Source organism: Streptomyces venezuelae (genome assembly GCF_008642355.1).
GTDB lineage: Bacteria > Actinomycetota > Actinomycetes > Streptomycetales > Streptomycetaceae > Streptomyces > Streptomyces venezuelae_B.
Genome location: NZ_CP029193.1, coordinates 5726307 through 5783977, shown reverse-complemented (window position 1 = coordinate 5783977; position 57671 = coordinate 5726307). Strand labels below are relative to the sequence as shown.

43 protein-coding genes (2 of these 43 cut by a window edge) are annotated in these 57671 nt (G+C 70.6%); 27 read left to right on the top strand and 16 right to left on the bottom strand.

Annotated features, from left to right (window positions below):
* From DEJ47_RS26870 to DEJ47_RS26855, 4 genes are all read left to right on the top strand, one after another.
* Positions 1–997: the 3' portion of an ABC transporter ATP-binding protein gene (locus DEJ47_RS26870; RefSeq protein ID WP_150172433.1), read on the top strand. It extends 893 nt beyond the left edge of the window; only the last 997 of its 1890 coding nucleotides appear in the window; the start codon falls outside the window, past its left edge; the stop codon is at positions 995–997.
* Positions 998–1001: 4 nt separating this feature from the next.
* Complete coding sequence (locus DEJ47_RS26865) at positions 1002–1850, top strand: PaaI family thioesterase (protein WP_223828521.1); 849 nt, start codon at positions 1002–1004, stop codon at positions 1848–1850.
* A 519-nt stretch (positions 1851–2369) separates the two neighbouring features.
* Positions 2370–4442, top strand: a complete 2073-nt coding sequence (locus tag DEJ47_RS26860; RefSeq protein ID WP_150172431.1) for a M4 family metallopeptidase — start codon at positions 2370–2372, stop codon at positions 4440–4442.
* A 285-nt stretch (positions 4443–4727) separates the two neighbouring features.
* The gene (locus DEJ47_RS26855; protein ID WP_150172429.1) at positions 4728–6347 is read left to right on the top strand and encodes a M4 family metallopeptidase; all 1620 of its coding nucleotides are present in this window, start codon (positions 4728–4730) and stop codon (positions 6345–6347) included.
* A gap of 62 nt (positions 6348–6409) precedes the next feature.
* Here the strand turns inward: DEJ47_RS26855 and DEJ47_RS26850 are convergent, their stop codons facing one another.
* The 5 genes from DEJ47_RS26850 to DEJ47_RS37435 all read right to left on the bottom strand — a co-directional run bounded on the left by DEJ47_RS26850 (position 6410) and on the right by DEJ47_RS37435 (position 11227).
* Positions 6410–6829 carry a hypothetical protein gene (locus DEJ47_RS26850; protein ID WP_150172427.1) on the bottom strand — a complete coding sequence of 140 codons (420 nt, stop codon included), beginning with the start codon at positions 6827–6829 and terminating at the stop codon, positions 6410–6412.
* Positions 6820–7191, bottom strand: coding sequence for a hypothetical protein (locus DEJ47_RS36585; RefSeq protein WP_190415581.1), 372 nt, complete (start codon positions 7189–7191; stop codon positions 6820–6822). Before DEJ47_RS36585 ends, DEJ47_RS26850 begins: the two co-directional genes overlap by 10 nt.
* Positions 7192–7433: 242 nt before the next feature.
* Complete coding sequence (gene glgP / locus DEJ47_RS26840) at positions 7434–10064, bottom strand: alpha-glucan family phosphorylase (RefSeq protein ID WP_150172425.1); 2631 nt, start codon at positions 10062–10064, stop codon at positions 7434–7436.
* A 217-nt stretch (positions 10065–10281) separates the two neighbouring features.
* On the bottom strand, positions 10282–11052 hold the full coding sequence (locus DEJ47_RS26835; protein ID WP_150172423.1) for a hypothetical protein: 771 nt from the start codon (positions 11050–11052) through the stop codon (positions 10282–10284).
* Between the two features lie 52 nt (positions 11053–11104).
* Positions 11105–11227 carry a hypothetical protein gene (locus DEJ47_RS37435; protein WP_263398905.1) on the bottom strand — a complete coding sequence of 41 codons (123 nt, stop codon included), beginning with the start codon at positions 11225–11227 and terminating at the stop codon, positions 11105–11107.
* Between the two features lie 348 nt (positions 11228–11575).
* On the opposite strand from DEJ47_RS37435, the gene DEJ47_RS26830 reads away from it, so the two are divergent.
* The 4 genes from DEJ47_RS26830 to glgB all read left to right on the top strand — a co-directional run bounded on the left by DEJ47_RS26830 (position 11576) and on the right by glgB (position 19425).
* Positions 11576–13648 (top strand): alpha-1,4-glucan--maltose-1-phosphate maltosyltransferase, encoded by a 2073-nt coding sequence (locus tag DEJ47_RS26830; RefSeq protein WP_150172421.1) that lies wholly within the window; start codon positions 11576–11578, stop codon positions 13646–13648.
* Positions 13645–15372, top strand: a complete 1728-nt coding sequence (gene treS, locus DEJ47_RS26825) for a maltose alpha-D-glucosyltransferase (RefSeq protein ID WP_150172419.1) — start codon at positions 13645–13647, stop codon at positions 15370–15372. Before DEJ47_RS26830 ends, treS begins: the two co-directional genes overlap by 4 nt.
* A 139-nt stretch (positions 15373–15511) precedes the next feature.
* Positions 15512–16951 carry a maltokinase N-terminal cap-like domain-containing protein gene (locus tag DEJ47_RS26820; RefSeq protein ID WP_150172417.1) on the top strand — a complete coding sequence of 480 codons (1440 nt, stop codon included), beginning with the start codon at positions 15512–15514 and terminating at the stop codon, positions 16949–16951.
* A gap of 71 nt (positions 16952–17022) precedes the next feature.
* On the top strand, positions 17023–19425 hold the full coding sequence (gene glgB, locus DEJ47_RS26815) for a 1,4-alpha-glucan branching enzyme (RefSeq protein WP_150175885.1): 2403 nt from the start codon (positions 17023–17025) through the stop codon (positions 19423–19425).
* On the opposite strand, the gene DEJ47_RS26810 is transcribed toward glgB, so the two are convergent.
* From DEJ47_RS26810 to DEJ47_RS26800, 3 genes are all read right to left on the bottom strand, one after another.
* Entirely contained in the window at positions 19400–21646 is a 2247-nt protein-coding gene (locus tag DEJ47_RS26810; RefSeq protein WP_150172415.1) for a HelD family protein, read from the bottom strand. The two genes, glgB and DEJ47_RS26810, sit on opposite strands and share 26 nt — an antisense overlap.
* Positions 21647–21809: 163 nt before the next feature.
* Positions 21810–22151: a thioredoxin family protein gene (locus DEJ47_RS26805; protein ID WP_398334669.1), complete on the bottom strand. Its 342-nt coding sequence runs from the start codon at positions 22149–22151 to the stop codon at positions 21810–21812.
* Positions 22152–22170: 19 nt separating this feature from the next.
* On the bottom strand, positions 22171–22563 hold the full coding sequence (locus DEJ47_RS26800; RefSeq protein WP_150172411.1) for a MerR family transcriptional regulator: 393 nt from the start codon (positions 22561–22563) through the stop codon (positions 22171–22173).
* A gap of 329 nt (positions 22564–22892) precedes the next feature.
* Between DEJ47_RS26800 and DEJ47_RS26795 the strand changes: the two genes are divergently transcribed.
* On the top strand, positions 22893–23819 hold the full coding sequence (locus DEJ47_RS26795) for a glycoside hydrolase family 16 protein (RefSeq protein ID WP_150172409.1): 927 nt from the start codon (positions 22893–22895) through the stop codon (positions 23817–23819).
* Between the two features lie 18 nt (positions 23820–23837).
* Here the strand turns inward: DEJ47_RS26795 and DEJ47_RS26790 are convergent, their stop codons facing one another.
* Entirely contained in the window at positions 23838–24806 is a 969-nt protein-coding gene (locus DEJ47_RS26790; RefSeq protein WP_150172407.1) for a MerR family transcriptional regulator, read from the bottom strand.
* An 89-nt stretch (positions 24807–24895) separates the two neighbouring features.
* On the opposite strand from DEJ47_RS26790, the gene DEJ47_RS26785 reads away from it, so the two are divergent.
* The gene (locus tag DEJ47_RS26785; protein ID WP_150172405.1) at positions 24896–25702 is read left to right on the top strand and encodes an alpha/beta fold hydrolase; all 807 of its coding nucleotides are present in this window, start codon (positions 24896–24898) and stop codon (positions 25700–25702) included.
* Here the strand turns inward: DEJ47_RS26785 and DEJ47_RS26780 are convergent.
* The 3 genes from DEJ47_RS26780 to DEJ47_RS26770 form a co-directional block, all read right to left on the bottom strand.
* The gene (locus DEJ47_RS26780) at positions 25699–26283 is read right to left on the bottom strand and encodes a hypothetical protein (RefSeq protein ID WP_223828519.1); all 585 of its coding nucleotides are present in this window, start codon (positions 26281–26283) and stop codon (positions 25699–25701) included. The two genes, DEJ47_RS26785 and DEJ47_RS26780, sit on opposite strands and share 4 nt — an antisense overlap.
* A gap of 68 nt (positions 26284–26351) precedes the next feature.
* Positions 26352–26957, bottom strand: coding sequence for a dihydrofolate reductase family protein (locus tag DEJ47_RS26775; RefSeq protein WP_150172404.1), 606 nt, complete (start codon positions 26955–26957; stop codon positions 26352–26354).
* Positions 26958–27050: 93 nt separating this feature from the next.
* Entirely contained in the window at positions 27051–29471 is a 2421-nt protein-coding gene (locus tag DEJ47_RS26770) for an NACHT domain-containing protein (RefSeq protein WP_190415579.1), read from the bottom strand.
* Here DEJ47_RS26770 and DEJ47_RS26760 point away from each other — a divergent pair.
* Both DEJ47_RS26760 and DEJ47_RS26755 read left to right on the top strand, forming a co-directional pair.
* Complete coding sequence (locus DEJ47_RS26760; RefSeq protein ID WP_223828518.1) at positions 29470–30276, top strand: DUF5753 domain-containing protein; 807 nt, start codon at positions 29470–29472, stop codon at positions 30274–30276. The genes DEJ47_RS26770 and DEJ47_RS26760 overlap by 2 nt on opposite strands.
* Before the next feature lie 3 nt (positions 30277–30279).
* Complete coding sequence (locus DEJ47_RS26755) at positions 30280–30447, top strand: DUF397 domain-containing protein (RefSeq protein WP_150172400.1); 168 nt, start codon at positions 30280–30282, stop codon at positions 30445–30447.
* Positions 30448–30526: 79 nt separating this feature from the next.
* Here DEJ47_RS26755 and DEJ47_RS26750 read toward each other — a convergent pair whose 3' ends face one another.
* Positions 30527–32224 (bottom strand): MFS transporter, encoded by a 1698-nt coding sequence (locus DEJ47_RS26750; protein WP_150172398.1) that lies wholly within the window; start codon positions 32222–32224, stop codon positions 30527–30529.
* Between the two features lie 178 nt (positions 32225–32402).
* Here DEJ47_RS26750 and DEJ47_RS26745 point away from each other — a divergent pair, with 178 nt between their 5' ends.
* Positions 32403–33002: a TetR/AcrR family transcriptional regulator gene (locus tag DEJ47_RS26745; protein ID WP_150172396.1), complete on the top strand. Its 600-nt coding sequence runs from the start codon at positions 32403–32405 to the stop codon at positions 33000–33002.
* A 226-nt stretch (positions 33003–33228) separates the two neighbouring features.
* Here the strand turns inward: DEJ47_RS26745 and DEJ47_RS26740 are convergent, their stop codons facing one another.
* The gene (locus DEJ47_RS26740) at positions 33229–34644 is read right to left on the bottom strand and encodes a cation:dicarboxylate symporter family transporter (protein WP_150172394.1); all 1416 of its coding nucleotides are present in this window, start codon (positions 34642–34644) and stop codon (positions 33229–33231) included.
* A 219-nt stretch (positions 34645–34863) separates the two neighbouring features.
* Between DEJ47_RS26740 and DEJ47_RS26735 the strand changes: the two genes are divergently transcribed.
* The 11 genes from DEJ47_RS26735 to DEJ47_RS26685 all read left to right on the top strand — a co-directional run bounded on the left by DEJ47_RS26735 (position 34864) and on the right by DEJ47_RS26685 (position 50835).
* Entirely contained in the window at positions 34864–36510 is a 1647-nt protein-coding gene (locus tag DEJ47_RS26735; RefSeq protein ID WP_150172392.1) for a sensor histidine kinase, read from the top strand.
* Complete coding sequence (locus DEJ47_RS26730) at positions 36507–37190, top strand: response regulator (protein ID WP_223828516.1); 684 nt, start codon at positions 36507–36509, stop codon at positions 37188–37190. The genes DEJ47_RS26735 and DEJ47_RS26730 overlap by 4 nt, the downstream gene beginning before the upstream one ends.
* 211 nt (positions 37191–37401) lie before the next feature.
* Complete coding sequence (locus tag DEJ47_RS26725; protein WP_190415575.1) at positions 37402–38769, top strand: extracellular solute-binding protein; 1368 nt, start codon at positions 37402–37404, stop codon at positions 38767–38769.
* Between the two features lie 112 nt (positions 38770–38881).
* Positions 38882–39859 (top strand): carbohydrate ABC transporter permease, encoded by a 978-nt coding sequence (locus DEJ47_RS26720; protein WP_150172388.1) that lies wholly within the window; start codon positions 38882–38884, stop codon positions 39857–39859.
* Positions 39860–40714 carry a carbohydrate ABC transporter permease gene (locus DEJ47_RS26715; RefSeq protein WP_150172386.1) on the top strand — a complete coding sequence of 285 codons (855 nt, stop codon included), beginning with the start codon at positions 39860–39862 and terminating at the stop codon, positions 40712–40714. It abuts the gene before it with no gap.
* 195 nt (positions 40715–40909) lie between these two features.
* Positions 40910–41566: a hypothetical protein gene (locus tag DEJ47_RS26710; protein WP_150172384.1), complete on the top strand. Its 657-nt coding sequence runs from the start codon at positions 40910–40912 to the stop codon at positions 41564–41566.
* Positions 41554–42588: a hypothetical protein gene (locus DEJ47_RS26705; protein WP_150172382.1), complete on the top strand. Its 1035-nt coding sequence runs from the start codon at positions 41554–41556 to the stop codon at positions 42586–42588. Before DEJ47_RS26710 ends, DEJ47_RS26705 begins: the two co-directional genes overlap by 13 nt.
* 31 nt (positions 42589–42619) lie before the next feature.
* Positions 42620–44770: a protein kinase domain-containing protein gene (locus tag DEJ47_RS26700; RefSeq protein WP_150172380.1), complete on the top strand. Its 2151-nt coding sequence runs from the start codon at positions 42620–42622 to the stop codon at positions 44768–44770.
* A gap of 84 nt (positions 44771–44854) precedes the next feature.
* Positions 44855–49375: a DUF6531 domain-containing protein gene (locus DEJ47_RS26695; RefSeq protein WP_150172378.1), complete on the top strand. Its 4521-nt coding sequence runs from the start codon at positions 44855–44857 to the stop codon at positions 49373–49375.
* Complete coding sequence (locus tag DEJ47_RS26690) at positions 49347–49892, top strand: SMI1/KNR4 family protein (RefSeq protein WP_150172376.1); 546 nt, start codon at positions 49347–49349, stop codon at positions 49890–49892. The genes DEJ47_RS26695 and DEJ47_RS26690 overlap by 29 nt, the downstream gene beginning before the upstream one ends.
* A gap of 313 nt (positions 49893–50205) precedes the next feature.
* On the top strand, positions 50206–50835 hold the full coding sequence (locus DEJ47_RS26685; protein WP_150175882.1) for a helix-turn-helix domain-containing protein: 630 nt from the start codon (positions 50206–50208) through the stop codon (positions 50833–50835).
* Positions 50836–50854: 19 nt separating this feature from the next.
* Here DEJ47_RS26685 and DEJ47_RS26680 read toward each other — a convergent pair whose 3' ends face one another.
* Complete coding sequence (locus DEJ47_RS26680) at positions 50855–51880, bottom strand: 6-phosphofructokinase (RefSeq protein WP_150172374.1); 1026 nt, start codon at positions 51878–51880, stop codon at positions 50855–50857.
* 303 nt (positions 51881–52183) lie between these two features.
* On the opposite strand from DEJ47_RS26680, the gene pta reads away from it, so the two are divergent.
* The 3 genes from pta (at position 52184) to pyk (ending at position 57013) form a co-directional block, all read left to right on the top strand.
* Positions 52184–54265, top strand: coding sequence for a phosphate acetyltransferase (gene pta / locus DEJ47_RS26675; RefSeq protein WP_150172372.1), 2082 nt, complete (start codon positions 52184–52186; stop codon positions 54263–54265).
* Positions 54266–54290: 25 nt separating this feature from the next.
* Positions 54291–55508 (top strand): acetate kinase, encoded by a 1218-nt coding sequence (locus tag DEJ47_RS26670; RefSeq protein WP_150172370.1) that lies wholly within the window; start codon positions 54291–54293, stop codon positions 55506–55508.
* Positions 55509–55582: 74 nt separating this feature from the next.
* Positions 55583–57013 (top strand): pyruvate kinase, encoded by a 1431-nt coding sequence (gene pyk, locus DEJ47_RS26665; protein WP_150172369.1) that lies wholly within the window; start codon positions 55583–55585, stop codon positions 57011–57013.
* Between the two features lie 76 nt (positions 57014–57089).
* On the opposite strand, the gene DEJ47_RS26660 is transcribed toward pyk, so the two are convergent.
* On the bottom strand, positions 57090–57671 hold the end of the coding sequence (locus DEJ47_RS26660; protein WP_150172367.1) for a hypothetical protein. It continues 741 nt past the right edge of the window; 582 of the gene's 1323 nt are visible here — the last part of the coding sequence; the start codon falls outside the window, past its right edge; its stop codon occupies positions 57090–57092.

Below are 57671 nucleotides of genomic sequence, written 5' to 3'. Positions count from 1 at the left end.
CGCGGTGGCCGCCATCGTGCTGTGGGGCGCCCACCGGGTGGCGGACGGCGGGCTCGCGCTCGGCGTGCTGGCCGCGGCCGTGCTGTACCTGCGGCGCCTGTACGACCCGATCGACCGGCTCGGCATGTTCCTCAACTCCTACCAGTCGGCGGCCGCGTCCCTGGAGAAGGTCGCGGGACTGCTCGCCCAGACCCCGACCGTGCCCGAGCCGGACGCGTCCGTCGCCCGCCCGCTGCCGGTTCTGGAATCCGATCATCCGGGGCGCGAAGTCCGCTTCGAGGGCGTCCGGTTCGCGTATCGCACGGGCGGCGAGATCCTGCCCCGCTTCGACCTCACCCTGCCCGCCGGGCAGACCGTGGCGGTGGTCGGCTCCACGGGCGCGGGCAAGTCGACGCTGGCGAAACTCCTCGCCCGCTTCTACGACCCGACATCGGGCAGCGTCCTCCTGGACGGCGTCGACCTGCGCGAACTCGCCCTCACCGAGCTGCGGCGCGGGGTGGTCATGGTGACGCAGGAGGCGTTCCTGTTCTCCGGGACCGTCGCGGAGAACATCGCGATCGGCCGCCCGGACGCCACCCGCGAGGACATCGAGCGCGCGGCGAAGGCCATCGGCGCCCACGACTTCATCGTGTCGCTCCCCGACGGCTACGACACCGACGTGCGCAAGCGGGGCGGCCGGATCTCCGCGGGCCAGCGCCAGCTGGTCGCGTTCGCCCGCGCCCTGCTCGCCGACCCTGCGGTGCTGATCCTGGACGAGGCGACGAGTTCCCTGGACATCCCCGGCGAGCGCGCGGTGCAGCGCGCCATGCACACGGTGCTGCGCGGCCGTACGGCCGTGGTCATCGCCCACCGCCTCTCCACGGTGGAGATCGCCGACCGGGTCCTGGTCATGGAGCACGGCCGCATCGTGGAGGACGGCACACCGGACGAACTCATCGCGGGCACGGGCGCGTTCGCGGAGCTGCACCGGGCATGGCGCGAGAGTGTGGTGAGCTGACGGCATGAGCGACGAGACGGGCACGGGCAGGCGTGCGGCGACGGCGGGGGCACCGGGAGCGACAGGTGCGGCGGCCGAGGCCGGCGAGGTGATCACCGTCCCGGCGAGCCACCAGGGCTATCCGGGCATCGCCTTCGGCGGGTATGTCGCCGGGCTCCTCGCCGCACGCGCGGCGGCGGCCACGGTCCGGGTGGACTTCCGGGCCGCGACGCCGGTGGACACTCCGCTGCGGGTGGCCGAACCGGGCGACGGAGGGTCCCAGTTGATGGACGGGTCCGGCGCCGTGTTCGCGACCGCGACACCCGTCCCCGATCTGGCCGTCTCCGCCGCTCCGGACGCGCCGTCCTGGGACCAGGCGGCGGCAGCGGCAGCGGCGTTCCGCACGGCGGGCCCGACGGGGCTCGCCGCCGACGGAACCGTGGTCGACTGCTTCGGCTGCGGGCCGCGCCCGCCGGGCCGGGGCCTGCGGCAGTGCTGCATGCCGGTGCCCGGCCGTGACGTGGTGGCGACGGCGTGGACGGCGCATCCCGCCTTCGCCGACGCGCGGGGACTGATGCGCGCCGAGCTGCTGTGGGCCGTCCTCGACTGCCCGACGGCCTGGGCGGGCGTGCACGCCGGGAGCCTCCGCCCCGGGGCGGTCACGGCGTCGCTCACGGCGACCCTGCTGCGCCCCGTGGCGGCGGGCGAGGACCTCATCACGTACGCCTGGCCGGTCGCCACGCACGGCCGCAAGCACACGATGGGCGCGGCGGTGACGACGGCGCGGGGCGAACCGTGCGCGGTCGGCGAGGCGTTGTGGATCGATCCGCGGCGGGCGCCCGGGACCCGCGGGGACCGAGAGCCCGTGTCATGACCCCGGCCGGGTGGTCGCCGCCGGGCCGGGGTCATGACACGGGCTCTGCGACCGATCGGCGGCAAAGGGGACATCCGGTGTGCTCCGCCGCGCGCATCACAGGACTGGACCACCGACGAAATACGGCCATGCGTCGACGGTCGCCGCGACGCACACCGCTCTCGAACAGGGTTCCGCACGGTACTGCCGGGCGAGCGTGACGTGCGGACTTTCAGCCGCCCTACGCTCCCCGGACGCCCGTCGGCGGCCGTCGGCCACGACTCCGGATAGCGAACGCCCGCCACCGGCCAACGGACTGATTCCGGCCAACTACTGATGCGCACCTGACAACAGGGGCCCTCTGGTGCCACTCTTCCCCTCGACCGCCGCACGACTTTCAACAAGGCGACGGTTTCTCTTCACGCAACACCCGTTGTGCACCGCCCAGTTCTGCGTTCCGCCTTGCTCTGCCCGGACGGCGACCCAACCGCCCGGTAGCTCTGGCCGCGCATCCCCGCGGCCGCGCAGAAGGAGTCCGTGTTGAGAAACACCTCCCACAGACACGCCCCCCGCACTCGTTCGGTCCGCACCCGTGCGACCGCCGCCGGTGCCCTCTCCGCCGTCGCCGCGCTCCTGGCCGTGGCTGTCCAGGCGGGCCCCGCTTCGGCCGACGACCCGGCCGCCAAGGCCACCCCCGCCGCGGCCCAGAAGCTCGGCAAGGTCGACCCCGGCGCCCTGGCCGCCAAGCTCTCCCCCGCCCAGCGTGCGGAGCTCATCCGCGACGCCAACGCCACCAAGGCGGAGACCGCCGAGGACCTGGGTCTCGGCGCCAAGGAGAAGCTGGTCGTCCGCGACGTCACCAAGGACCGTGACGGGACCGTCCACACCCGCTACGAGCGCACCTACGACGGCCTGCCCGTCCTCGGCGGCGACCTCGTGGTCGACACCGCGAAGTCCGGGAAGACCGAGGGCGTCACCAAGGCGGTGAAGACGCAGCTCAAGGGCGTCGACACCAGCGCCGACATCAAGGCATCGGCCGCCGAGAAGCAGGCGCTCGGCGCGGCGAGGGCCGAGGGCTCGAAGAAGACCGACGCGGACCGGGCGCCGCGCAAGGTCGTGTGGATGGCCAAGGGCGCGCCGACCCTCGCGTACGAGACCGTGGTCGGCGGGCTGCAGCACGACGGCACCCCGAACGAGCTGCACGTCATCACGGACGCCGCCACCGGCAAGAAGCTCTTCCAGTGGCAGGGCATCGAGAACGGCACCGGCAACACGCAGTACAGCGGCCAGGTCACCCTGGGCACGGCCCAGTCGGGGTCGAACTACACGCTCACCGACACGGGACGCGGCAACCACAAGACGTACAACCTGAACCGCGGCACGTCGGGCACCGGCACCCTCTTCACGGGCCCGGACGACGTCTGGGGCAACGGCCAGGCCTCCAACCTGGAGACCGCCGGCGCCGACGCGCACTACGGCGCGGCCCTCACCTGGGACTACTACAAGAACGTGCACGGCCGCAGCGGTATCCGCGGCGACGGTGTCGGCGCGTACTCCCGGGTCCACTACGGCAACAACTACGTCAACGCCTTCTGGTCGGACGCCTGCTTCTGCATGACGTACGGCGACGGCTCGGGCAACGCCAAGCCGCTCACCTCGATCGACGTCGCGGCGCACGAGATGACGCACGGCGTGACGGCCGCGACCGGCAACATGACCTACAGCGGGGAGTCCGGCGGCCTGAACGAGGCCACCTCCGACATCTTCGCGGCGGCGGTGGAGTTCAACGCCAACAACGCCTCGGACAAGGGCGACTACTACGTCGGCGAGAAGATCGACATCAACGGCGACGGCAGCCCGCTGCGCTACATGGACAAGCCCTCCAAGGACGGCTCGTCCAAGGACTCCTGGTACTCCGGGATCGGCAACATCGACGTGCACTACTCGTCGGGTGTCGCCAACCACTTCTACTACCTGCTGAGCGAGGGCAGCGGCAAGAAGGAGATCAACGGCGTCCAGTACGACTCGCCGACCTCCGACGGCCTGCCGGTGACCGGCATCGGCCGTGACAAGGCCTCGCTGATCTGGTTCAAGGCGCTCACCACGAAGTTCACCACGACCACCAACTACGCGGCGGCCCGCACCGGGACGCTCGCGGTGGCCGGTGAGCTGTACGGCACCACCAGCAACGAGTACAAGGCCGTCGCCCACGCCTGGGCGGCCGTGAACGTCGGCAGCCGGCCGGGCGGCGAGGAGCCCCCCGGGACGTCCTTCGAGAACACCACGGACGTCGCCATTCCGGACGCCGGCGCCGCGGTGACCTCCTCCGTCAACGTCACGGGCCGCACCGGCAACGCGCCGAGCGCCCTCAAGGTCGGCGTCGACATCGTGCACACGTGGCGCGGTGACCTGAAGGTCGACCTGCTCGCCCCCGACGGGACGGTCTACCCGCTGAAGCCGGCCAGTTCCTCGGACTCCGCGGACAACGTCAAGGAGACCTACACGGTCAACGCGTCGTCCGAGGTGGCCAACGGCACCTGGAAGCTGCGCGTCCAGGACGTGGCGCGGCAGGACACGGGCTACATCAACAGCTGGAAGGTCACCTTCCCGTAAGCCCACGCTTGTTCTCCGCCTGACAGACGGCGCCGCCCCGGGTGACTCAACTCCCCGGGGCGGCGCGCTTCTTGCTGCTCGGAGACAGTTCACGCACTGTTCGCAATGCGTACCTCGCCTCCCGCTCAACGAACTATTTCCGGCCAACATGCGATCAAGGGATGACATGTACCTGGCTCGAATGACACTCTTCCCTCGCACCACACACGAGTCACACCCGCACCGCATCTTTCATGCCCGGACGGACACCCACACCGTCCGGGCTCCCCCACAGAAGGAGCCTGCGTGACCCCCCACATATCCCGTAAGCGTTCGATGCTGGCGATCTCGACCGCGGTCGCCGCCGGAGCGCTGCTCGCCGCCGGTCTGACCACCGGCGCCTCCGCGCAGCCCGTCTCCGCGTCCGGCGCGCCCGTGGCCCTCTCGGCGACGGCCCGCGCGGACCTGCTGCAGGACGCGAGCGCGGACACGGCGGCCACCGCCGACAGGATCGGCCTCGGCGCCAAGGAGAAGCTGGTCGTCCGCGACGTCGTCAAGGACGCCGACGGCACCACGCACACCCGCTACGAGCGCACCTACGACGGCCTGCCCGTCCTCGGCGGCGACCTCGTCGTGCACACCGCCAAGAGCGGCAAGGTGAAGAGCGTCACCAAGGCCACCAAGGCCTCGGTGAAGGTCGCCTCCACCGACGCGAAGCTCGGCAAGTCCTCCGTCGCCAAGGCGGCTGAGTCGACCGCCGCCAGGGCGAAGACCACGAAGGCCGACGCTCAGGCGCCGCGCAAGGTGATCTGGGCAGCCTCCGGCAAGCCCGTCCTCGCGTACGAAACCGTCGTCACCGGCATGCAGAAGGACGGCACGCCGAGCAGACTGCACGTCATCACCGACGCCACGACCGGCAAGAAGCTCTTCGAGCGTCAGGCCATCGAGAACGGCACCGGCAACAGCCAGTACAGCGGCAAGGTCGAGATCGGCTCCAAGAAGGGCAGCAGCGGCTTCGACCTGACCGACGACTCGCGCGGCGGCCACTCCACGTTCAACCTGGAGAACGGCCAGGGCGAGGGCAAGCTCTTCACGGACGACGACGACACGTGGGGCAACGGCAAGCCGGACGACGCCCAGACCGCCGCCGTCGACGCCGCCTACGGCGCCCAGGTCACCTGGGACTACTACAAGACCGTCCACGGCCGCGAGGGCATCAAGGGCGACGGCAAGGGCGCGACCTCCCGCGTCCACTACGGCGACTCGTACGTCAACGCCTTCTGGGACGACAGCTGCTTCTGCATGACGTACGGCGACGGCGAGGGCAACAAGAAGCCCCTCACCTCGATCGACGTCGCGGCCCACGAGATGTCGCACGGCGTCACCTCGGCGACCGGCAACATGGAGTACAGCGGCGAGTCCGGCGGCCTGAACGAGGCCACCTCCGACATCTTCGGCGCCTCCGTCGAGTTCAACGCCAAGAGCCCCGAGGACATCGGCGACTACCTCATCGGCGAAGAGATCGACATCAACGGCGACGGCTCCCCGCTGCGCTACATGGACAAGCCCTCCAAGGACGGCAAGTCCCTGGACAGCTGGAGCGCCGACGCGGGCAACGTCGACGTCCACTACTCCTCGGGCATCGCCAACCACTTCTTCTACCTGCTGTCCGAGGGCAGCGGCGCGAAGGAGATCAACGGCGTCAAGTACGACTCGCCGACCGCCGACGGCTCCAAGGTCGAGGGCATCGGCCGCGACAAGGCCGAGAAGATCTGGTTCAAGGCCCTCACGGCGTACTTCACGTCGACGACCGACTACAAGGCGGCCCGCGAGGGCACGCTGAAGGCGGCGACGGACCTGTACGGCGCGGACTCGGCCGAGGTCAAGGCCGTGGGCGCGGCGTGGACGGGCGTCGCGGTCAAGTAAGCGGTCACCGCAACGGGCGGCACCCGGGGGGCCCTTCCTCCTCCCGGGTGCCGCTTTTCCGTTCACTCCGCCCTGAGCTCGCGGCTGTTGGCCCGGTTCTTCGCGATGTTCCGCGTCTTCTTGGTACGGGCCGACCCGGCGACCACGGCGAGCACGGCCCGCGACGTCGAAAACTCTGCGAGGTGGCGCTGCATCCAGTCGGTGACCTCCGCCAGCTCGTCCGGTGTCGGTACGTGGCCGTCCTTGACGGTCAGACAGAGCAGCCAGTCGTCGACGCGGCGGCGGATGAACTCGCGGAACGCCGCCGTCTTGAGCCGTTCGGTCTCGGGCAGCACTCCGTCCGCCCACCGCCGGAACTCCTCGGGGCCGGCCACTTCATACGCCGTCTTGTCCACGAGGGCGACCACGGCCGTCTTGGCCGCCATTTCGTCGGGGTCGCGCAGACATGCGGACACGCTCGCGTGCCCGGGACTCAGTGCCATTCGCCGGGGGCGACCTTCTCCTGCGCCTCCCGATCGAACTCGCCGCACTCGAAGACGACATGCTCGGCGACAGCAGGCCTGTCCGGAGGGAATCCGTCCAGATCCACCGCCGAGTTCGCACGGTCCGCCCCTTGGCAGAGCACGGAGACGGACAGGGGGAAGTGTTCCGTTTCCACCAGGGCATCCGCGTCGTGAATGACGCACGCGATGCCCTGCTCGGTCATCAGGTCCGCCGCGGCGAAGTGGTGGACGTGGCCGCCCTTCGCCTCCAGCGCGGCCGGCTGCCCCTCCGTTTCAGGTGCGCCCGGGGGCACGAAGAGGACCCAGGGGGCAGACGTCCCAGTGATGTCGAAGCCGGTCATTCTCGCATCATCCCGCCTTGTCCAGGGAGTACATGCCGATCGGCTGGACGGTGCGCCACTGCTGATTCCCCCGTGCTGGTAGAAGACGCGCACCGCAGGCGAGCTGTCGGCTGTCGGCTGTCGGCTGTCGGTGGTGCGCGTGCTTCCTGGGAGACGTGACGCACCTCAGCGCCCAACGGTTTCACCACAGCACGTTCTCGGCCCCTACCGCCGGAGATCTCCCCCCACTCCACAGGAGCCTCTCACCGCATCAACACCCCCGCCTCCTCCCCCGTCGCCTCCGAGGGGACCGCCACGAGCCCCAGTTCCGCGGCCCCGCCCGCCAGCAGCCGGTGCGCGGGCAGAATGCGCACCGTGTAGCCGAACGGGCCCGTGCGGTCCAGGGCGAGCGGGCCCTCGTACACCCGCCGCCCCTCCACGTCCGGCCCGCTGACCGGCTTCAGCGGCATCGGGGACGGATCGGCGAGGTGGTCCTCCGGGTCGACGCGGCCCGCGACGACCTGCACCTCCACGTCATCCGGCGTCAGGTCGCCGAGGTGGACCCGCACCCGCAGGGAGAGCGTCGTGCCCAGTTCCGCCGTGGCGTCGCTCGCCGACGCCTCGACGTGGTCGACGGCGACCCGCGGCCAGGCCGCCCGCACCCGTGCCTTCCAGGCGGCGAGCTCGCCCGCGGCGGTGGCGTCCAGCGCGCGGTGGGCCCGCGCGGCGGGCGCGTACAGCTGCTCCACGTACTCGCGCACCATGCGGCCCGCGAGGACCTTCGGGCCGAGCCGGGTCAGGGTCCTGCGGACCATCTCGATCCAGCGGTCGGGCAGGCCGCCGGGGCCCTGTTCGTAGAAGCGGGGCGCGATGCGGCGCTCCAGCAGGTCGTAGAGCGCGGCGGCCTCCAGGTCGTCGCGGCGGTCGTCGTCCGTGGCGGCGCCGTCCGCGGTCGGGATGGCCCAGCCGAAGTCCGGCTCGAACCATTCGTCCCACCAGCCGTCGAGGACGGAGAGGTTGAGGCAGCCGTTCAGGGCCGCCTTCATCCCGGACGTCCCGCACGCCTCCAGCGGCCGGAGCGGATTGTTCAGCCACACGTCGCAGCCCGGATAGAGCTTCTGCGCCATCGCCATGCCGTAATCCGGCAGGAACACGATGTGGCGGCGCACCCGCGGGTCGTCGGTGAACCTGACCAGCTCCTGGATGAGCCGCTTGCCGCCGTCGTCCGCCGGGTGCGCCTTGCCCGCGACGACGATCTGCACGGGCCGCTCCGGGTGGCGGAGCAGCTCCATCAGCCGGTCGCGGTCGCGCAGCATCAGCGTGAGGCGTTTGTAGGAGGGGACGCGCCGGGCGAAGCCGACGGTGAGGACGCCCGGGTCGAGGACGCCGTCGATCCAGCCGAGTTCGGCCGTGGCGGCGCCGCGCTGGCGCCACGAGTCGTACAGGCGCCGCCTGACCTCCTCCACCAGCTGCTCGCGCAGGGTGCGGCGGAGCTCCCAGATGTCGGCGTCCTGGATGTCGGCCACCGCGTCCCACCGGTCGGAACCGCCGACGGACAGCGCGTCCTCGGTGCGCCGTTCGCCGATCTGGCGCGCGCCGAGCCGGAAGACCTCGGGGGCCACCCAGGTCGGGGCGTGCACGCCGTTGGTGATGGAGGCGATCGGCACCTCCTGCGCGTCGAAGCCCGGCCACAGGCCCGCGAACATCTCACGGCTCACCGAGCCGTGCAGGGTGCTGACGCCGTTGGCGCGGCTGCCGAGCCGCAGGCCCATCACCGCCATGTTGAAGAGGTTGGGCTCGCCTCCCGGGTACGTCTCCATGCCGAGCCGCAGGACGTCCCCCGCGTCGATGCGGGGCAGCTCGGCGCCGGGCCCGAAGTGATGGGCGACCAGCTCGCGGTCGAAGCGGTCGATGCCGGCGGGCACGGGCGTGTGCGTGGTGAAGACGGTCCCGGCGCGCACGCTCTCGAGCGCGGCGTCGAAGCCGACACCGTGCTGGGCGAGTTCGTGGATGCGTTCGAGGCCGAGGAATCCGGCGTGGCCTTCGTTGGTGTGGAAGACCTCGGGTTCGGGGTGCCCGGTCAAACGGCAGTACGCCCGCACGGCCCGCACCCCGCCGATGCCGAGGAGCATCTCCTGGAGCAGCCGGTGCTCGCTGCCGCCGCCGTAGAGCCGGTCGGTGACGTCGCGCTCGCCGGGGTCGTTCTCCTCGACGTCGGAGTCGAGCAGCAGCAGCGGGACGCGGCCGACCTGCGCCTGCCAGACGTGGGCGCGCAGCGACCGGCCGCCGGGCAGCGCGAGCGCCACGATGGCGGGGGTGCCGTCGGCCTCGCGCAGCAGGACCAGGGGGAGCTCGTTGGGGTCGAGGACGGGGTAGTGCTCCTGCTGCCAGGCGTCGTGGGACAGTGACTGGCGGAAGTAGCCGTGCCGGTAGAGGAGCCCGACGCCGATGAGCGGCACGCCGAGGTCGCTCGCTGCCTTCAGGTGGTCACCGGCGAGGATGCCGAGGCCGCCGGAGTACTGCGGAAGGGCGGCCGTGATGCCGAACTCGGGCGAGAAGTAGGCGACGGCGCGCGGCAGCGGCCCTTCACCGCCGCCCTGCTCCTGGTACCAGCGCTCCCCTTCCACATAGGCGCGGAGGTCGTCGGCCGCCTCGCCGAGCCGCCGCAGGAAGTCCTCGTCGCGGGCGAGCTCGTCGAGCCGGGCGGGCGGCACCTGGCCGAGGAGCCGCACGGGGTCGCAGCCGGACGCCTCCCACTGCCTCGGGTCGACGGACTTGAACAGGTCACGGGTGCGCGGATGCCAGGACCAGCGCAGGTTGCGGGCCAGCTCGGAGAGCCGGCCGAGGGGCTCGGGAAGGACGGGACGTACGGTGAATCGACGGATGGCCTTCACAGCGACTCCACCTCTACGGGGAATGCGTACAGATCGACCTACGCGTCGACGGTAGCGGTGACCGGCCCTCAGGAACCACGGCGCGCGGACGGGCGCGCGGGCGGCGGGCGGCGCGGGACGGGCGGGGCTCCCGGCACGGGCCCCGGCCGCGTCACCTCCCCCGGCCCCGCGCGCCGGGCAGCGCCCGCGACGTTCCGGGTCCCCGGGGCGCCTGCGGTCAGGCGTACCGGTGCCCCGGCCAGTGCGGATCGTCCCACCGGGAGTGGAGCTCCAGGCCGAGGATCCGTACGCGGTGCAGGAGGTCCTCGGAGGCCCCATGGGCGCGCAGGCGGGGCGGTGCGTGGCGGACGAGCCAGGCGGAGAGCCGTACCCGCTTCCGCTCGTCCTCCTCCCGCTCCGACCAGGGGCTGTTGTCGCCGAGCAGTTCGTACTCCCACTCGGTGACCGCGAGGGCCAGGTGGCGGTCGGGGACGGGGCCCGTGGACCGCTGCCATATGCCGAGCCACGGGTCGGGCGTGCCGGACGCCTCGGTGCACAGCGCGAAGATCTCGTGCGCGGGCTCGGGCGGGTCCGGCTGTGTGAGGGTCCACGCCCACCAGGCGCGCAGGAACTCCTCCACGGACGCGGCCTGCTCGGCGGGCCACTCCTGCCACGCGCCGTTCGCCAGGAAGTGTCCTACCTCGGCCATTCCGTACAGGGGCGGTACGACCAGGCCGTATACGAGATGCACGGCGAGCTGGGGCAGGATGCGACGCGTCATGGCGGGCTTGTCGGTCCAGTCGCAGACCTGCCAGGTGCGGGCGAGCAGTTCGGGGTCGAGTTCCACGTCCGGCACCCGCAGCAGCTCGACGTCCTCGTCGGGTCCCCAGTGGCAGACGCACTGGACCTCGTCCGGGTGGGCGGTCTCCCCGCGGAGGGTGACGGCGAGGCGCTCCAGGGCGGCGTCGAGCCGCAGTCGCGCCGGGGGGCGGGGGTCGACGTTCGTCATGACGTCTGCCTTCGGGTACTCCGGCGGCTGCCGCCTGCCGAAGACCGCGACCTTACCGGACGCTCCCCCGGCACGCCTCCGCTATCGCCGCCGGATACCTGCCCTCCGTCGCGTGCATGCCGGGCAGCACCCGTAGGGAATCCGTCATGGTCGTCGTGTCCGAATGAGTGGTCATGCCCCATCCGAATGCGCGGACGCGTCGTACACCGGCGGTTTTCGGACCTTCGCCTCGTCCGGCGGCGGGCCGCGTACCGCCGCGTCGCGCCGCGCGCTCTCGTACCGCAGGGCCTATGCAAACGGTTCAACAAGCCATACGGCATATGCGAATTGGGTCCGCTCTTGCCATTCATGGCGAGGCCGGTCTTGCATGCGCCCTTACGCACTAGTAGTTAACAAAGCGCCGGATTGCCCACCCGAAGGGTGTGGGAAGGCTCATTCGGTACGCACTCGGCCCACCGGCCGGCACGCACCGCGGAACTTTCTCCGGACCCCGTATCCGTGCAGCGGACAGGAGCGGTCAGACATGCCTCCAGGCTCACCCCCGCCAGGCTCGCCCACGCACCCCAGTCCCCCCAAGGACCCCGCGCAACCCACACACCCCACCATTCCCGTCCTGGACGTGCGCCCCGCCGTCCACGGCGGACGAAAACCGGCGAAGGCGGTGCCGGGAGAGACGTTTCAGGTCACCGCCACCGTCTTCCGCGAAGGACACGAGGCGGTCGCCGCCAACGTCGTCCTGCGCGACCCCGAGGGACGCCCCGGCCCATGGACCCCCATGCGGGAGCTCGCACCCGGCACCGACCGGTGGGGCGCCGACGTGACGCCGGATGCCGAAGGGCGCTGGACCTTCGCCGTGGAGGCGTGGGGCGATCCGATCACGACCTGGCGCCATCACGCGCAGATCAAGATACCCGCGGGCATCGACACCGACCTGGTGCTCGAGGAGGGTGCCCGGCTCCACGAGCGGGCGGCCGACGGCATACCCGGCGGGGACCGGGCCGCCGTCCTCGACGCCGCCGACGCACTGCGCGACACGGGCCGCTCCCCGGCGGCCCGTCTTGCTGCCGCCCTCACCCCGGAGGTGCGGGCGGTCCTCGACCGCCGTCCGCTGCGCGAACTCGTCACGTCGTCGGAGGAATTGCCGCTCCTGGTCGAGCGGCGCCGGGCCCTCTTCGGGTCCTGGTACGAGTTCTTCCCGCGTTCGGAGGGCGCCGTCGTCGAGGAAGGTGCGCCACCGGTGTCGGGCACGTTCCGGACGGCCGCCGCGCGGCTGCCCGCCATCGCCGAGATGGGCTTCGACGTCGTCTACCTGCCGCCGATCCACCCCATCGGCACGACGTTCCGCAAAGGGCCGAACAACTCCCTGTCGGTGGGACCTGACGATGTGGGGGTGCCCTGGGCGATCGGGTCGCCGGAGGGCGGTCACGACGCCGTCCACCCGGACCTGGGAACGCTCGACGACTTCGACGCGTTCGTGCGCCGCGCCGACGGTCTCGGCCTCGAAGTCGCGCTGGACTTCGCGCTCCAGTGCTCCCCCGACCACCCGTGGGTGGAGAAGCACCCCGACTGGTTCCGCCGCAGGGCGGACGGCACCATCGCGTACGCCGAGAACCCGCCGAAGAAGTACCAGGACATCTACCCGCTCGCCTTCGACAAGGACCTGCCGGGCCTCGTCGCGGAGACGGTACGCCTGCTGCGGTTCTGGATGGGGCACGGCGTGCGTATCTTCCGCGTCGACAATCCGCACACCAAGCCCGTCGTGTTCTGGGAGCAGGTGCTCGCGGACATCAACGGCACCGACCCGGACGTCATCTTCCTGGCCGAGGCGTTCACCCGGCCCGCGATGATGCAGACCCTCGCGGCCATCGGCTTCCAGCAGTCCTACACGTACTTCACCTGGCGGAACGGGAAGGACGAACTCACCGACTACCTGACCGAGTTGTCGCGGGAGACAGCGCACTTCCTGCGTCCCAACTTCTTCGTGAACACCCCCGACATCCTGCACGGCTACCTCCAAGAGGGCGGGCGCCCCGCCTTCGAGGTACGGGCCGTGCTCGCCGCGACACTGTCGCCGACGTGGGGCGTCTACAGCGGATTCGAGTTGTGCGAGAACACCGCGCTCCGGCCCGGAAGCGAGGAGTATCTGGATTCGGAGAAGTACCAACTGAGGCCCCGCGACTGGGAGTCGGCCGCGAGGCGGGGTGCCACGATCGCTCCGTTGATCACCGTGCTCAACCGCGTCCGTCGCGCGAGTCCCGCCCTGCGGCAACTCCGCGACCTGCACTTCCACGAGACCGATCAGGAGGCGGTGATCGCGTACTCGAAGAAGGCCGTCGACGAGCACGGTTCGAACATTGTTCTGGTGGTCGCCAACCTCGACCCTCACCACACCCAGGAGGCCACGGTCTCGTTGGACATGCCGCAACTCGGCCTCGACTGGCACGAGTCGGTGCCGGTGCGCGACGAGCTCACCGGCGAGACCTACCACTGGGGCAGGGCCAACTACGTGCGCCTGGAACCCGGCCGCGCGCCCGCGCACCTCTTCACGGTCCTGCGACCGTCCTCACCGTTGATCGGAGGGTCACCCACACCATGATCGTCAACGAGCCCGTCCAGGACACCTTCGAGGACACACCGGCCAAGGACCGCGACCCCGAATGGTTCAAACGCGCCGTCTTCTACGAAGTCCTCGTCCGCTCCTTCCAGGACAGCAACGGCGACGGCATCGGCGACCTCAAAGGCATCACCGCCAAACTCGACTACCTCCAATGGCTCGGCGTCGACTGCCTCTGGCTGCCACCCTTCTTCAAATCCCCCCTGCGCGACGGCGGCTACGACGTCTCCGACTACACCGCCGTCCTCCCCGAATTCGGCGACCTCGCCGACTTCGTGGAATTCGTCGACTCCGCCCACCAGCGCGGCATGCGCGTCATCATCGACTTCGTCATGAACCACACCAGCGACCAGCACCCGTGGTTCCAGGCCTCGCGCACCGACCCCGAAGGCCCCTACGGCGACTACTACGTCTGGGCCGACGACGACAAGCAGTACCAGGACGCCCGCATCATCTTCGTCGACACCGAAGCCTCCAACTGGACCTTCGACCCCGTCCGCAAGCAGTACTTCTGGCACCGCTTCTTCTCCCACCAACCCGACCTCAACTACGAGAACCCCGCGGTCCAGGAAGAGATCATCTCCGCCCTGCGCTTCTGGCTCGACCTCGGCATCGACGGCTTCCGCCTCGACGCCGTCCCCTACCTCTTCGCCGAGGAAGGCACCAACTGCGAGAACCTCCCCCGCTCCCACGCCTTCCTGCAACGCGTCCGCGCCGAGATCGACGCACACTATCCGGACACCGTTCTCCTTGCCGAGGCCAATCAGTGGCCCGAGGACGTCGTCGACTATTTCGGTGACTTCGAAAAAGGCGGGGACGAATGCCACATGGCGTTCCACTTCCCCGTCATGCCCCGCATCTTCATGGCCGTACGCCGTGAATCGCGCTACCCCGTCTCGGAAATCCTCGCCAAGACCCCGGCCATTCCCTCCGGCTGCCAGTGGGGCATCTTCCTGCGCAACCACGACGAGCTGACCCTGGAAATGGTCACCGACGAAGAGCGCGACTACATGTACGCGGAGTACGCCAAGGACCCGCGCATGCGCGCCAACATCGGCATCCGCCGACGCCTCGCACCGCTCCTGGACAACGACCGCAACCAGATCGAACTCTTCACCGCCCTGCTGCTCTCCCTGCCCGGCTCGCCGATCCTCTACTACGGCGACGAGATCGGCATGGGCGACAACATCTGGCTCGGCGACCGCGACGCCGTCCGCACCCCCATGCAGTGGACCCCCGACCGCAACGCGGGCTTCTCGTCCTCCGATCCCGGGCGGCTCTACCTGCCCACGATCATGGACCCCGTCTACGGCTACCAGGTCACCAACGTCGAAGCGTCCATGTCCTCACCGTCCTCCCTGCTCCACTGGACACGCCGCATGATCGAGATCCGCAAGCAGAACCCGGCGTTCGGACTCGGCTCGTACACCGAACTCCCGTCGTCGAACCCGGCGGTGCTCGCCTTCCTGCGGGAGGCGCCGTCGAGCGAGACCGAGGAGGACGAGGGCGACGACCTGGTGCTGTGCGTGCACAACTTCTCGCGCTTCGCGCAACCCACCGAACTGGATCTCCAGGCCTTCGCGGGACGCCATCCCGTCGAGCTCATCGGCGGGGTGCGCTTTCCGGCCATCGGTGAGCTCCCGTACCTCCTGACCCTCGCGGGACACGGGTTCTACTGGTTCCGGTTGCGCAAGGAACCGGCGTAGGCTCCGGCAGCGCGACGCCTCGCGGGGCGGTTTCCACCGCCCCGCCCTGGGCACTCCTACGCAACGACCGGCACCCCCATCCGCACCACCGGCACTCCCGCACCCTGCCTCGTCCGCGACGCGGAAAGGACGCGACGCCATGTCGGAAGCCGCCATACGCCCCGGTGTGCACGCCTCGGCGCTGCTCGCCCCGCTCGACCCGCTGCTGCGCGCATGGCTGCCCCGGCAGCGGTGGTTCGCCGGGAAGGGCCGTCCCGTCACCGCCCTGGAAGCGGTGTCGGTGACCGAGCTCCTGCCACGCAGCTCACCCTCCGGCCTGCTCCACCTCCTCCTGCGGGTACGCCAGCCGATGGTGCCCCCGCAGGACGCGGGACTCGACGGGTCCCACCCCGAACGCCCGACCGACTGCTACCAGTTGCTGCTCGGCGTGCGCCGCACACTCCCGCCCCACCTCGCCCCCGCGATGATCGGGCACGTCACCGAGGGCCCGCTCACCGGCCACACCGTGTACGACGCGCTGCACGACCCGCGGCTCACCGGGCTCCTCCTGGAACGGCTGCGCATACCTGGACGCCACGGAGTCCTCCGCTTCGAGCGCGACATGGGCGTGGAGATCCCCTCGGGCCTCACCCCGCGCCTGCTCACCTCCGAACAGTCCAACTCCTCGCTCGTGTACGGCGACACGTTCATCCTGAAGCTGTTCCGCCGCGTCGTGCCCGGTCTCAACCCCGATCTCGAACTGCCGCTGCGGCTCGCCGCGGAGGGCTGCGCACGGGTGCCCGCGCCCACCGCGTGGTTCCTCGCCGACCTGGACGCAGGGGCGTCCGCGCCGGAGGAGAGCTGCGGCCTCGGGGTGCTCCAGCCGTATCTCGCCGGGGCCGAGGACGGCTGGGAGCTCGCCCTGCGGATGCGCGACAAGGGCGAGTCCTTCACCGGTGAGGCACGGGCGCTCGGCCGCGCCACCGCGGAGGTCCACGCGGCGCTCGCCGCCGCGCTGCCGACCGTCACGCTGGGCCGGGCCCAGGTCGAGACGGTCGCCGACGCCATGGCGGAGCGCCTCACCGCGGCGGCACAGGCGGTCCCCGCACTGCGGCCCTACGCTCCCGGGCTGCTCACCGCCTTCGAGGCACTCGCCGACCTCGGCGGCGAGGGACAGGCGTGGACGGCCCAGCGCGTCCACGGCGACCTCCACCTCGGGCAGTGCCTGCGCTCCCCGGACGGCGAGTGGTCGCTCATAGACTTCGAGGGCGAACCCGCACGGCCGCTCGCCGAGCGCCGCCTGCCCCAGCCGACCGCCCGCGACGTGGCGGGCATGCTGCGCTCCTTCGACTACGCCGCGTCCCACGGCACCTGGTCGCCCGAGTGGGCCGATGAGTGCCGGGCCGCGTACTGCTCGGGGTACGCGGAGGTGGCGGGCCGCGACCCGCGCACGGACCCCGTGCTGCTGCGCGCCCACGAGACCGACAAGGCGGTCTACGAAGTCCTGTACGAGGCCCGCCACCGCCCCGACTGGCTGCCGGTCCCGCTGGCCGCGGTCCGCCGCCTGGCCGAGGACGGCCCCGCCGACGACACCCACTGACCACTCCTCCGGAGGAGGCCTCTCCCGTGTCCCCGCGCCCCCGCAAACCGTCCGACGAAGCCGCCGCCCCCATCCCACCGGCCACTCCGGCCACTCCGGCCCCGAAGCGTGCGACGACCGGGAAGACCCCGAAGGCGGCCAAACCCGCCAAGCCCGCGAAGCCCGCAAAGACCGCGAAGACCGCCAGGAGCGCGAAGAAGCCTCCGGCGAAACCCCCGGTCACCGAACCCGTCGTACCCGCCGGACCCGGCGCACCCACCGTCACCGAATCCCCCGTCCCCGAGGACGACCGCGTCCGGCTCCTGAGCGGCACCCACCACGACCCGCACGGCGTCCTCGGCGCGCACGCCGTGCCGGGCGGCACCGCCTTCCGGGCGCTGCGCCCGTACGCGAAGGGGGTCGCCGTCGTCGCCGACGGGCTCCGCGCCGAGCTGCGGGACGACGGCGACGGCTTCTTCTCCGCGGTCCTCCCGCTGCGGACCGCGCCCGAGGACTACCGGCTCCACGTCACGTACGAGGACACGGATCTCGAGATCCACGACGCGTACTCCTTCCTGCCCTCGCTCGGCGAGTTCGACCTGCATCTGATCGGGGAGGGGCGGCACGAGCGGCTGTGGGAGGCGCTCGGCGCGCGGCTCATGACGCATCAGGGCGCGACCGGGACGCGGTTCACGGTGTGGGCGCCCAACGCGCGCGGGGTGCGGGTCGTCGGGGGCTTCAACTTCTGGGACGGCGTCGGGTTCCCGATGCGTTCGCTGGGCGGCAGCGGCGTGTGGGAGCTGTTCGTGCCGTCCGTCGGCGAGGGCGAGTTGTACAAGTTCGAGATCACCCGGCCCGACGGCTCCATGACGCAGCGCGCCGATCCGTTGGCGCGCCGCACGGAGGCGCCGCCCGCGAACTCGTCGGTGGTGCACGAGTCGCGCCACGAGTGGCACGACCGCGAGTGGCTGGCCAGGCGGGCGGAGATCCCCGCCCATCAGGCCCCCTTCTCCGTGTATGAGGTCCATTTGGCCTCCTGGCGGCCGGGCCTGACGTACCGCCAGCTCGCGGAGCAGTTGCCCGCGTACGTCGCGGACCTCGGGTTCACTCACGTCGAGCTGATGCCCGTCGCCGAGCACCCCTTCGGTGGGTCCTGGGGCTATCAGGTCACCGGTTTCTACGCACCGACCGCGCGGCTCGGCACGCCCGACGACTTCAAGTTCCTCGTCGACGCGCTGCACCGGGCGGGCATCGGCGTCCTGATGGACTGGGTGCCCGCGCACTTCCCGCGCGACGACTGGGCCCTCGCCGAGTTCGACGGCCGCCCGCTGTACGAGCACGAGGACCCGGCGCGGTCCGCGCACCCCGACTGGGGAACCCTCGAATTCGACTACGGCCGCAAGGAGGTGCGCAACTTCCTCGTCGCCAACGCGAGTTACTGGTGCGAGGAGTTCCACATCGACGGTCTGCGCGTCGACGCCGTGGCCTCCATGCTGTACCTCGACTACTCGCGCGAGGACGGCCAGTGGACGCCGAACGCGCACGGCGGGCGCGAGAACCTCGACGCCGTCGCCTTCCTCCAGGAGATGAACGCCACCGTCTACCGCCGCTCCCCCGGCGTCGTCACCATCGCCGAGGAGTCCACGGCCTGGGACGGCGTCACCCGGGCCACCCACCACCAGGGCCCCGGCGGCTTCGGCGGCCTCGGCTTCGGGCTGAAGTGGAACATGGGCTGGATGCACGACTCCCTCGGTTACGTCTCCAAGGAGCCGGTGCACCGCAAGTATCACCACAACGAGATGACGTTCTCGATGGTGTACGCGTACAGCGAGAACTACGTCCTGCCGATCTCGCACGACGAGGTCGTGCACGGCAAGCGGTCGCTGGTGTCGAAGATGCCGGGCGACTGGTGGCAGCAGCGCGCCACGCAGCGCGCGTACCTCGGCTTCATGTGGGCGCACCCCGGCAAACAACTCCTCTTCATGGGGCAGGAGTTCGCGCAGGGCGCCGAGTGGTCGGAGAGCCATGGCCCGGACTGGTGGCTGCTCGACCCGGCGTACGGCGCGGAGCCCGACCACCGGGGCATGCGGGACCTGGTGCGCGAGCTGAACACGGTCTACCGGCGCGAGGGCGCCCTGTGGCAGCGCGACACGGACCCGGGCGGCTTCGCCTGGGTGGAGGGCGACGCGGCCGAGGACAACGTCTTCGCCTTCCTCCGCCATCCCGCCGAGGACGGCACGGCGGCCTCCGACCACCGGCCGCTGCTCGCCGTCTCGAACTTCTCACCGGTCGTCCGGCACGGCTACCGCCTGGGCGTGCCGGACGACTTCGCCGCGTGGCAGGAGGTGCTGAACACGGACGAGGCCCGCTTCGGCGGCGGGGACGTCATCAACCCCGACCCGCTGAAGCCGGCGCCGGCCCCGTCCCATGGCCGCCCCGTGTCCCTGCACCTGACCCTGCCGCCGCTGGCTACGGTGTGGCTTCGACCTGTTTGAGCGCGACGGGCAGCTCGTCCCCGTACAGGACGCCGAGGCGCTGCGTGGCCCGGGTCAGGGCCACGTACAGGTCACTCGTCCCGTACCGCGCGGGCTCCACGACCAGGACCGTGTCGAACTCCAGGCCCTTCGCCTGACGCGGGTCGATCAGGACGACCGGCCGCGTCAGGTCCGGGACCTGCCCGGCCGTCACCCCGGGCAGCTCTGCGGCGAGCTCCGCGTGGAGCTCGCGGGGTGCGATCACCGCGAGGCGCCCCTCGTCCCCGGCCTCGGCGGCGACCGCGTCGGCCACGGAGGCCGCGAGGTCGTCGGTGCGGCGCGCCCAGGGGCGTACACCCGTGGACCGCACCGAACTCGGCGGCATGAAGTCGGGCCGCTCCATGCGCGGCACCTCCGCCGCCACGTCCATGATCTCCACGGGCGTGCGGTAGTTCACGCCGAGCCGGGTGTACTCCCAGCGGTCCTCGACGTAGGGGGCGAGGATGCTGTCCCACGAGCCGCAGCCGCCCGCCTCCGCGGTCTGCGCCGGGTCGCCGACGAGCGTCATGGAGCGTGTCGGGCAGCGCCGCATGAGCAGCCGCCACGCCATCGCGGAGAGCTCCTGTGCCTCGTCGACGATGATGTGCCCGAACGCCCAGGTGCGGTCGGCGGCCGCGCGCTCGGCGGCGCTGCGGTGGTCGGCCTCCTCCTGACGTTCGGCCATGCGCTCGGCGTCGATGATGTTGTGCGCGAGCAGGACCTCGGCGTCGTCCTCGTCCTTGTCCTCGAACTCGTACGTCCGTGAGGCCCGTGACACGTCGAGGACGCCCTGCGCGTAGGCGATCTGCTTCGCCCGCTCCGCCTCGGCCGCGGCGCGTACGGCGCTGTCGTCGTGGCCGAGCAGTTCGGCGGCCTCGTCGAGGAGCAGGACGTCGGCGGCGGTCCAGGGCGCGCCGTACGGCCTGCGGACGGCATCCGCGTCCCGCTCGGAGAGCCCCGTCGGGTCCTCCAGGAACTCGGCGAGGAAGCGCTGCGGGGTGAGCGTCGGCCACAGCTCCTCGATGGCGGCGTGCACCTCGGTGCTGGCCGCGACGCCCTTGCCGAGCTGGGCGATGTCGTCGGGGCCGAGGAAGTTCGGGCCGCCGTACGGGTCGTGGCCGATGCGCTCGGCGAGTTGCGCGGTCAGTTCGTCGATGACGCGGAAGGCGAAGTGCGGGCGGCCGAGGTTGTGCGGCACGTCGGCGGCGCGGGCCGCCTCGCGGGCCTGGTCGGCGATCGTCCAGTCCAGGATCAGGTCGCCGTCGTCGTGCTCGATGACGATCGGCTCGCCCGGCTCGGGGGTGCGCTGCCGGTCGCGCACGGCCGCGGCGAGCACGTCCGCCATCTCCGCGCGGCCCTTGACCTCTGCGGCCTCGGGGGTGTCGGTGCCGGTCGCGGTCACGCCGGGGAAGAGCTCACCGACCGTCGAGAGCAGTACGCCGGTCTCGCCGAGTGCGGGCAGGACCTCGCCGATGTAGCCGAGGAACGCCGGGTTGGGGCCGACGATCAGGACCGCGCGCTTGGCGAGCAGCTCGCGGTGGGCGTAGAGCAGGAACGCGGCCCGGTGCAGCGCCACGACGGTCTTGCCGGTGCCGGGGCCTCCCTCGACGACGAGGACGCCGCGGTGCGGGGCGCGGATGATGCGGTCCTGCTCGGCCTGGATGGTCTGCACGATGTCGTGCATGCGGCCCGTGCGGGCCGAGTCGAGGGCGGCGAGCAGCACCTCGTCGGCGTCGGCGCCCTCGTGGCCGGTGCGGGTCGTGTCACTCAGGTCGAGGAGCTCGTCGTGCAGGGCGGTGACCTCACGGCCCTCGGTGGTGATGTGCCGGCGCCTGCGCAGGCCCATCGGGGTGTGGCCCGTCGCGAGATAGAAGGGGCGCGCGACATCGGCACGCCAATCGATCACGAGCGGGGTGCGTTCGGTGTCGGACGCGCGGATTCCGATGCGTCCGATGTGGTGATCACGGCCGTCGCGGAATTCGAGCCTCCCGAAGCACAGACCGTTCTCCCCCGCGTCGAAGGCGGCGAGCAGCCCGGAGCGCTCCGCGACCAGCACGTCCCGCTCGAGGCGGGCCTGGAGGCCGTTGCCGACCTGCGACAACGACGCCTGCACGGCGGACTCGGCCTCCTCGCGCAGCGCGTCCAGGCGTGCGTACAGCCCGGAGACGAATTGCTGCTCTTCACGCAATTCCTCGGTTGACAATTCAGCCCCTCGCCAGTTACAGTGCTCTTATTGAACTTCTCGTGATGCCGTGCTGCTCAATTGCGCAGAGCGTCGCGAAAGAATCCAATATACGCCGAGAATCGCCCCGGACGTCAATTCGTCCGGGGCGATTTCTTTTAGGGGCCGACCGGAGGTCGACGCCTCACATCACGTCGGCCAGCTCCGTGAGCAGCTTCCGCTTGGCCCGCGCGCCCACCATCTGCAGGACCGGCTCGCCGCCACGGAACACGATCATCGTCGGCGCCGAGAGCACCTTGTACGCGATCGCCGTCTCCGGGCTGCGGTCCACGTCCAGCTGCACGATCTTCAGGCGGTCCGCCTCCTCGCGCGCCAGCTCACTGAGCACCGGCGCCAGTTGCCGGCACGGCCCGCACCAGTCCGCCGTGAACTCGACCAGCACGGGGCGGTCCGTCTCCCGCAGCACCTCCCCCTCGAAATCCGCGTCCGTCACCTCGGCCACGCCTGCTGCCTTCACTGCCGTCACACCCCTCATCCGTCGTCCCTCATCCCGTGAGTTCGCACCGCGGCTCGGGGCCGCCCTCCATCGCCGCCTCGGCGCGCGCCAGCTGCGCGCCGACCTGGTCGCGCACCGCGCTCAACTCGGCTATCAGTGCGTCGAGTTCGGTGAGCTTGCGGCGGTAGACCGCGAGTGACGCCGGGCAGGAGTCGCCCTCCGGATGCCCGGAGCGCAGGCACTCCACGAACGGCCTGGTCTCCTCCAGGTCGAACCCGAAGTCCTGGAGGGTCCTGATCTGCTCCAGGAGCCGGACATCGTCCTCGTCGTACGTGCGGTACCCGTTGTGGGTCCGCCGCGCGGGGAGCAGCCCCCTGGACTCGTAGTAGCGCAGCGTCCGCGTGGTCGTCCCCGCGCGCGCCGCGAGCTCGCCGATTCGCATGTGCCGACGGTAATCCTTGACGTGGGCGTCAAGGCCAGAGGTTCTGGACGGGCGCCCCGGACTCAGCAGCACGCCGCCTCACAACCGAACCGCCCCGCCCGCTCGCACCGCGTCGGCGAGCGGCGCGGCCGTGCCCGACGCGTCCCGCAGCCCGTGGAACGGGGTCGAACCAGAAGTCCACGGCCGCGGCGGAGTCCACGCACCCACCGTATGTGTTCGGGAAGTTGACGCAGCACACCCATTGACGCGCCGCCCGACCACAACTACAAAACCAACAGCGCGTTCTGAGAGCGCTCTCACACAGTGGTATCCACCCCCGGAGGTGCACGATGCCCCACAGAACCCCCGTCCTGGCCGCGCTGGCGGCCGCCGGGCTGCTCGGCACGCTGCTGCTGCCGGGCACGGCGAGCGGTGACGTGCCGCCGCCCCGGCCCGGTTGGTCGCTGAAGTGGAGCGACGACTTCAACGGCGCGGCGGGCAGTGGCCCCTCCGCCAAGAACTGGCAGGTGGACCTGGGCCACAACTACCCCGGCGGTCCCGCCGACTGGGGCACGGGCGAGATCCAGGAGTACACGAACTCACGCGACAACCTGAGCCTCGACGGGTCGGGCAACCTGCGGATCACGCCCCGCAAGAACGCGGCGGGCAAGTGGACGTCGGCGCGGATCGAGACGAGGCGCAGCAACTTCAAGGCGCCGGCCGGCGGCACCCTGGCCATCGAGGGCCGCATCCGGATGCCGGACGTCACGGGTGACGCGGCGCTCGGCTACTGGCCCGCCTTCTGGGCCCTCGGCTCCCCCTACAGGGGCAACTACCAGAACTGGCCGTCCATCGGCGAGTTCGACGTCATGGAGAACGTGAACGGCATCAACGCGGTGTGGGGCGTGCTGCACTGCGGTGTGAACCCGGGCGGAGACTGCAACGAGACCCAGGGCCTCGGCGCGAGCCGCGCCTGCCCCGGCGCGGCGTGCCAGGCGGCGTTCCACACGTACCGCTTCGAGTGGGACCGCTCGGTGACCCCCAACCAGTTGCGCTGGTACGTCGACGGGCAGCGGTTCCACACCCTGAGCCAGGACCGCTTCTCCACGAAGACGTGGAACGACATGACGTCCCACCAGGGCTACTTCATCCTCCTGAACGTGGCGATGGGCGGCGGCTTCCCGGACGGCGTCGCGGGCCGCGCGACACCGACGGCGGCGACGCGGCCGGGGCACTCGATGCTGGTGGACTACGTGGGGGTGTGGACGCGGCCGTAGGGAAGCCGCGCAGGGAGGTCATTGCGGGGCGGTCGCACCCAGGGCCGCCCGCAGCCAGTTGTCGGTGCTGCCCGGCGTCGGCTGCGCGGTCCCGGCGGGCGGGGTCACCACTTCGGCCGCCAGCTGCCAGTAGCGGTCGATGCGGGGCTCGGCCGCCAGCATCCGGTGCAGGGTGCGGCGGAAGTCCGGGGTGTCGCGTCGGTTGAGCGCGGCGGCGTGGACGGCGACGAAGCAGTCCAGGGCCTCGCCCTCGCGCGGGGCGCGGCCCGCGCGTACGTCCGGCGCGGCCAGTTCGAACGCCTCGGGGAGTCCTTCGTAGAGCACGGCGGGGCGGTATCCCTTGCCGGACGCGTGCACTTCGGGCTGTCCGTAGTCCGTTCCCGCGCGCGGCCCCGCGACGAAGCAGGGCGAGGTGACGAAGTCCTGGAGCCGGGCGAAGGCGAGGACCTGGGCGGGGGCCGGGGTGTCGGGCGGTATGGGGACGGCCCGGTCGACGACGGCCGCGACCACCCTGGACGGCAGCCGCGCGGGCAGCCAGCACCGCCAGAACCGGGCGAGCGCGGCGGTCCCGGGCGGGGTGGACACGGCTCCCACCAGCCGCAGTCGTTCGGCGCGTTCCTGGGGCGTCGTGCGGTCGGCGAGGAGCTGCAGCGCCGCCTCGCGCCAGCGCAGCGCGGCGAGCCGCGAGCCGACCTCCTTCAGCTGCCCGGCGATGACGTCCTCCAGCACGTCGTCCTGGCCCTCCTCGTCCAGGACGCGGCGCACGTCGGGGACGGGGAGGTCGAGCGTGCGCAGGGAGCGGATGAGGCGGAGCCGGTCGAGGGCGTCGGGACCGTAGCGGCGGTGGCCGCCTCCGCTGCGGGCGGCTTCGGGGAGCAGGCCGCGGTCGGAGTAGAAGCGGACGGTCTTGACGGTGACGCCGGCGCGTTCGGCGAGCTGTCCGATGCTCCAGAGGTCATCGGACCGCGGTTCGTCATCGGCGGGCATCACGGCTTGAACCTCCCTCAGGGGGAGTTCCTACCGTACCGGCGAGCGCGGGGCGGTCCCACGCTCGGCTGACCGTACGAGGAGGAACCATGACCGCGTCGTTCGTGCTGGTGTCGGGCGGGTACACGGGTGGCTGGCTGTGGCGGGACGTGGCCGCCGGGCTGCGGGCGGCGGGGGCGGAGGTGCACGCGGCGACGCTCACGGGGCTGGGCGACCGCCGCCACCTGGCGGGTCCCGGCATCGACCTCGACACGCACATCGAGGACGTGACGCAGCTGATCGACCACATCGACGCGCCCGAGGTAGTTCTCGTCGGTTACTGCTACGGCATCTATCCGTCCGTGGGCGCCGCCGACCGCCGCGCGGACCGCGTCTCGCGACTGGTCCACCTGGACTCCCCCATGCCGCAGGACGGCTACTCCATGATCGACCAGGTGCGGGAGCAGATGCCGGACGGCCCGGCCAGGGACCGGACTCTGACCCAGCAGGAGCGGGCGGAGGACGGCTGGCGGATCCCGGCGCCGTCGTTGGAGGAGTGGCGGGCGCACGGGAACCTGGCGGGTGTGTCCGACGAAGCGCTGGCCCGGCTCGCGCGTCTGGCGTCACCCGCGCCTGCGGGCCCGTACGCGCAGAAGCTCCGGATCTCGGACGCGGTCGCGGCCCTCCCGACGACCGGCGTCTTCTGCACGACCGGCGGCACGATGGACATCGCCGCGCTGGAGGCCCTGGTGGCGTCGGGGTTGCCGCTCGTCCAGCACCTGGCCGACCCGCGCGCCACGTTCTTCGACATGGCGACGGGTCACTGGCCGATGCTTTCGGTCCCTGACGAGCTGGCCGACGTTCTCCTGCGCGCCGCTGCGGGCGAGGGTCACCGTCTGACGGCGGCGACCGCTTAGGCGGACGGGGCCGTACCACGCCGACGCCGGTGGTGGGCGTACGTCAGGGCGAGGATCAGCGGCCCCCACAACGCCATCAGGCCGCTGGTCAACGCGGCCAGGAGCCGCCACCACCCGTTGGCGTACGGGACGTCGGAGAACCCGGCGAGATGGAAGGTGCAGAGCGTCCGGTCGACCAGGAGGGCCGTGAAGAGCAGCCCCAAGAGGGTGGCGGGCATGATCACCGCGTACGGCGGTATGCGTCTGCCGCGCAGCCCCGGCACCCAGCGCGGAACCACCTCGCCCCACGGCCGCACCAGGCCGTGGCAGAGCAGCGCGCACGCCTCGGACAGCAGGCTGAGCGTGACCACATGGGACACGTCGGCCCACCGGGACCACGACATCGGGGCGACGTCCGCGCCCATCGAGCAGTCGAACCCGATGGGCAGCCGCCACAGGCACACCGGCGGGGCGAGGAGGGAGAGAAGCCGGGCGACGCGTTCCGCCCGGAGGGGGACGGGCCGCACCGGTGGAGCGGTGGCTGTGGCCGTGCCCGTGGTGGCCGTGCCCGTCGTGATCGTGGTCTCGCTGGTCGTGATCATGCGTCCACTCCGGTCGGTGGTGGACGCACGGGAATCACGCGCGCGGGGCGACCTGCTCCCCCTCGCCGCTAGGCGGCGTCCCCGGCCGTCTTGTCGTAGGTCAGGAAGATCGTGCCGCTGTCGAGCAGCACGGCGTCGCTCCGCTCGTACAGGACCGGGTCGAACGCGGTCTTCTGCGCGAACAGGGGTACGCCCGAACCCAGGGTCAGCGGGCCGATCTTGACGATGAGGCGGTCGATCTCGCCGCGCAGCACTCCGGCGAGTTCGCCGCCGCCGCACAGCCAGATGTCCTTGCCGTCCTCCTTCTTGAGCTCCCGCACCTTCTCGACCGGGTCGGTGGCGACGAGCTCGACGCCCGGGTCGGGGCTCTCGGTGAGGGTGCGGCTGAAGACGTAGTGGCGCAGGTGGGGGTAGGCGTTGGTCAGTCCGGCGTCGAGGCCGATCGCGTAGGTCCTGCGGCCTTCGAGGACGGTGTCGAAGTGGGTCCCCTCGGCGGTGATGCCGAGGGCCTGCCTGGCGGGGGCGGGGAGGGTCTCGGGGTACGTCTCGGCGAGGTGCTGGACGTAATCCTGTGCGACGGGCCAGAACCCGTCGGGGCCGGTGGGGTCGGCACCGTCGGGACCGGCGATGAAACCGTCGAGGCTGACGGCGATGAAGTAGACGAGCTTTCGCATGCGGCTCCTTGGCCTTGGCCGTGGCGGTGAGCCACGTTCTTCGTTGTACTTCAGGTGAAGTGGTCAGAACGTAGTACTTCAGGTGGAGTGGTGTCAACGGCTGGATGGGGTCGGGTTTCGGTCCAGCCATTCCTGGAGCTCGCTGTGGCGGAACTGGTAGGCGCCGCCGACGATGCGGAGGAGGCCTGCGTGGTAGGCCCAGGCGAGGAAGGTGTCGGGGGTGAGAGGGGTGCGGCGTTGGAGGAAGGCGGTGAGGACGAGGAGGGCGTGGATCAGTGGGCCGATGAGTGGCAGGATCGCGAGGGCGGTGGCCACGAGGACGATGCCGGCGAAGCCGAGCTCTGCCGCGCCGCCCAGGCCGGCCAGCGTCAGCACGAGGAAGTTGCCGAGCGGATGCAGCCACTCGACCCGCTGCCCCACGCGCCGCGCCGTGTCCCGCGTGTCCCCCGCCCTGTGCGAGCCCAGCAGGAAGTACCCGAGAACGTACACAGTGGCGAACCCGACCGGCGCGCCCGCCGTCAGGCCGCCGTCCGGCCGCAGCGAGCCGCCGTCCGCGACGAAAAGACACGTGAAGGCGCCCCCCGCCAAGGCGTAACTCCGCGCGAGCCCGAGGTGCCTGAGAAGAATCCCCGCACCCGCCACCACGGCCCAGCAGATGGAAACGGCTGCCAGGGAGTCGGTCTCCGACAGCACGAGACCCGCGAGCCATCCGAGCACGGGTACGACCACGCACCCCTTGCGCTCGCGGCAGTCGGTATGGGCGACGAAGTCCTCGCTGAGTGCGAACGCGGTCGGGAGAGTGCCGCCGATCACCACCCCGAGCGCGTACCACCCCTGCAGCGGCACCTCCCCGTACCAATCGCTGTACGCGAGCGACGCACCCAGCACTGTCGCGGCCGCGGGCACCAGCGCTCCGTAACCGGTCCGGCACGCCCTGCGGGCCGCAGCGACGAGGCGCTCGCCCACCCTTGCCGGGCGCTGCCGCGTCCGCTCCGGCGGCCGTGACGGCCCCCGGTCGCACAGGGTGATCATCCACCCGACCCCGGCGCCCAGGGTGAGCAGCCCCACCCAGAACCAGGACATCCCGAGCCCCGAACGGTGCTCCCACCAGCCCCCTGGGAAGCACCCGGCGAGCATGTCCGGAACTACGAGGAGGACGGGCACGACCAGCGCGAAGCCGGTCGCGACCGACAGGGCCAGCGTGATCCACTTCCCCACGACGTTCCCCAGGGAGGCAACCCCGCCTTCCACCCCCGCCATGCCGCGCAGCCACCGGTGCACCGCCCCGGCCTCGTATTCGCGCTGCCGGCTCCATACCGTCCCCGCCTGCGCGACGCTCACCCGCGCCTGCCGCACCGCCGCGTTCGCGGCGGCAGTCGCCGTCGGGACGCAGCGCGCGAGGAGATACTCCCGCAGCTCGTCCTCGCTCCGAAACTCGGTCAACGGCCGCAACCCCTGAGACGAACCCCCGTACACGGCGAAGGCGAGCCCCAGGTAGAACGGCGAACTCAGCAGCCCCGCCACCGGCCCCGCCGCGCTCCCCCGCATCACACCGGCCACCGCGTCCATCGGCGACGGCCGCCCGTCGGACCGCAGCTGCACGTACGCGTCCGCTTGGTCCGCGTCGACTCCCGCGATGCGCAGCACCGTCGCTTCCCGCAACCAGGCTTGCTGACTGCCCAGCTCGGCGTACCGTTCCTCACGGCAGGTGAGCACGAGCGGGGCACTGCCACCGAGCCCCTGGTACCCGTTGAGCGCACTCAGAGCCTGCTCGGCGCGCTCCGATTCCCCTTCCGTGTCCATCTCGTCAAGGCCGTCCAGCACCGGGATGACGAGCCGCCGCGCGACGAGCTCCACGGCCGCGAAGCCATCAACGTCGTACGCCGTGACCAGACTGGCCACCAGCCATCGCTCGAGCCCTCCCCGAGCCTTCCGCGACCCCCACCATCTGCGCCCGCCCGCAGGCGGCAGGTCCCGGATCGACAGGCGCACCGGCACCGGGGCGAGGGAATCGACCGACCGAGCCGCCAGCAGCCGCACCACCAGATGCACCGCGAGAACCGTCTTGCCCGCGCCGGGAGGCCCGGTGACAACCAAGCGGCCCGGTGCCTCGCAGTACCACCGCGCCACGTCGGACAACCGCTGCCACCCCCGCGGCGCCGTACCGCCACCGCGCGGCTCGACGTCGACGTGCAGGTCGATGAGGTGCGCCCCCGTACCGAGCATGTGCGTCCGCTCGGCGACCTCCACGTCCTCGACGGCGCTCGCCAGCCGGTCCAGGGCGACGCCCAGCCCGTCACTCGCCCGCTGCAAGCGCAACGCGCTCAAACTGATGGCCGAGCCGACGACAAGCCCGAAGACCCCGAGCGGAAGCCCGAGCACCCCCGCCACATCCTGCGCCTGCATGCCGCCTGAGCGCACCGACCAGACCGCCCACACTCCACTGACCGCCAGCGTCGCCGCCCCGCCCAAGAACAGCCACCGCGCGGGCCCGCGCGCCTGCCGTGCCCCCATGTCCCGCAGCATGCCCGAGCGGCCCCGCCCCGACCAGACAGAAGCTGGACCGCAGCTACCGGACCCCGTCGGCGACCCTGGCGCGTACGGTCTTGCCGACTCCCGTACGCGGAAACGATCCGAACTCCACGGTGAGCTGCCGGACTACGAGCAGGCCGCGTCCGCTCTCTCCCGCATGGAGGGCCGCGTCGGCACCCCCGTCGAACCCCGGGAACACGGGCACGGGGCCCGAGACGTCGACGACGAGGACGGCTTCGTGGGCCTGGAGCCCGAGGCCCGCAGCATGCGGGCCCATCACCCCACGCTGGTGTACGGCCTGCTGCAGACCGAGGGGTACGCACGCGCCATCCACGAGGTACAGAAGCCGGTCGAGGAGACCACGTCGGAACTCATCCGCAACAGCGTTGCGCTGCGGATGAAGCGTCAGGAGGTGCTCACCCGCGAGAACCAGGTCAAGCTTCGCGTCATCCTCGGAGAGGCCGCCCTGCGCTACCCCGTCGGGGGCGACGAGATCATGCGCGAACAGTACGAGAAGCCGGCGATGTTGTCGGCGTGGGGCCATGTTTCCATCCAGGTACTGCCGTTCCGTCGCGGTTACCGCTCCGCCAACGACTTCGCAATCCTGGATCTCGGCGACCATCTGCCGCCCCGCGTCCAGATCGACAGCGCCTGGGGATCGACGCACCCCTCGGACAAACGCCGCGAAGTCGACCGGTTCATGCGCCGGTTCGACGCCATGGCCGCTTCGGCTCTGCCGCCCGAGGACACGCCCGATTTCCTGAACCGACTGGAACGAGAGCTGTAGACCATGAACGCTCGCCACACAGCACCCGAACTCGCTCCGGACGGCGCCTGGTTCAAACGCGACTCAAAGAACCCCCAGGGCCCCGCCCTGCTCCTCCACCCGTCGTCCTGGTCCGCCTTCGTGGCCCACGCGAGCCGCACCTGCGGCCCGAAGGGCCAGTACGGCCAGTAGCGGGAACTGCGACAACGCCGCCCCCGACGCCGACATCGTCGGCGCCGAGGGCGGCGCTACCGCTGAAACCCCCGCACGGTTACCGCTGAGGCTCCCGCTCCCGTACGCCCCCGTCCGCGTCCGCGCCCTCCGGAACAGCCGTATCCGCAGCCGCATCCGCAGCCGACGCCGACTTCCTCGGCAGCAGCACCGCCACGAGAACCGTGCCGACGCCGAGGATCGCCGCGCCGACGAGGCTCGTGTGCGCCACGGAATCCGAGAACGCGGAGCCGACCGCGTCGGCCATCTTGCCCGCGCCCTGCGCGAGCTGCTCGGCCTGGCCCTTCAGCTGGGCGGCCTGCTCCGGCGAGGTCGCCTTCGCGGCCTGCCCGGCGACCTCGTGCGCCTTGTCACCGATGCCCTGCGCCACCGCGTAGCCCGCGCCGACGGAGTCCTGTGCGGTCTCCAGCGTGCCGTCGGGCAGCTTCGTGCCGGATGCCGAAGCGGCGTCCGCCAGCTTCGAGGAGTACGAGCTGGCGAGGACCGAGCCGAGGATGGCGATGCCGAGCGAGCCGCCCAGCTCCAGGGACGTGTCGTTGACCGCGCCGCCGACGCCGAGTTCCGACTCGGGGAACGCTCCCATGATCGCGTCGGTGCAGGGCGAGAGGGCGAGGCCGATGGCCAGGCCCAGGATGATCAGCGGGGCGACGAAGTCCCCGTACGAGGACGACGCGTCGACACGCGTCAGGAGTGCGAGGGCCACCGTGCCCGCGACCATGCCCGCCGACACCGTGATCTTCATGCCGATGCGCGGGGTCAGGTAGCCCGTGAGCGCCGAGCCGACGAAGACCGCGCCCGCGAGCGGCAGCATGCGCACGCCCGTCTCCAGCGGGTTGTAGCCGAGGACGAACTGCAGGTGCTGCGTGAGGTAGTAGAACGCGCCGAACACCGCGAGGAAGAACAGCGCCACCGCGAGGTTCGAGCCCGCGAAGCGGCGGTCGAGGAAGCGGCGGACGTTCAGGATCGGGTGCGGGTGGCGGAGCTCCCAGGCGACGAAGGCGAGCAGGCCCACGCCCGCGACGACGGCCGCCGAGATCGCCTTGGCGTCCCAGCCGAAGTGCGGACCCTGGATGATCATGTAGACGAGCGCGCCGGTCCAGATGACGGAGAGCGCGCCGCCGACGTAGTCGATCCGGTTGCTGTGCCCGGCCTTGGACGGCGGCACGAGGACGAAGGCGCCGATGATGGCGACCACCGCGATCGGCACGTTGATCAGGAAGGTCGACGCCCAGCCGTGGTTCTGCAACAGCGCGCCCGCCACGAGCGGCCCGGCCGCGATCGCGAGACCGGCCGTGGCGGTCCACAGCACGATCGCCTTGGCTCGCTCCGCACGCGGGAACGTCGCGGCGAGCAGCGAGAGCGTGGCGGGCATGATCATCGCCGCGCCGAAGCCCATCACCGCGCGGGCCGCGATGACGCCGCCCGAGCTGTCGACGAGCGAGCCCGCGACGGACCCGGCGCCGAAGACGACGAGGCCGAGCACGAGCGCCCCGCGGCGGCTGTACTTGTCGCCGATCGCGCCGAGGAGCAGCATCAGCGCGGCGTACGGGACGGTGTAGCCGTCGATGACCCACTGGAGGTCGGAGCTGGAGAGCCCGAGGTCCTTGGTCATGTCGGGGGCGGCGACGGTCAGCGCCGTGTTCGCCATCACGATGATCAGGAGACTCAGGCACAGCACGAGCAGCGCCCACCAGCGGCGCGCGTACGGCTGCTTCATCTCCTCGACCGGTCGGTTCATGAGTAGAGCCACCGAAGCCTCACCCTTCCATGGTTCTTATACGTACTTGTCCGGTGACCTTGCACAGCACTGTGCAATTACACACGAGTGTGCAATTTACGCCACTGCACAGCACCGTGCAAAACGGGCGGGCTCTCGTCGAACTCCCCTCCCGGGACCTCCTGGACGCGCGTGCACAATGGAGCCCATGAGCCGAGCCGACGCCAACCGCCGCCGCATCCTGGAGGTGGCACTCGCCGAACTGCTGCGCGATCCGGACGCCTCGATGGACCAGATCGCCCGCGCGGCGGGCGTCGTGCGCAGGACGGTGTACGGCCACTTCCCCAGCAGGGAGGCCCTGGTCGGCGCCCTCATCGACGGCGCGGTCGAGGCGGTCGCGGCGGCCCACGCCTCCGGACGCGCCCGCTCGGACGACCCCGCCGAGTCGCTCGCCCACTCGATGGTCGCCGTGTGGGAGATCGCCGACGGCTACCGCCTGCTCGTCGGCCTCGCGCAGCGCAGCGTCGCGATGGAGGGCATCAGACAGCGCCTCGCCCCGGTCCGCGCGGAGTGCGTGAACGTCCTGCGACTCGGCCTGGACCAGGGCGCGTTCACCTCGCCCCTGCCGCCCGCCGCACTCGCGTACGTCCACGAACAGCAGTTGTTCGGCCTGATGGAGGCCGTCAACGACGGCCTGCTCGACCCGCAGGACGCGGGCCGCGCCGCGGCGTCGACGGCGCTCATGTCGGCGGGCGTTCCGGCGGAGCGGACGCGGGACATCATCGCGACGCTGGGCTGATCGCCGCACCTCTCGCCGCCCGGCCACCGCATCCGGCGCCGCCCCTTGTCGCCGCCCTGCGCACCGCACTTGTCACCGGGCTGATCGTCCCCCTCCCGTCCGCCACCGGCACGCGAGAAAGCGCCGCCCACGGCGCACGAGGAGGAAGTTCCCGTACGTCGCGGGCGGCGCCGGCGGCCCCCTTGGAGGAGGGGTGGGGGCCCCTTCGCACGGCTGGGCCGGTGGGCTACACCTTCACCGGCTCCTTGCCGTCGTCACGCGCCTCCGGTACGGCCTCCGTGCCGCGTCCGGGGCCGTCCTCGTCGACGGCGGGCGCCCCATGCCCGTCGTCGTCCACCAACGTGCGTTCGTCGAAGGGGAGTTGACCGGCGAGCACCGCCGTGACCCGCTCCTTGTCGACCTCCTTGGTCCAGGTGCCGATGAGGAGCGTGGCGACCGCGTTGCCCGCGAAGTTGGTGAGGGCGCGGGCCTCGCTCATGAAGCGGTCGACGCCGATGATCAGGCCGACGCCGTCGACCAGCGCGGGCTTGTGCGACTGGAGGCCGCTCGCGAGGACCGCGATGCCGGAACCGGAGACGCCCGCCGCGCCCTTGGACGCGATCATCATGAAGAGGAGCAGCGAGATCTGCTCGCCGATGCCGAGCGGCTGGTCCATGGCGTCGGCGATGAAGAGCGAGGCCATGGTCAGGTAGATCATCGTGCCGTCGAGGTTGAAGGAGTAGCCCGTCGGGACCGTGATGCCGACGACGGGGCGGCTGACTCCCAGGTGCTCCATCTTCGCGATGAGCCGCGGCAGCGCGGACTCGGAGGACGAGGTGGAGAGGATGAGCAGGAACTCGCGGCCCAGGTACTTGAGCAGCTTGAACAGGTTGACGCCGGTCACGAGCCGTACGAGCGTGCCGAGCACGACGACGATGAACAGGACGCAGGTGACGTAGAACCCGATCATGATCGTGGCGAGCGCCTTGAGCGCGTCGAGGCCGGTCTCGCCGATGACGGCGGCCATCGCGCCGAACGCGCCGACCGGGGCGGCCCACATGATCATGCCGAGGACCCGGAACACCAGCTTCTGGATGTGCTCGATGCCGCGCAGCACGGGTTCGCCGGAGCGGCCCATGGCCTGCAGCGCGAAGCCCACGAGCAGCGCCACGAGCAGCGTCTGGAGCACCTCGCCCTGGGTGAAGGCGGAGACGAAGGTCTTGGGGATGATGCCGAGCACGAAGTCGACGAGGCCCTTGTCCGCCTCGTCGGCCGCCTTGTGGCCCGCGCCCTTCTCGGACTCGGTGATGTCCATGCCCGAGCCCGGGTGCAGGATGTTGCCGACGATGAGACCGATGGCGAGCGCGACGGCGGACATCGCGATGAAGTAGGCGAGCGCGAGGCCGCCGACCTTGCCGACCTTCGCGGCCTTGCGGACGGAACCGACGCCGAGCACGATCGTGCAGAAGATGATCGGCGAGATCATCATCTTGATCAGGTCGACGAAGCCGGAGCCGACCGGCTTCAGCTCCTTGGCGAAGTCCGGCCAGATGAAGCCGACGGCGATGCCGAGCAGCACGGCGCCGATGACGGCGATGTAGAGGTAGTGCGTGCGGTCCCGCTTGGCGGCGGGCTGCGCTTGTGGGTCGGCCGTGGTGGTCACGGGGCCCTCCTTGAACGACGTCGTCGGCGTTGTGGTGCCTGTGTGCTCCGGCACCCTCCGACACCCTCTGGTGCCTCTGGTGCCTCTGGTGCCTTCGGTACGTGCGGCTCGCGTCCCGGGGATCCCGGTGACTATCTCCCGGCCTGTGAGGGCGGTCACCCTTGCGTTCATTTAGTTCGCGCCGAAACGACCACGTGTGCGAGGAGGCAGACTTGCACCATGTCCCGCACCCGTCCCTCCCGTCCGCGCAGGCTCCCGCGCAGCCTGGCGGGCCAGCTCTTCGCGATGCAGATCGTGCTGGTCACGGCGGTGGTCGCCGGGTGCGCCCTCTTCACGTACCTGAGCGACAAGCACCAGGCCGAGGAAGGCGCGCGCCACCAGGCGACCGCGGCGGCGCGGGCGGTCGCGGACTCCCCCTCCGTACGGGAGGCCATCCGCGGCGACGACCCGTCGAAGGAACTCCAGCCGTACGCGACGCGCGTGCAGCGCGACACGGGCGTCGACTTCGTGACGATCATGGACCCGAGCGGCATCCGCTGGACACACCCCGACGAACGCCGCATCGGCGAGCGGTTCCTCGGCCACCGGGCGGACGCGCTCCTCGGCCGGACCTTCGCCGAGACGTACACCGGCACGCTGGGTCCCTCCGTGCGCGTCGTCACCCCCATCTGGGACGGTCCGACCGAGGGGGACGGCCGCATCGTCGGCCTGGTCAGCGCCGGCATCACCATCGAGGAGATCACCGAGAAGGCGCGCGGCCAGCTCGTCGCGCTGATCGGAGTGGCGGCCGCGGCGCTCGTGCTCGGCGGGATCGGCACGTACGTCATCAACGCGCGCCTGCGCCGCAGTACGCACGGCATGAACGCGGGCGAGCTGAGCCGCATGCACGACTACCACGAGGCGACGCTGCACGCGGTGCGCGAGGGGCTGCTGATGCTGGACGGGCAGCGGCGCGTCGCCCTCATCAACGACGGCGGGCGCGAGTTGCTCGGGGTGCGGGACGAGCCGGTGATCGGCCGGAACGTCTCCGAGCTCGGGCTCCCCGCCCCGCTGACGGGCGCGCTGCTCGCGGCCGAGCCGCGCGTCGACGAGCTGCATCTGACCGCCGACCGCGTGGTCGTCGTCAACACCTCGCCCGTGTCGGGCGGCGAGCGCCGCGGCACGGTGGTGACCCTGCGCGACCACACCGAGCTGCAGGCGCTCACCGGGGAACTGGACTCCGAGCGCGGGTTCACACGGGCGCTGCGCTCGCAGGCCCACGAGGCGGCGAACCGGCTCCACACGGTGGTGTCCCTCATCGAGCTCGGCCGCGCGGACGAGGCGGTCGACTTCGCCACGGCCGAGCTGGAGCTGGCGCAGGCGCTGACCGACCAGGTGGTGGCCGCGGTCAGCGAACCCGTCCTCGCCGCGCTCCTGCTCGGCAAGGCGGCGCAGGCCAACGAGCACGGGGTGGAGCTCGTCGTCTCCGACGACAGCAGCATCGACGACGGCATGCTCCCGGCGTCCCTGCCCGCGCGCGACCTGGTCACGGTCCTCGGCAATCTCATCGACAACGCGGTCGACGCGGCGCAGGGGTCCCCCGCCGCCCGCGTCACGGTGACGGCGCGGGCCGACGCGGCGGGGCTCCTCCTGCGCGTCTCGGACACGGGGCCCGGCGTCGATCCCGCGCAACGCGAGGCGGTCTTCGAACGCGGCTGGTCGACGAAGGCGGCCACGGGCCGCGGCCTCGGCCTGTCCCTGGTCCGCCAGACGGTCACCCGCAACGGTGGCACTCTGACGGTACGAGAATCCCCGGAGGGCGGCGCGGAGTTCGAGGTGACCCTGACGACGGCCACCGCCGAGACCCGCCCGGGAGGCGCCCAGTGATCCGCGTACTCGTGGTCGAGGACGACCCCGTCGCGGCCGACGCCCACGTCCTCTACGTCAACCGCGTCCCCGGCTTCGAGGCCATCGAACGCCCCGCCCACTCCGCCGCCGAGGCCCGCCGCACCCTCGACCGCACCCAGGTCGACCTGATCCTCCTGGACCTGCACCTGCCCGACGGCCACGGTCTCCAGCTGGCCCGCTCGCTGCGCGCCGCGGGACACCCGACGGACGTCATCGCGGTGACGTCGGCCCGGGACCTGGCGATCGTCCGCGAGGGCGTGTCCCTCGGCGTCGTCCAGTACGTCCTGAAGCCGTTCACCTTCGCGACGCTCCGCGACCGCCTCACCCGGTACGCGGAGTTCCGCACCGCCGCCGCGGAGGGCGAGGCCACCGGTCAGGACGAGGTGGACCGCGCGCTCGCCACCCTGCGCGCCCCGGGTCCCGCCGCCCTGCCGAAGGGGCTGAGCGGCCCCACCCTCGAACGCGTCATCCGCACTCTGCGCGACGCCCCCGACGGCCTGACCGCCACCGCCGCCGCCCGGTCCGCGGGCCTGTCCCGGATCACCGCCCGCCGCTACCTCGAGCATCTCGTCGACACGGCCCGCGCGGCCCGCAGCCCCCAGTACGGCCACGTCGGCCGCCCCGAACTGGTCTACCGCTGGCTTACGCCGAACGACTGAACCTCGCCACGGCCCCGCCCCCGCTCGCCGCGACCCGCCGCACTTCCCGCCCCGGAGGCCGCACCGCCGTACGCGCGACAACAACGTTGTCACGGTGGTGACGAGCGACAACGCACAGCGCCCGCAGAGGCATTGACCTTGCTCCGAGCACGCCCTTACGTTCACCGGGCAACCCACGTGGCGGCCCCGCCGCGTCGGCCAGTAGGAGGTCGTGCCCGTGCGTCCCACCACCACCCCACTGCTCCTCGCCGCCTCCACCCTGCTCGCCGCCGGCACCCTCACCGCGTGCGGCGGCGGCTCCGGCGACGACCCCGACACCGTGAAGATCTCCTTCAAGCAGTCCACCGACAACAAGATCAGAGTCATGGACACCTACCTGGAGGACATCAAGAAGCAGTTCGAGAAGGAGAACCCGGGCAAGAAGGTGAAGCTGGTGCCGATCAAGGCACCGGACTCCGAGTACTACACGAAGCTGCAGCAGATGCTCCGCTCCCCCAAGACCGCTCCCGACCTGGTCTACGAGGACACGTTCCTCATCAACTCGGACATCACCAGCGGTTACTTGAAACCCCTCGACCCCTATCTGGCCAAGTGGAAGGACTGGGACCAGTTCATCGGCACGGCCAAGACGGCGGCGAAGGCGGCCGACGGCAAGACGTACGGCGTACCGGACGGCACGGACACCCGCGGCCTCTGGTTCAGCAAGGCCATCTTCGAGAAGGCGGGCCTGCCCGCCGACTGGCGGCCCAAGACGTGGGACGACGTCCTGGAGGCGGCCCGCACCGTGAAGAAGAAGGTCCCCGGTGTCACGCCCCTCAACGTGTACACGGGCAAACCGGCCGGTGAGGCGGCCACGATGCAGGGCTTCCAGATGCTCGCGTACGGCACGGGCAAGGACCCGCTCTACGACCCGGCGGCGAAGAAGTGGGTCACGGGCAGCCAGGGGTTCAAGGACTCCCTGGCGTTCGTGGAGACCGTCTACAAGGAGAAGCTCGGCCCGGACGTCTCGGACGCCCTCGACCCGAACTTCGCCACGCGCGTCCGCGGCGAACTGCTGCCCGAGGGCAAGCTGGCGATCAACCTCGACGGTTCGTGGCTGCCGCAGGACTGGGGCAAGGGCGCGGGGCACGAGTGGCCCGAGTGGTCGCAGAAGCTGGGCCTCGCCGCGATGCCGACCCAGAACGGCCAGGCGCCCGGCAAGGTGAGCATGTCCGGCGGCTGGACCTGGGCGATCCCCGCCAAGGCCGACAACCCCGACCTCGCCTTCACGTTCATCGAGACGATGCAGACCAAGGCCAACGCCAAGAAGTGGTACATCGCCAACTCCGGCATCGCGGTCCGCAAGGACGTCGCGGCCGACCCCACGTACGTGAAGGCGCAGCCGGGCATCAAGTTCTTCACGGACCTGGTCGCCTCGACGCACTACCGGCCCGCGTACCCCGAGTATCCCAAGGTGTCCACGGCGATCCAGGAGGCGATGGAGTCGGTGACGACGGGTGACAGCTCGGTGGAGGAGGCCGCGAGCGGGTACGACGAGGAAGTCGACTCGGCGACGGACGGCCAGGTCATCGAGAAGTAGCGCGCCGGGTACGCCGGTGCCGCCGCATGTACCGCCCGCCCGCACCGCGGAGTGAGCGCCCGCACAGCCGAGGAATTGGTGCCTGCCCGCACCGGAGAGTGAGCGCCCGCACGTGACTTCCGCATCCCCCGCACCGTCCGCGGGCCCCGGCGGCGTCGCCAAGACGCCGTCGCCGCCGGGCCGCCCGCACTCCGCGCCCCCGACCGCCGGGCCCCCCGGCTCCCGCGTCCGCGTCCGCCGCGGGCTGCTCCGGGCCCTGCCCGTCTCCCCTGCCGTCGTCCTGCTCGCCCTCTTCCTCGCGGGCCCGATCGGCTACTGCGCGTACATCGCCTTCACCGACCTCCAGCTCACCGGCCAGGCCGAGTCGAGCTTCGTAGGGCTCGACAACTTCCGCGAGGCGTTCGGCGACGAGCGGTTCCTCAACGCGGTCTGGCTGACGCTCGTCTTCACGTTCCTCTCCTCGATCATCGGCCAGAACACGCTGGGCCTGGCCCTCGCCACCCTCATGCAGCGCGCCTCCAAACCGGTCCGTACCCTCACGGGCGCGATCGTCGTCACGGCGTGGGTGCTGCCCGAGGTCGTCGCCGGCTTCCTCCTCTACGCGTTCTTCCGCCGCGAGGGCACCCTCAACGCCGTCCTCGACTTCCTCCATCTCCCGTCCCAGAACTGGCTGTTCACGCTGCCGATCCTCGCGGTGTCGTTCGCGAACGTCTGGCGCGGCACGGCGTTCTCGATGCTCGTCTACTCCGCCGCCCTCAACGAGATCCCCAAGGAGATCACCGAAGCCGCGGAGGTCGACGGCGCGGGCGGCTGGCGGCGCATGTGGCACATCACGCTGCCGATGATCCGCCGCTCGATCGGCACGAACCTCATGCTGAACACCCTCCAGACCCTGTCCGTCTTCGGCCTGATCTGGGTGATGACGCGCGGCGGCCCGGGTAACGACAGCCAGACGCTGCCGCTCTTCATGTACGAGCAGGCCTTCCAGAAGAGCATGATCGGCTACGGCACGGCCGTGGCTCTGCTGCTCCTCCTGGTCGGCTCGCTCTTCTCCGTCGTCTACATGCGCCTGCTCCGCACGGAGGTCTGAGTGCCGGTCAAGTCGCTCACCCGTACGCCGCGTTCGCGCCGCGCTTCGCACCGCTTCGCCGCCGACGCGGGCCTGCTCGTCGTGGCGGCGGCGTTCGTCCTGCCCCTCGCCTGGGTGGTCCTCTCCTCCCTCGATCCGAAGGCGGACCTCAGGGTCCGGCTCCCCGACAGCCTCACCCTCGACAACTACGACCAGGTCCTCACCCCCGAGATCACCTTCACCCCGCTCCTCAACAGCCTGCTGCTCTGCGGCGGCGGCACGCTGCTCACGGTGGTCTGCGCGGCTCTCGCGGCCTACCCCCTCTCCCGCTACCGCTCGCGCCTGAACCGACCCTTCATGCTGACGATCCTCTTCGCGACGAGCCTGCCGATCACCGCGATCATGGTTCCGGTGTACGCGCTGTTCGTGCAGGTCGACCTGATCGACACGATGCAGGGCACGATCTTCTTCTTCGCCGCGTCCCAACTCCCCTTCGCCATCTGGCTGATGAAGAACTTCATGGACGGCGTGCCGAAGGAGCTGGAGGAGGCGGCGTGGACGGACGGCGCGTCGTCCTTCCAGTCCCTGCTGCGGATCGTGCTGCCGCTGATGGGGCCGGGCGTGGCCGTGGTGACGGTCTTCTCGTTCGTCATGATGTGGGGCAACTTCTTCGTCCCCTTCATGCTGCTGCTCACGCCGGAGCAGATGCCGGCGTCGGTCAGCATCAACGACTTCTTCGGCAACAAGGGGACGGTGGTGTACGGGCAGCTGGCCGCGTTCTCGATCCTCTACTCGACGCCGGTGATCCTGCTGTACGTCCTCGTCTCGCGGAAGCTCGGGGGTGGGTTCGCGCTGGGTGGGGCGGTGAAGGGCTGAGTGGGGCCCGCCAGGCTGAGGTCTGTCGGGAACCGCCCTTACGGCGGACACGAAACTGTGACATGAGTTCGCGGCGATACGTTCCTCCTCGCCCCTTTCGTGGTCACACATCTCCCTGGTATCAGGCGCGGACCCGCACTAGCGTGCTGAGCTCGCGCCCTCCCCCACCTGTCCCCACCTGCCAGGAGCCGAACAGTGACCCGCCCTCTCCGCCTCGCGACGGCCGCGCTCGCCGCGTCCGCAGCGCTGCTTCTGACGTCCTGCGGCAGCGACGACGACCAGCCGAAGGCCGACGACAAGATCGCCGGCGCGGACCAGGGCGACGAGAAGTCGCCATCCGCGGACGAGTCCGCGGGGACGGGGGCGGAGGCGCGGCGCCCGAAGATCGAGCTGCCGTCGGACGTCACGTTCACCTTCGCTTGGGCCAAGACGGGAAACAAGGCCAAGGACGCCGTACTGGCCGACAGGGAGCAGGCGATCCAGGCCGTCGACATGGCCATCGCCGAGCACGCCCCCGCTCACGAGGCCCTGCGCTTCTACTACGAGGGCGACGCCGCGGCCAACGCCCAGAAGTACGTCCAGGCCTACGTGAAGGCGCAGGCGCGCACGACGGGTGCGTACCGCTACTACGACGCGACCGTCACGACCGAGGGGGACGGCGCGGGTCTCACGTACTGCGAGGACCAGAGCAAGGCGTACGACAAGTACCTCAAGAAGGACAAGGTCGACAAGGGCCCCGCCACCAAGAACAGCTACGTCCTGTACGCCGCGAAGCTGCGCAAGAACGACGCGGGGGTCTGGGTCACCACGGAACTGAACGCGACTCGGGGGAGCGACAAATGCCAGCCATGAAGTACAGGTCAGCAGCGCTGACAGCCATCGCGGCGATGACGTGCGTGGCCCTGTCCGCCACGCCGGCCGTCGCCGAGAAGGACATCGGCGGCGGAACCCCCGGGGCGACGCCGGACGTCTCCGGCGGCGAGAAGGACGGGACCCTGCTCGCCACCGCGGGCGGCATCTCCTTCGACCGTTCCAAGAACGGTTCGGGCCCCAAGACCGGCGCCATCGCCCCCACCGGAACGTACAGCCCGCCGCCCTGCTGGTACGCCCCGACGTACACCCCCGCCGAGTTCAAGAAGGAACGCGAAGCCGTCTGGGCCGTGGACTCCACGGGGCACCAGTGGGACCTGGAACAGCAGGAGCGCTACGTCAAGGGCAAGCCGTACAAGAACTTCAACATGGACAAGGCCGGCAAGGGCTACTGGTGGACGTCGTTCCCCAACAAGACGTACCCGCCCGGCTGGGACAAGTGCACGAAGGAAACGTTCTGGGTCGACGAGGGCGACCCGCCGCCTCCGGACGCCCCCGAGGCGATCGACCCGGAGATCCTGGCGAAGCTCGCGTACGCCGAGATCCGCGTCCCCGGCACGGAGGTGTCCCTCGCCCCGGAGGGCGGCACGAAGGTCAACCTGCCGACGTGGGCGTGGCTGGACGCGGCGGAGTTCAAGCCCGTGTCCGTGACCGCCAGGGTCGACGTGCTCGACATCCAGGCCACGACGACCGCCACACCCGTCTCCCTGAAGATCGACCCGGGCACGGCGGACGCGGAGACGTACCCCGCCAATGGTGTCTGCGACCTGGTCGGCGACAAGATCGGCACGCCGTACGCGAAGGGCAAGTCCAAGGAGACCCCGCCCTGCGGCGTGAAGTACCTCCGCTCGTCCGGCGACGGCTCGTACCCGCTGAAGGCCACGGTCACATGGAAGATCAGCTGGACCGGCACGGGCGTGACCGAGGAAAAAGACCTGCCCGACGGCGAGTTCGGCGCGGAGCAGGACGTGGTCGTGGAGGAGATCCAGTCCATCAACCGCTGATCACACGGTTCCACGAGGGGGAGGCGGTCCGGTGCGGGGGCGGTTGCTCAACGGCCGTTACGAGCTGCTCGCGCCGGTCGGCGCGGGCGGCATGGGAGAGGTCTGGCGCGCACGCGACACGCGCCTCGGCCGCGAGGTCGCGGTCAAACTCCTGCTGCCGGGGCCGACGACGTCCGAGGACGAGCGACGGGAACTCCTGGCCCGCTTCCGCCAGGAGGCCCGCGCCGCCGCCTCCCTGGACAGCCCGTACATCGTCGCCGTCCACGACCACGGCGAGGACGACGGCACCCCGTATCTGGTGATGGCCCTCGTCCAGGGCCGCTCACTGGACCAGATCCTGCGCGAGCGCGTCCGCGTGCCCGTGGCGGACGCGCTGCGCTGGGCGGCGGACATCTGCCGCGCCCTGGACGTCGCGCACGCGGCAGGCATCGTGCACCGCGACATCAAGCCCGGCAACGTGATGGTGACGCCGGACGGCACCGCGAAGGTCGTCGACTTCGGCATCGCGACGTTCATGGAGCGCGCGGCGGGGGACGCGCGCCTCACTCGGAGCGGGCAGCTGCCGTTCGGGAGCGTGCCGTATCTGGCGCCGGAACGGTTCCGCCAGGAGCCGGGCGACGGACGGACGGACCTGTACGCGCTGGGCTGCGTACTGTACGAACTCTGCACCGGCAGGCCCCCGTTCGTCGGTTCCGCGGCGGGCGTCATGCACCACCACATCAACGACGAGCCACTGCGCCCGAGCGCGGCGCGCCCCGAGGTGCCGCGGCCGGTGGAACGCCTGATCCTGGACCTCCTGGCGAAGGACCCGGCGGACCGCCCGGCGGACGCGGCGACGACGCTGGCCCGCTTGCTGTCGGCAACGGGCCCCCTCCCCGCGCCATTGGTGATCCAGAAGGACGACACCCCGCCGAACATCCAGGACGAGGTCACAAGGCCCCCCTCGACCACGAAGACGACCACCGTGCCCGTCGGCCCGGACCCCGCTCGCCCCGCCCGCCGCCTGCTGCTCCCCGCCGCCCTGATCCTCGCCCTCGGCATTCCCACGGGCCTCGGCATCCGCGCCCTCGCCGCGCCGGACACGAGCCCCGAGGAAACCGTCTTCAAGATCGGCGTGGCCCACAGCTACCGGCACGTGGGCGGCTCGGCGGACGGCGGCAACGCCCTGGGCACGTACGCGACGTCGGAGTACAAGCAGTTCACGACGCAGCAGCTGCGCACGGTCGAGTCAGCCTTCGCGGAAACACTCGGCGACAAGCACGGCGAAAAAGGCCGCTTCCGCGTCGTCCCCGTGACCGCGGACCCGGACGTGAGCAGCCGCGAGCTCCTGGCCGAGCACCCGGACATGCTCGCCGTCATCGGTGACACCGTCGACTTCTCCTGGGTGCACGACACGGACGAGGCGTTCCTGCCGGAGATCAGCACGTGTCACGAGTACGCCCACGCCGGGGGCGCGTTCGCGATCCCCGCGGACGACGCGCGGCAGGGCGAGGCGATCGCCCACTACCTCCGCTCCGAGACCGACGCGCGCCGTGTGCTCGTCGCGGAGGACAGGCTCTGGGTGGACCGGGAGGACGGCATCGGTACGGCACTTCGCAGGAACGGCGTCACCACCGAAGCCCTGGACGTGACACCCGACAAGGTGAAGACATCCCAGATCCGCTCGCTGGTCGCCGAGGCGCGGGCGGACGCGGTCGTGGTCCCGACCGGCACGCCGGTCGACGTATGGGCGGAGAAGCTCCGGGCCGGCGGCTTCGAGGGCCCGGTGATCAGCCAGGGCGACCAGGAGGGCACCTGCGCGGACTCGAAGGAACGGTCGGCCGAGGAGAAGAGGGACGGGGCGCTCCCCGACGGCGTCATCCGCGTACGCAACTACGCGGCCGAGCCCGACGACAACCTCCCGGCACGCGGCAACGAGGAGCTGTACGACGGCGCACTGGCCCTGGCCAAGGCACTGACCGCGCTCCCCGAGGACGACACCTCACCCACGTCCCTCCGCCACACCCTGGACCGCGAGCTTGAGCACGTCTCCGTCAACGGCGTCCAGGCCGAGGTCACCTTCGAAAAACGCCGCTCGGCGAGGGCGCGCCCCGTCTGGTTCGACCGCCGGGACGAAAACCGATGGGAGGAGATCGGCAAGGTGGCCAAGACCTACACCACGACCCGCCACTGGCCCACGTAATCGCCTTCACGTGACACGGACTCATTCGATAGCTTCGCTCGTGCGTACGGTGACGGGTGGGGCAGCGGGGGCGGGGGAAGTCGTATGGGAAGCCACCGACCGTCGGACTGGCATGTGCTGGACCTGGAGCAGGATCCGACGCCGGGTGATCCGCACCGGGTGCGCTCGCTGGCGAAGAACCTCCACGACTTCGCCGACGACGTGGGCAGGGTCCTCCGTGACATCAAGGGGATGGCGGGCGAGGACGCGGTCCTGAAGTGGGTGGGCAAGACCGCCGATGCGTTCACGGAGAAGTTCGAGGACGCCCCGGACAAGCTGAAGAAGCTCCGCAAGTCCTACGAGATGGCGGGCGACGCGCTGTCCGCGTACTGGCCCGAGCTGGAGCGCGCCCAGACCCTCGCCGACAAGGCGCTGGTCAAGGGCCGCGAGGCACAGGCAGACCTGAGCAGCGCCAAGTCCCGGCTCTCCTCCGCCGATTCCTGGGTGGAGCGGGCGGGCAAGGAAGCCGACAAGTACAAGGACAAGCCCGGCGGCGGCAAGGACGTGCCCAAGCCGGACGAGGACAAGGTCCGCGCCGCCACCCGCAACGCGAACTCGGCGGAGAAGGCGCAGAAGTCCGCGCAGGGCGACGTGGATGCCGCCAAGAGCGCGCTTGAAGCGGCGAAGAAGATGGCCGCCGATGCCCGCAAGATGCGCGAGGAAGCCGCGGGCACGGCGAAGAAGAAGATCGACGAGGCCTCCGACGCGGGCATCCCGAACCGCAAGTGGTGGGAGGAGGTCGGCGACTGGGTCTCCGACCACTGGGACACCATCGTCGCGGTCTGCAAGGTCGTCGTCGCCGTCGTCGGGATCATCGCGATGATCGTCGGCGGGCCGATCCTCGCCGCCATCGTGATCGTCGCGGGCGCCATCGTCCTGGCCGACACCTTGAGCAAGTACGCGAAAGGCCAAGCCACCCTCATGGACGTGGCCTTCGCGGCCATGGACTGCATACCCGGCGGCAAGGGCCTGACCACTGTCGGCAGACTGGCCAAGGGCATGAAGGGGCTGGGCAGGGGCGGCCTCAAGGGCATGGCCAGGGGCCTCAAGAACGGCCTGCGGCGCGGCGCGGACGACGTGGCCACCAGCAAGCCCGGCAAGGGCCGCTGCAAGAACGGCGACCCCATCGACATGGTCTCCGGCGAGATGATCATGGAGGAGACGGACGTCGAGCTGTCGGGCCTGCTGCCGGTCGTACTGCGGCGCACGCACCTGTCCACATACACGTCCGGCCGGTCTTTCGGCCCGTCGTGGGCCTCCACGCTGGACGAGCGCCTCGAACTCGACCACGAGGGTGCGGTGTTCGCCTCCGAGGACGGCATGATCCTCACCTATCCGGTACCCGAACCCGGCACCCCCGTCATGCCCTTGCACGGACCGCGCCTGCCCCTCGACTGGGATGGCACCCCCGGCGCTCCGATCCGTATCACCGACCCCACCACCGGCCTCACCCGTTGCTTCACCCCCGTCGCCCGAGCCGCCGGGAACGACGCGGCGTTTACTCTGCCGCTCTCCGCGATCTCGGACCGCAACGGCCACCGCATCGACTTCGACCGCGCCGCCGACGGCACTCCTGTCGCCGTACACCACTCCGGCGGTTACCACATCGACGTCGACACTGACCGCGGTCGGGTCACCGCGCTGCGCCTGCGCGACCCCGAGGCGGGACCCGCCGGCACTACGCTGCTGCGTTACCGGTACGACGCCGACGGCAACCTCGGCGAGATCTTCAACTCTTCCGGCACGCCCTTCAGGTTCACCTATGACGAGCGTGCCCGCGTCACCTCATGGACCGACCGAAACGGTTCCTGGTATCGCTTCACGTACGACGAACACGACCGTTGCATACGCGGGGAGGGCATCGACTCCATCCTCAGTTGCACGATCACCTACGACGCGGAGAAAAGAAAGACCCGCTACACCAACTCCCTCGGCCACACGACCACGTACGTCCACAACGAACTGCTGCAGCGCACGGCGGTCACCGACCCGCTCGGGCACACGACCCGCAGCTCCTGGGACCGGTGCAACCGCCTCCTTTCCTTCACGGATTCTCTGGGCGGCAGCACGACCTTCGACTACGACGAGTCGGGCGATCTCGTCGCGGTCCACCACCCCGACGGGACGACCGAGAGAGCCGAGTACAACGAGTGGCACCAGCCGATCACCACCGTCGGCCGGGACGGAGCGATCTGGCGGCACGCTTACGACGAGCGGGGCAACCGGGTCCGGACGACCGACCCGGCGGGCTTCACCACTTGCTACGCGTACGACGACCGCGGCTGCCCCAGCGCCGTGACCGACCAGCTGAACCGCACCAGCCTTTTCGAGTCCGACGCGGCGGGGCTGCTGGTCGGCGCGACGGACCCACTGGGGAACAGCGCCCGGATCGAACGTGACGCCTTCGGGCGGGCCGCGCTGGTCGTCGACGCCTTGGGCCGCCGTACCCGCACAGGGTGGACGCCCGAGGGCAAGCTTGAATGGCGCGAGGAAGCAGACAGCGGCGACCGTGCACAGTGGGTGTGGGACGGCGAGGGCAACCTGCTCGAACACCGCGATGGGGCGGGGCGCCTCACACGATTCGACACAGGCGCTTTCGACCTGCCCGCCGGCCGCACAGGGCCGGGCGGCGAGAGCTACCGCTTCACCTACGACACCGAGATGCGCCTTGTCCAGGTGGCAGACCCGCAGGGGCTTCGCTGGTCCTACGTCTACGACGAAGCCGGGCGCCTCGTCTCCGAGACCGATTTCAACGGGAGAACACTCACCTACGTCCACGACAGCGCGGGCCGTCTCAGCGCACGCACCAACGCCGGCGGCGAGACCGTCTCGTTCACTCGTGACGCCATGGGCCGCACCATCGCCCAGACCACCGCGGACGGCACCACGACGTACGCGTACGACGCCGCTGGGCGCCTCATTCATGCCAACAACGGCCCCGTCGATCTCCGCTTGGAGCGCAACGTCCTCGGGCACGTCACCACCGAGGACATCAACGGGCGTCTCACGGCCTACACGTATGACGCGCTCGGCCGTCGTACGGCTCGCAGAACGCCCGGCGGGCACGTCTCGGAATGGTCCTTCGACGACGCCGACAGGCCGTGTCTTCTCTCGTCCGCAGGCCGGACACTGGCCTTCGACCACGACCCCATGGGCCGCGAGGTCACCAGGCGCCACAGCGATGTCTACACCCTCACACAGTTCTGGGACTCCGCCGACCGACTCATCGGACAGACGGCGACGGCGCACCCGGAGGGCTCCGGGAGGCTCCTTCAAGAGCGCACGTACACCTATCAACAGGATGGGCGACTCGCCGAGCTCAGGGACCGTCTGAGGGGCACGTACCGTTTCACGTCGGGTGCCGACGGCCGCACAACGGCGGTTACCGCGGAAGGCTGGACCGAACAGTACGCGTACGACACGACCGGCAACCTCACTCACGCGGAATCTCCCCACGGGCGCACCACGCAGGGCTCATCCAGCGCCGGTGCCCGGGAGTTCGTCGGCACGTTGATCCGGCGCGCGGGCCGCACCGTCTACGAGCACGACGCGCAGGGCCGTCTGACACGAAAGTCACGTCGGCTGCTCAATGGTCGGACACGCACCTGGACCTACACCTGGAACGCGGAAGACCGGCTGGTCGAGACGGCCACTCCCGACGGACAGCACTGGCGGTACCTCTACGATCCGGTCGGCCGCAGGGTCGCCAAGCGGTGCGTGAGCGCGTCCGGAGACACGCTTCAGGAGATCCGGTTCAGCTGGGACGGCACACGCCTCGCCGAACAGGCGGACAGCGGCGGATCCGTGACCACCTGGGACTACACACCGGGAAGCCACAAGCCGGTGGCTCAGACGGTGTACGGCGACGAGACGGACGCCCGCTTCTACTCCATCGTCGCCGACCTCGTGGGAACTCCGAAGGAACTGATCGACGAGACGGGCAAGATCGTCTGGCGGCACAGGGCAACTGTCTGGGGCGCCACGCTTCCTGTCGAGCCGGGGCCGGTCGACTGTCCGTTGCGCTTTCCCGGCCAGTACGCCGACGCCGAGACCGGACACCACTACAACTACCACCGGCATTACGACCCGGAGACGGCCCGGTACATCTCGCCCGACCCGCTCGGCCTCGAACCCGCTCCCAATCACCACGCCTATGTCGCGTCGCCGGACCGGACGTCCGATCCACTGGGGCTGGCCCCGGACGAGTGCGTACCGGAAGGAATGGATCCGGAGTTTCCGACCATTCGCCTCGAAAACTACCGAGGAAGGTTTCAGGCGTCTCTCGCCCGCGACGGTCGTCAGCGCCTGCCCAGGGACTGGGACGCCCACCACGCCATACCTCAGGAGTATCGTGGCCACCCCGAGTTCACCGACTTCGATTTTGACCACCCATCGAACATGAGGGGAATTCTGGGGAGCAGGTCAGGGGGGCGGACCACAAATCACCATCAGGACATAACCAACCACTGGGCAGATTTCCGAGCAGCCAACCCCAATGCAACGAGAGCTGAGATCGAGAGTTTCAGCCGGACGATCGATGAGGGATTCCGTGACTATTACTGGTGAGTGGATCGAAGGCTGGGTCAGCCGGATGGAGGGGTACGCCACCTCCTTCACCGAGCAGTTCGAGCGGAAGTTCGGATACCCGCCGGACGAGAACTTCGTGGCGAGGGCTGCGGAGCCCTCTCCCGACCTCGACGAGTTGTCCGCTGCCGAAGGGGTGCCTCAGGACCTCGTCGCCTTCTACCAGAAGGTGGCCGAGGTGAGTCTCCCCGACATGGAATCGGGATACTTCATCCACCCGGTGGGGCACACCCTCTCCGGAATGCGGGGCGATCTGCCGACCAGGATCACGGGCAGCCGTGAGGACTCCGTGATTGTTTTCGGCTCGGACGGCGGGGGCTCGCTCTACGCACTGAGCGGAACAGACGGGTCGACCGTCTACCGGCTTCCTCCGTCCCGAGTCGAAGGCGGGGTCTATTCAGAGGGCGGTGTCCCGTGCGGAATAATCGCATCGACACTCACTGATCACCTGTCGGCAGTCGAGAGCGAGCTGAAAAGCCACCTCGACCCGACCACCTGAAGTCGCCCCGTTTCGAGCCGGCTCGGAGGCAGCTCTTCCACGCGCGGCGGGTGCCGGAGGGCTGGAGCAACTGCTCGGAGCGTGCCGAGCGGTACCGGCCCCTGTGCCGCCCCCGGTCCCCGTACCTTCCCACCAATCCGCAACCTCGTAGAAACACACCGTAGTCACCACCCCCACGGGCGCCTACGGTGTGCCCGTGCAACCGAGCCAAGCCGGCCAGCCGCCGCACCGCCCCCAGCAGCCCACGCAGCCCACGCAGCCCACCCCTCCCTTCGACTTCCCCGCAGCCCGGCGTCTCCGGGAGGCGCTCGGGATGGCGCACGGGCACGTCGCCTATGGGATGCGGGCCAGTTACGGGCTCGCCTACGTCACCGCCGACACCGTCGCCGCCTGGGAACGCGGGCTCGCCTCGCCCACGTCCGCCGAACTCACCGCGCTCGCCGCGACGCTGTGGTGCTCCCCCGGGGAGCTCATGGGGGCCGCGCGGACCCTGCGCGAGCACCGGATCGCGCGCGGGCTCGCGCCGGAGGACGTCGCGCGCGGGGCGGGCGTGGAGATCCAGGCGTATCTGCGGATGGAGGAGACCGACACGTGGCGGGGCAACGAACGGCAGTCCGCCGCCCTCGCCAAGGTCCTCGCCCTGTCCGTGCCCGACTTCGTGACCGTCACGGGGCGGGCGGAGCAGCTCGCCGAGCTGCTCCGCAGTGCCGTCGGCACCCGATGGCAGGGGTACGTGCGGCCCGTCAGCAAGCTGCTGCCCCTGGAGAAGCGGCACGTCGAGGACGTGCTGCGGCAGATGCACGAGGACTACCAGGCACGGATGGCGCGGACCCTGAGCTGGGGCGGCGGCGCCGGTTCGGACGCCTCCGGGGAGGCCGGGCGGGACTACCTGGAGAGGGTCCTCGAACATTTCTGGGCGTTGGTCCGTGGAGGGCGGGGCTGAGGACCCGCGCCCGGCGAGGTCAGAAGACCGACTCCGCCTCGTCCATACGGTCCTTCGGGACCGTCTTCAGCTCCGTCGTCGCCTCCGCCAGCGGCACCATCGTGATGTCCGTGCCCCGCAGCGCCGTCATCCTGCCGTAGTCGCCGCGGTGCACCGCCTCCACCGCGTGCCAGCCGAAGCGGGTCGCGAGGACGCGGTCGTACGCCGTGGGGGTGCCGCCGCGCTGGACATGGCCCAGGATGACCGGCTTGGCCTCCTTGCCGAGGCGGGTCTCCAGCTCGTACGCGAGCGCCGTGCCGATGCCCTGGAAGCGCTCGTGGCCGAACTGGTCGATCGCTCCCTTGCCGTAGTTCATCGTGCCGTCCTGCGGGTGCGCGCCCTCGGCGACGCAGATCACCGCGAACTTCTTGCCGCGCGAGAACCGCTCCTCGACCATGGCGACCAGGTCGGCGGGGTCGAAGGGACGCTCGGGCAGGCAGATGCCGTGCGCGCCGCCGGCCATGCCGGACTCCAGGGCGATCCAGCCCGCGTGGCGGCCCATGACCTCCACGACCATCACGCGCTGGTGGGACTCCGCGGTCGTCTTGAGGCGGTCCATCGCCTCCGTCGCCACGCCGACCGCCGTGTCGAAGCCGAAGGTGCGGTCCGTGGAGGAGATGTCGTTGTCGATGGTCTTCGGGACGCCGACGACCGGCACGCCCGCGTCGGACAGCATCCGCGCCGCGGTGAGGGTGCCCTCGCCGCCGATCGGGATGAGCGCGTCGAAGCCGCTGCGCTCGATGAGCTCCTTGGCGTTGTCGCAGGCCGCGCGGAAGCGTGCGCGCTCCAGGCGGGAGGAGCCGAGGATGGTGCCGCCGCGGGCCAGGATGCCGCTGACGGCATTCAGGTCGAGGGCGCGGTACCGCCCGTCGAGCAGGCCCGCGTAGCCGTCCTCAAAGCCGATGACCTCGTCGCCGTGGTGCGTCACGGCACGGTGCACGACCGACCGGATCACTGCGTTGAGGCCGGGGCAGTCGCCGCCCGCGGTGAGAATTCCGATACGCATCGCGCTGTGTCTCCTGCTCGCTGCTGGTACTTGTGAGCCGGTCCGATTGTTCCACGGCCGAAGGGGGGTCGCCGCTCACACATGTCCGACGGATGTGTGTCCGACGGCCGGGCGGGGACTTGGGGAAGGGGTGGGCGGGGACCTTCGTACCCCGCCCGCCGGGGCTTTCGTCCGGCGGGCGACCTAATCAGCCGCAGAGGTATTGTCAAGAGGACACAGCCGCGATATCGGGTACTTTGTCCGACCTCGGAGCGGCGACGGACCCACCCGACCTCGAAGAACTCGACGAAGGAGAGAGCACGCGTGACGCGCAGCGTGTACGTGACCGGCATCGACCGGGGCGACGGCCGTCAGGTCGTCGAACTGGGAGTCATGGAGCTTCTCACCCGACAGGTCGACCGGGTGGGTGTCTTCCGGCCACTGGTCCACGACGGCCCCGACCGCCTCTTCGACCTGCTGCGCGCCCGGTACCGGCTCTCGCAGGACGCCGCGTCCGTGTACGGCATGGACTACCACGAGGCGTCCGCGCTCCAGGCGGAGCAGGGCACCGACGAACTGGTCTCGCGGCTCGTCGACCGGTTCCACCGGGTCGCGAGGGACTATGAAGTCGTTCTCGTGCTGGGCACGGATTTCGCCGACACCCAGCTGCCCGACGAGCTCGCGCTGAACGCACGGCTCGCCAACGAGTTCGGTGCCTCCGTGCTGCCCGTGGTCGGCGGCAAGAACCAGACCGCCGAGTCGGTGCGCGCCGAGACGCGCAACGCCTACCGCGCCTACGACTCGCTCGGCTGCGACGTCCTCGCGATGGTCACCAACCGGGTCGCCCCGGCCGACCGGGACGAGATCCACGAGCGTCTCGACGCCCGCCTCCCCGTCCCCTGCTACGTCCTGCCGGACGAGCCCGCCCTCTCCGCGCCGACGGTCGCGCAGATCACCCACGCGCTGGACGGCCGCGTGCTGCTCGGCGACGACTCGGGGCTCGCGCGCGACGCCCTGGACTTCGTGTTCGGCGGCGCCATGCTGCCGAACTTCCTGAACGCCCTGACCCCGGGCTGCCTGGTCGTCACCCCCGGCGACCGCGCCGACCTCGTGGTGGGCTCCCTCGCCGCACACAGCGCGGGCACCCCGCCCATCGCGGGTGTCCTGCTCACCCTGAACGAGCAGCCGGGCCAGGAGATCCTCACCCTCGCCGACCGGCTCGCCCCCGGCACCCCGGTCGTCGCGGTCTCCGGCGGCTCCTTCCCCACCGCGGCCGAGCTCTTCGCGCTTGAGGGGAAGCTGAACGCGGCGACGCCCCGCAAGGCGGAGACGGCCCTCGGTCTCTTCGAGCGGTACGTCGACAGCGCGGACCTCCTCCGGCGCGTCTCGGCGCCCAGCAGCGACCGCCTCACGCCGATGATGTTCGAGCACAAGCTCCTGGAGCGGGCCCGCGCCGACCGGCGCCGTGTCGTGCTGCCCGAGGGCACCGAGGAGCGGGTGCTGCGCGCCGCCGACGTGCTGCTGCGCCGCCGGGTCTGCGACCTGACGCTGCTCGGCCCGGTCGAGCAGATCCGCAAGAAGGCCGCCGATCTCGGCGTGGACCTCGCCGACTCCGAGCTCATCGACCCGCAGACCTCGGAGCTGCGGGACCGCTTCGCCGCCGCCTACGCCGAGCTGCGCGCCCACAAGGGCGTGACCGTCGAGCTCGCGTACGACGTGGTGGCCGACGTGAACTACTTCGGCACGCTGATGGTGCAGGAGGGTCTCGCCGACGGCATGGTGTCGGGTTCCGTGCACTCGACGGCGGCGACCATCCGACCCGCCTTCGAGATCATCAAGACCAAGCCGGACGCCTCCATCGTGAGCTCCGTGTTCTTCATGTGCCTGGCCGACAAGGTCCTCGTGTACGGCGACTGCGCGGTCAACCCGGACCCGAACGCCCCGCAGCTGGCGGACATCGCCGTGCAGTCGGCGACCACCGCCGAGCAGTTCGGCGTCGAGCCGCGGATCGCGATGCTGTCGTACTCGACGGGCACGTCCGGTTCGGGCGCCGACGTCGACAAGGTGCGCGAGGCCACCGAGCTGGTGCGCGAGCAGCGCTCGGACCTCAAGATCGAGGGCCCGATCCAGTACGACGCCGCCGTGGAGCCGTCGGTCGCGGCCACGAAGCTGCCCGACTCGGACGTCGCGGGCCAGGCCAGCGTGCTGATCTTCCCCGACCTGAACACCGGCAACAACACGTACAAGGCCGTGCAGCGCTCGGCCGGCGCGATCGCCGTCGGCCCGGTCCTCCAGGGCCTGCGCAAGCCGGTCAACGACCTGTCCCGGGGCGCGCTCGTCCAGGACATCGTCAACACCGTCGCCATCACGGCGATCCAGTCCCAGCCCCAGCCGCCGACCCAGTAACCCCCCACAGAAGGTGTCTCGATCAGTGACCGCCACGCGCGTACTCGTCCTCAACTCCGGCTCGTCGTCGGTGAAGTACCAGCTCCTCGACATGCGGGACAGCTCGCGTCTCGCCGTGGGCCTGGTCGAGCGGATCGGTGAGGAGACCTCCCGGCTCAAGCACACCCCGCTGACCGGCGGCGGCGCCGAGCCCCGTGAGCGCGAGGAGCCGATCGCCGACCACGAGCAGGCGCTGCGGGCCGTCGCCGACGAGCTGGCCGCCGACGGGCTCGGCCTCGACTCCCCCGAGCTCGCCGCGATCGGCCACCGCGTCGTCCACGGCGGCCTGAAGTTCACCGAGCCGACGGTCGTCGACGACGCGGTCATGAAGGAGATCGAGCGGCTCGTCCCCGTGGCGCCGCTGCACAACCCGGCGAACATCACCGGTATCCGCACCGCGCAGGCGCTCCGCCCCGACCTGCCGCAGGTCGCCGTCTTCGACACGGCGTTCCACACCACGATGCCGGAGTCCGCGGCACGTTACGCGCTGGACGTGAAGACCGCCGACGAGCACCGCGTGCGGCGCTACGGCTTCCACGGCACGTCCCACGCGTACGTCTCGCGCAAGACCGCGGAGCTGCTCGGCAGGGCGCCCGAGGACGTCAACGTCATCGTGCTGCACCTGGGCAACGGCGCTTCGGCGAGCGCGGTGCGGGGCGGCCGTTGCGTGGACACGTCGATGGGGCTCACGCCACTGGAGGGGCTCGTGATGGGTACCCGTACCGGTGACATGGACCCGGCGGTGATCTTCCATCTCGCCCGGGTCGGCGGAATGTCCATCGACGAGATCGACATTCTGGTCAACAAGAAGAGCGGTCTGATCGGTCTCTGCGGCGACAACGACATGCGGGAGATCAGGCGCCGCATAGACGAGGGTGACGAAGAGGCGGCTCTCGCCTTCGACATCTACATCCACCGTTTGAAGAAGTACATCGGCGCCTATTACGCGGTGCTCGGCCGGGTGGACGCCATCGCGTTCACCGCCGGGGTGGGCGAGAACGCCGCCCCGGTGCGGGAAGCGGCGGTGGCGGGCCTGGAGGAGCTGGGTCTCGCGGTGGACGGCGCACTCAATTCCGTACGTTCCGACGAACCCCGTCTCATTTCGCCGGAGTACGCGCGTGTGGCCGTCGCCGTGGTGCCCACCGACGAAGAACTGGAGATCGCCGATCAGACGTATGCATTGGTCAGTGGCCGCAACGCCTGAGCGCCTGTCCGCCCATTTGTAGATTCCACCAGACGGAATATTCCGTAGCGAAACAAACCGATAGGATCGCCCCCATGCGCCGTTCCAAAATCGTCTGCACGCTGGGCCCCGCCGTCGACTCCGAAGAGCAGCTCGTCTCGCTGATCGAGGCCGGCATGAACGTGGCCCGATTCAACTTCAGCCACGGCACGCACGCCGAGCACCAGGGGCGGTACGACCGCGTCCGTGCGGCCGCCGGGAAGACCGGCCGTGCCATCGGCGTCCTCGCCGACCTCCAGGGCCCGAAGATCCGTCTGGAGACCTTCGCCGAGGGTCCCGTCGAGCTGGTGCGCGGTGACGAGTTCACCATCACCACCGAGGACGTCCCCGGCGACAAGTCCATCTGCGGCACGACCTACAAGGGTCTGCCCGGTGACGTCTCCAAGGGCGACCAGGTCCTGATCAACGACGGCAACGTCGAGCTGCGCGTCGTCGAGGTGGACGGCCCGCGCGTGAAGACGATCGTCGTCGAGGGCGGTGTCATCTCCGACCACAAGGGCATCAACCTGCCCGGCGCGGCCGTGAACGTGCCCGCCCTGTCGGAGAAGGACATCGAGGACCTCCGCTTCGCCCTGAAGATGGGCTGCGACATGGTCGCCCTGTCCTTCGTGCGCGACGCCAACGACGTCAAGGACGTCCACAAGGTGATGGACGAGGAGGGCCGCCGGGTCCCCGTCATCGCCAAGGTGGAGAAGCCGCAGGCCGTCGCCAACATGGAGGGCGTCGTCGCGGCGTTCGACGCCGTGATGGTGGCCCGTGGCGACCTCGCCGTCGAATACCCGCTCGAGAAGGTCCCGATGGTGCAGAAGCGCCTTGTGGAGATGTGCCGCCGCAACGCCAAGCCGGTGATCGTCGCGACCCAGATGATGGAGTCGATGATCACCAACTCGCGCCCCACGCGTGCCGAGGCGTCCGACGTCGCCAACGCGATCCTCGACGGCGCCGACGCGGTCATGCTGTCGGCCGAGTCGAGCGTCGGCGCGTACCCGATCGAGACCGTCAAGACGATGTCGAAGATCGTGACCGCGGCCGAGGAGGAGCTGCTCTCCAAGGGCCTCCAGCCGCTCGTGCCCGGCAAGAAGCCGCGCACGCAGGGCGGTTCGGTGGCCCGTGCCGCCGCCGAGATCGCCGACTTCCTGGGCGGCAAGGCCCTGGTCGCGTTCACCCAGTCCGGTGACACGGCCCGCCGTCTCTCCCGCTACCGCGCGGCCCAGCCGATCCTGGCGTTCACCACGGACGAGTCGACCCGCAACCAGCTGACGCTGAGCTGGGGCGTGGACACATACGTCGTGCCGCACGTCGACAACACCGACGCGATGGTCGAGCTCGTCGACGCCGAGCTGATCAAGCTCAACCGCTTCAACGACGGTGACACGGTCGTCATCACCGCGGGCTCGCCCCCCGGCGTCCCCGGCACCACCAACATGGTCCGGGTGCACCACCTGGGCGGCGGCGAGCGCGACTGACGTCGGCCCGCACGCGCACCTACGGCGAGGGCGCCCCCTGGATCAGGGGGCGCCCTCGCCGTAGGTCCGGCCGGTGTCAGCGGTCGATCGTCTGCTCCAGGCCCGGCACCGTCAGGGTGCCGCCGAACTGGGCGGCCTGCACGACCTTCACCTTGGTGAAGTACGCGATGGGAACGTTCAGCGGCGGCGGGTGCTCGGGGTCGAAGACGATCGGGATCAGCCCGAACAGGTTGCCCTGGAGCCGCTCCGTGTACATGATCGTCTGCCCGTCGCGGATCGTGGACGTGGAGCCCGCGTCCGCCTTGATGTGGTACTTGGAGCCGTCGGGGCCGGGGGCGATCTGGTGCAGGTCGCCGATGTCCGTGCCGTTGTCGACGGTGAACTTCAGCGCCTGCTTCTTCTTGCCGCCGGCCGTCGTCAGGTTCACGACGCCCTTGTAGTCGAGGCCCTTCAGGAGCAGGGAGCTGGCCTCCAGCTCCCACGGGTCGTCCGGGATCGGCACGGGTGTCGTCTCGGCGTCGCCGTCGACCTTCTTCTCGACCACGCACGGGAACGGCTTCTTGCCGTCCGCGTCCGGAGCCATGGGGTCCGCGGACTCCTCGGGCTCTTCGGGCTCGTCCTCGACCTCGTCCGTCTTGTCGTCGAGCTCGTCGGCGGC

What these genes read in the sequence shown, in the direction of transcription:
- DEJ47_RS26690 (WP_150172376.1), top strand. Translation starts at nt 49,347, where the DNA reads ATGAGGGATTCCGTGACTATTACTGGTGAGTGGATCGAAGGCTGGGTC.
- DEJ47_RS26830 (WP_150172421.1), top strand. Translation starts at nt 11,576, where the DNA reads ATGCCTCCAGGCTCACCCCCGCCAGGCTCGCCCACGCACCCCAGTCCC.
- DEJ47_RS26735 (WP_150172392.1), top strand. Translation starts at nt 34,864, where the DNA reads ATGTCCCGCACCCGTCCCTCCCGTCCGCGCAGGCTCCCGCGCAGCCTG.
- DEJ47_RS26785 (WP_150172405.1), top strand. Translation starts at nt 24,896, where the DNA reads ATGACCGCGTCGTTCGTGCTGGTGTCGGGCGGGTACACGGGTGGCTGG.
- DEJ47_RS26770 (WP_190415579.1), bottom strand. Translation starts at nt 29,471, where the DNA reads ATGGGGGCACGGCAGGCGCGCGGGCCCGCGCGGTGGCTGTTCTTGGGC.
- DEJ47_RS26705 (WP_150172382.1), top strand. Translation starts at nt 41,554, where the DNA reads ATGCCAGCCATGAAGTACAGGTCAGCAGCGCTGACAGCCATCGCGGCG.
- pyk (WP_150172369.1), top strand. Translation starts at nt 55,583, where the DNA reads ATGCGCCGTTCCAAAATCGTCTGCACGCTGGGCCCCGCCGTCGACTCC.
- DEJ47_RS26760 (WP_223828518.1), top strand. Translation starts at nt 29,470, where the DNA reads ATGTCCCGCAGCATGCCCGAGCGGCCCCGCCCCGACCAGACAGAAGCT.
- treS (WP_150172419.1), top strand. Translation starts at nt 13,645, where the DNA reads ATGATCGTCAACGAGCCCGTCCAGGACACCTTCGAGGACACACCGGCC.
- DEJ47_RS26745 (WP_150172396.1), top strand. Translation starts at nt 32,403, where the DNA reads ATGGAGCCCATGAGCCGAGCCGACGCCAACCGCCGCCGCATCCTGGAG.
- DEJ47_RS26750 (WP_150172398.1), bottom strand. Translation starts at nt 32,224, where the DNA reads ATGAACCGACCGGTCGAGGAGATGAAGCAGCCGTACGCGCGCCGCTGG.
- DEJ47_RS26695 (WP_150172378.1), top strand. Translation starts at nt 44,855, where the DNA reads ATGGGAAGCCACCGACCGTCGGACTGGCATGTGCTGGACCTGGAGCAG.
- DEJ47_RS26795 (WP_150172409.1), top strand. Translation starts at nt 22,893, where the DNA reads ATGCCCCACAGAACCCCCGTCCTGGCCGCGCTGGCGGCCGCCGGGCTG.
- DEJ47_RS26850 (WP_150172427.1), bottom strand. Translation starts at nt 6,829, where the DNA reads ATGGCACTGAGTCCCGGGCACGCGAGCGTGTCCGCATGTCTGCGCGAC.
- DEJ47_RS26790 (WP_150172407.1), bottom strand. Translation starts at nt 24,806, where the DNA reads ATGCCCGCCGATGACGAACCGCGGTCCGATGACCTCTGGAGCATCGGA.
- DEJ47_RS26755 (WP_150172400.1), top strand. Translation starts at nt 30,280, where the DNA reads ATGAACGCTCGCCACACAGCACCCGAACTCGCTCCGGACGGCGCCTGG.
- DEJ47_RS26800 (WP_150172411.1), bottom strand. Translation starts at nt 22,563, where the DNA reads ATGCGAATCGGCGAGCTCGCGGCGCGCGCGGGGACGACCACGCGGACG.
- DEJ47_RS26835 (WP_150172423.1), bottom strand. Translation starts at nt 11,052, where the DNA reads ATGACGAACGTCGACCCCCGCCCCCCGGCGCGACTGCGGCTCGACGCC.
- DEJ47_RS36585 (WP_190415581.1), bottom strand. Translation starts at nt 7,191, where the DNA reads ATGACCGGCTTCGACATCACTGGGACGTCTGCCCCCTGGGTCCTCTTC.
- DEJ47_RS26680 (WP_150172374.1), bottom strand. Translation starts at nt 51,880, where the DNA reads ATGCGTATCGGAATTCTCACCGCGGGCGGCGACTGCCCCGGCCTCAAC.
- DEJ47_RS26820 (WP_150172417.1), top strand. Translation starts at nt 15,512, where the DNA reads ATGTCGGAAGCCGCCATACGCCCCGGTGTGCACGCCTCGGCGCTGCTC.
- DEJ47_RS26685 (WP_150175882.1), top strand. Translation starts at nt 50,206, where the DNA reads ATGGCGCACGGGCACGTCGCCTATGGGATGCGGGCCAGTTACGGGCTC.
- DEJ47_RS26865 (WP_223828521.1), top strand. Translation starts at nt 1,002, where the DNA reads ATGAGCGACGAGACGGGCACGGGCAGGCGTGCGGCGACGGCGGGGGCA.
- DEJ47_RS37435 (WP_263398905.1), bottom strand. Translation starts at nt 11,227, where the DNA reads ATGACCACTCATTCGGACACGACGACCATGACGGATTCCCTACGGGTG.
- DEJ47_RS26780 (WP_223828519.1), bottom strand. Translation starts at nt 26,283, where the DNA reads ATGATCACGACCAGCGAGACCACGATCACGACGGGCACGGCCACCACG.
- DEJ47_RS26775 (WP_150172404.1), bottom strand. Translation starts at nt 26,957, where the DNA reads ATGCGAAAGCTCGTCTACTTCATCGCCGTCAGCCTCGACGGTTTCATC.